At 74.2% G+C, this 51743-nt stretch carries 49 protein-coding genes, 1 tRNA gene and 2 pseudogenes; 30 read left to right on the top strand and 22 right to left on the bottom strand.

Annotated elements, in window-relative coordinates:
• Positions 1 to 44: 44 nt before the first annotated feature.
• Positions 45 to 698 (bottom strand): hypothetical protein, encoded by a 654-nt coding sequence (locus EFE23_RS15305; protein ID WP_123241603.1) that lies wholly within the window; start codon positions 696 to 698, stop codon positions 45 to 47.
• Between the two features lie 226 nt (positions 699 to 924).
• Here EFE23_RS15305 and EFE23_RS15300 point away from each other — a divergent pair, with 226 nt between their 5' ends.
• The gene (locus EFE23_RS15300) at positions 925 to 1512 is read left to right on the top strand and encodes a copper resistance CopC family protein (protein ID WP_123241595.1); all 588 of its coding nucleotides are present in this window, start codon (positions 925 to 927) and stop codon (positions 1510 to 1512) included.
• A gap of 204 nt (positions 1513 to 1716) precedes the next feature.
• On the opposite strand, the gene gltX is transcribed toward EFE23_RS15300, so the two are convergent.
• From gltX to EFE23_RS15285, 3 genes are read right to left on the bottom strand one after another with little or no spacing between them, the layout of a single operon-like run.
• Positions 1717 to 3126 carry a glutamate--tRNA ligase gene (gene gltX, locus EFE23_RS15295; protein WP_123241594.1) on the bottom strand — a complete coding sequence of 470 codons (1410 nt, stop codon included), beginning with the start codon at positions 3124 to 3126 and terminating at the stop codon, positions 1717 to 1719.
• 49 nt (positions 3127 to 3175) lie between these two features.
• The gene (locus EFE23_RS15290; RefSeq protein ID WP_123241593.1) at positions 3176 to 4453 is read right to left on the bottom strand and encodes an MFS transporter; all 1278 of its coding nucleotides are present in this window, start codon (positions 4451 to 4453) and stop codon (positions 3176 to 3178) included.
• Positions 4450 to 5781, bottom strand: a complete 1332-nt coding sequence (locus EFE23_RS15285) for a GH1 family beta-glucosidase (protein WP_123241592.1) — start codon at positions 5779 to 5781, stop codon at positions 4450 to 4452. The genes EFE23_RS15290 and EFE23_RS15285 overlap by 4 nt, the downstream gene beginning before the upstream one ends.
• 187 nt (positions 5782 to 5968) lie before the next feature.
• On the opposite strand from EFE23_RS15285, the gene EFE23_RS15280 reads away from it, so the two are divergent.
• Positions 5969 to 6415, top strand: a complete 447-nt coding sequence (locus tag EFE23_RS15280; RefSeq protein ID WP_089013161.1) for an SRPBCC family protein — start codon at positions 5969 to 5971, stop codon at positions 6413 to 6415.
• A gap of 85 nt (positions 6416 to 6500) precedes the next feature.
• Here the strand turns inward: EFE23_RS15280 and EFE23_RS15275 are convergent, their stop codons facing one another.
• Together EFE23_RS15275 and aceE are read right to left on the bottom strand one after the other, a co-directional pair.
• A complete protein-coding gene (locus EFE23_RS15275) occupies positions 6501 to 7019 on the bottom strand; it encodes a PadR family transcriptional regulator (RefSeq protein ID WP_123241591.1) in 519 nt (172 codons plus the stop codon).
• Positions 7020 to 7183: 164 nt separating this feature from the next.
• Positions 7184 to 9928, bottom strand: a complete 2745-nt coding sequence (aceE, locus tag EFE23_RS15270; RefSeq protein WP_123241590.1) for a pyruvate dehydrogenase (acetyl-transferring), homodimeric type — start codon at positions 9926 to 9928, stop codon at positions 7184 to 7186.
• 182 nt (positions 9929 to 10110) lie between these two features.
• Between aceE and EFE23_RS15265 the strand changes: the two genes are divergently transcribed.
• The gene (locus EFE23_RS15265; protein ID WP_148058453.1) at positions 10111 to 10476 is read left to right on the top strand and encodes a hypothetical protein; all 366 of its coding nucleotides are present in this window, start codon (positions 10111 to 10113) and stop codon (positions 10474 to 10476) included.
• 23 nt (positions 10477 to 10499) lie between these two features.
• Complete coding sequence (locus EFE23_RS15260) at positions 10500 to 10904, top strand: YjbQ family protein (protein WP_199737086.1); 405 nt, start codon at positions 10500 to 10502, stop codon at positions 10902 to 10904.
• Between the two features lie 144 nt (positions 10905 to 11048).
• On the opposite strand, the pseudogene EFE23_RS15255 reads toward EFE23_RS15260, so the two are convergent.
• Positions 11049 to 12694: pseudogene (locus EFE23_RS15255) on the bottom strand (alkaline phosphatase D family protein).
• A 126-nt stretch (positions 12695 to 12820) separates the two neighbouring features.
• Entirely contained in the window at positions 12821 to 13591 is a 771-nt protein-coding gene (locus EFE23_RS15250) for a helix-turn-helix transcriptional regulator (RefSeq protein ID WP_123241587.1), read from the bottom strand.
• Between the two features lie 98 nt (positions 13592 to 13689).
• Between EFE23_RS15250 and EFE23_RS15245 the strand changes: the two genes are divergently transcribed.
• The 6 genes from EFE23_RS15245 to EFE23_RS15220 all read left to right on the top strand — a co-directional run bounded on the left by EFE23_RS15245 (position 13690) and on the right by EFE23_RS15220 (position 19596).
• Positions 13690 to 15132 carry an MFS transporter gene (locus EFE23_RS15245; RefSeq protein WP_199737085.1) on the top strand — a complete coding sequence of 481 codons (1443 nt, stop codon included), beginning with the start codon at positions 13690 to 13692 and terminating at the stop codon, positions 15130 to 15132.
• 77 nt (positions 15133 to 15209) lie between these two features.
• Entirely contained in the window at positions 15210 to 15680 is a 471-nt protein-coding gene (locus tag EFE23_RS15240; protein WP_123241586.1) for a MarR family winged helix-turn-helix transcriptional regulator, read from the top strand.
• Positions 15681 to 15731: 51 nt separating this feature from the next.
• A complete protein-coding gene (locus tag EFE23_RS15235) occupies positions 15732 to 18341 on the top strand; it encodes a transketolase C-terminal domain-containing protein (RefSeq protein WP_123241585.1) in 2610 nt (869 codons plus the stop codon).
• Between the two features lie 111 nt (positions 18342 to 18452).
• Positions 18453 to 18890, top strand: a complete 438-nt coding sequence (locus EFE23_RS15230; protein WP_123241584.1) for a DUF3052 domain-containing protein — start codon at positions 18453 to 18455, stop codon at positions 18888 to 18890.
• A 79-nt stretch (positions 18891 to 18969) separates the two neighbouring features.
• Positions 18970 to 19437, top strand: coding sequence for a peroxiredoxin (locus EFE23_RS15225; protein WP_123241583.1), 468 nt, complete (start codon positions 18970 to 18972; stop codon positions 19435 to 19437).
• A gap of 84 nt (positions 19438 to 19521) precedes the next feature.
• A tRNA-Val gene (locus EFE23_RS15220) sits at positions 19522 to 19596 on the top strand.
• Positions 19597 to 19662: 66 nt separating this feature from the next.
• On the opposite strand, the gene EFE23_RS15215 is transcribed toward EFE23_RS15220, so the two are convergent.
• From EFE23_RS15215 to EFE23_RS29760, 3 genes are all read right to left on the bottom strand, one after another.
• On the bottom strand, positions 19663 to 20361 hold the full coding sequence (locus EFE23_RS15215; protein WP_123241582.1) for a DUF4386 domain-containing protein: 699 nt from the start codon (positions 20359 to 20361) through the stop codon (positions 19663 to 19665).
• 159 nt (positions 20362 to 20520) lie between these two features.
• Positions 20521 to 20943: a GNAT family N-acetyltransferase gene (locus EFE23_RS15210; RefSeq protein ID WP_123241581.1), complete on the bottom strand. Its 423-nt coding sequence runs from the start codon at positions 20941 to 20943 to the stop codon at positions 20521 to 20523.
• A gap of 10 nt (positions 20944 to 20953) precedes the next feature.
• Entirely contained in the window at positions 20954 to 21376 is a 423-nt protein-coding gene (locus EFE23_RS29760; RefSeq protein WP_199737083.1) for a DivIVA domain-containing protein, read from the bottom strand.
• A 218-nt stretch (positions 21377 to 21594) separates the two neighbouring features.
• On the opposite strand from EFE23_RS29760, the gene EFE23_RS15200 reads away from it, so the two are divergent.
• Entirely contained in the window at positions 21595 to 22344 is a 750-nt protein-coding gene (locus EFE23_RS15200) for a M23 family metallopeptidase (RefSeq protein WP_123241580.1), read from the top strand.
• Here EFE23_RS15200 and EFE23_RS15195 read toward each other — a convergent pair.
• Complete coding sequence (locus tag EFE23_RS15195) at positions 22311 to 22535, bottom strand: hypothetical protein (protein WP_123241579.1); 225 nt, start codon at positions 22533 to 22535, stop codon at positions 22311 to 22313. The two genes, EFE23_RS15200 and EFE23_RS15195, sit on opposite strands and share 34 nt — an antisense overlap.
• 69 nt (positions 22536 to 22604) lie before the next feature.
• Here EFE23_RS15195 and EFE23_RS29555 point away from each other — a divergent pair.
• The 3 genes and pseudogenes from EFE23_RS29555 to EFE23_RS15185 all read left to right on the top strand — a co-directional run.
• A pseudogene (locus EFE23_RS29555) lies at positions 22605 to 22748 on the top strand (hypothetical protein); the annotation flags it as partial.
• Between the two features lie 540 nt (positions 22749 to 23288).
• Complete coding sequence (locus EFE23_RS15190) at positions 23289 to 24773, top strand: NCS2 family permease (protein WP_123241578.1); 1485 nt, start codon at positions 23289 to 23291, stop codon at positions 24771 to 24773.
• Positions 24774 to 25002: 229 nt separating this feature from the next.
• Positions 25003 to 25398: a GNAT family N-acetyltransferase gene (locus EFE23_RS15185; RefSeq protein WP_123241577.1), complete on the top strand. Its 396-nt coding sequence runs from the start codon at positions 25003 to 25005 to the stop codon at positions 25396 to 25398.
• Positions 25399 to 25541: 143 nt separating this feature from the next.
• Here EFE23_RS15185 and EFE23_RS15180 read toward each other — a convergent pair whose 3' ends face one another.
• Positions 25542 to 26096 carry a uridine kinase family protein gene (locus tag EFE23_RS15180; protein ID WP_123241576.1) on the bottom strand — a complete coding sequence of 185 codons (555 nt, stop codon included), beginning with the start codon at positions 26094 to 26096 and terminating at the stop codon, positions 25542 to 25544.
• 37 nt (positions 26097 to 26133) lie between these two features.
• Here EFE23_RS15180 and EFE23_RS15175 point away from each other — a divergent pair, with 37 nt between their 5' ends.
• Entirely contained in the window at positions 26134 to 26931 is a 798-nt protein-coding gene (locus tag EFE23_RS15175) for an alpha/beta fold hydrolase (protein WP_123241575.1), read from the top strand.
• On the opposite strand, the gene EFE23_RS15170 is transcribed toward EFE23_RS15175, so the two are convergent.
• From EFE23_RS15170 to EFE23_RS15150, 5 genes are all read right to left on the bottom strand, one after another.
• On the bottom strand, positions 26903 to 28270 hold the full coding sequence (locus EFE23_RS15170; protein ID WP_123241574.1) for a beta-propeller domain-containing protein: 1368 nt from the start codon (positions 28268 to 28270) through the stop codon (positions 26903 to 26905). The genes EFE23_RS15175 and EFE23_RS15170 overlap by 29 nt on opposite strands.
• Positions 28267 to 28800 (bottom strand): SigE family RNA polymerase sigma factor, encoded by a 534-nt coding sequence (locus tag EFE23_RS15165; RefSeq protein ID WP_233600994.1) that lies wholly within the window; start codon positions 28798 to 28800, stop codon positions 28267 to 28269. The genes EFE23_RS15170 and EFE23_RS15165 overlap by 4 nt, the downstream gene beginning before the upstream one ends.
• Before the next feature lie 68 nt (positions 28801 to 28868).
• On the bottom strand, positions 28869 to 29609 hold the full coding sequence (locus tag EFE23_RS15160) for an SDR family NAD(P)-dependent oxidoreductase (RefSeq protein ID WP_123241573.1): 741 nt from the start codon (positions 29607 to 29609) through the stop codon (positions 28869 to 28871).
• A gap of 387 nt (positions 29610 to 29996) precedes the next feature.
• Entirely contained in the window at positions 29997 to 30932 is a 936-nt protein-coding gene (locus EFE23_RS15155; RefSeq protein ID WP_199737082.1) for an aminoglycoside phosphotransferase family protein, read from the bottom strand.
• 40 nt (positions 30933 to 30972) lie between these two features.
• The gene (locus tag EFE23_RS15150; RefSeq protein ID WP_123241599.1) at positions 30973 to 31551 is read right to left on the bottom strand and encodes a dihydrofolate reductase family protein; all 579 of its coding nucleotides are present in this window, start codon (positions 31549 to 31551) and stop codon (positions 30973 to 30975) included.
• 89 nt (positions 31552 to 31640) lie between these two features.
• Between EFE23_RS15150 and EFE23_RS15145 the strand changes: the two genes are divergently transcribed.
• Complete coding sequence (locus tag EFE23_RS15145; RefSeq protein WP_123241572.1) at positions 31641 to 32219, top strand: TetR/AcrR family transcriptional regulator; 579 nt, start codon at positions 31641 to 31643, stop codon at positions 32217 to 32219.
• Between the two features lie 73 nt (positions 32220 to 32292).
• Positions 32293 to 33444, top strand: a complete 1152-nt coding sequence (locus EFE23_RS15140; RefSeq protein ID WP_123241571.1) for a polysaccharide pyruvyl transferase family protein — start codon at positions 32293 to 32295, stop codon at positions 33442 to 33444.
• Between the two features lie 7 nt (positions 33445 to 33451).
• On the opposite strand, the gene EFE23_RS15135 is transcribed toward EFE23_RS15140, so the two are convergent.
• Complete coding sequence (locus tag EFE23_RS15135; RefSeq protein ID WP_123241570.1) at positions 33452 to 33658, bottom strand: DUF8847 domain-containing protein; 207 nt, start codon at positions 33656 to 33658, stop codon at positions 33452 to 33454.
• Positions 33659 to 33742: 84 nt separating this feature from the next.
• Between EFE23_RS15135 and EFE23_RS15130 the strand changes: the two genes are divergently transcribed.
• Positions 33743 to 34312 (top strand): DinB family protein, encoded by a 570-nt coding sequence (locus EFE23_RS15130; protein ID WP_123241569.1) that lies wholly within the window; start codon positions 33743 to 33745, stop codon positions 34310 to 34312.
• 7 nt (positions 34313 to 34319) lie between these two features.
• Here the strand turns inward: EFE23_RS15130 and EFE23_RS15125 are convergent, their stop codons facing one another.
• Positions 34320 to 35192 (bottom strand): carbohydrate kinase family protein, encoded by an 873-nt coding sequence (locus EFE23_RS15125; protein ID WP_123241598.1) that lies wholly within the window; start codon positions 35190 to 35192, stop codon positions 34320 to 34322.
• A 103-nt stretch (positions 35193 to 35295) separates the two neighbouring features.
• On the opposite strand from EFE23_RS15125, the gene EFE23_RS15120 reads away from it, so the two are divergent.
• Together EFE23_RS15120 and EFE23_RS15115 are read left to right on the top strand one after the other, a co-directional pair.
• Entirely contained in the window at positions 35296 to 38679 is a 3384-nt protein-coding gene (locus EFE23_RS15120; protein ID WP_123241568.1) for a DEAD/DEAH box helicase, read from the top strand.
• Positions 38676 to 39620: an SWIM zinc finger family protein gene (locus EFE23_RS15115; protein WP_123241567.1), complete on the top strand. Its 945-nt coding sequence runs from the start codon at positions 38676 to 38678 to the stop codon at positions 39618 to 39620. The genes EFE23_RS15120 and EFE23_RS15115 overlap by 4 nt, the downstream gene beginning before the upstream one ends.
• On the opposite strand, the gene EFE23_RS15110 is transcribed toward EFE23_RS15115, so the two are convergent.
• Positions 39615 to 39872: a DUF3040 domain-containing protein gene (locus EFE23_RS15110; protein WP_123241566.1), complete on the bottom strand. Its 258-nt coding sequence runs from the start codon at positions 39870 to 39872 to the stop codon at positions 39615 to 39617. The two genes, EFE23_RS15115 and EFE23_RS15110, sit on opposite strands and share 6 nt — an antisense overlap.
• A 451-nt stretch (positions 39873 to 40323) precedes the next feature.
• Between EFE23_RS15110 and EFE23_RS15105 the strand changes: the two genes are divergently transcribed.
• The 5 genes from EFE23_RS15105 to EFE23_RS15085 are packed head-to-tail and all read left to right on the top strand — an operon-like array spanning position 40324 to position 46570.
• Positions 40324 to 42345 (top strand): DUF1800 domain-containing protein, encoded by a 2022-nt coding sequence (locus EFE23_RS15105; RefSeq protein ID WP_123241565.1) that lies wholly within the window; start codon positions 40324 to 40326, stop codon positions 42343 to 42345.
• A 14-nt stretch (positions 42346 to 42359) separates the two neighbouring features.
• On the top strand, positions 42360 to 43733 hold the full coding sequence (locus tag EFE23_RS15100) for a DUF1501 domain-containing protein (protein ID WP_233600996.1): 1374 nt from the start codon (positions 42360 to 42362) through the stop codon (positions 43731 to 43733).
• Positions 43730 to 45199 carry a ferredoxin reductase family protein gene (locus EFE23_RS15095; protein WP_233600993.1) on the top strand — a complete coding sequence of 490 codons (1470 nt, stop codon included), beginning with the start codon at positions 43730 to 43732 and terminating at the stop codon, positions 45197 to 45199. The genes EFE23_RS15100 and EFE23_RS15095 overlap by 4 nt, the downstream gene beginning before the upstream one ends.
• Before the next feature lie 11 nt (positions 45200 to 45210).
• Positions 45211 to 45801 carry an FMN-binding protein gene (locus EFE23_RS15090; protein ID WP_123241563.1) on the top strand — a complete coding sequence of 197 codons (591 nt, stop codon included), beginning with the start codon at positions 45211 to 45213 and terminating at the stop codon, positions 45799 to 45801.
• A gap of 46 nt (positions 45802 to 45847) precedes the next feature.
• Positions 45848 to 46570, top strand: coding sequence for an FAD:protein FMN transferase (locus EFE23_RS15085; protein WP_123241596.1), 723 nt, complete (start codon positions 45848 to 45850; stop codon positions 46568 to 46570).
• A gap of 288 nt (positions 46571 to 46858) precedes the next feature.
• Here EFE23_RS15085 and EFE23_RS15075 read toward each other — a convergent pair whose 3' ends face one another.
• On the bottom strand, positions 46859 to 47530 hold the full coding sequence (locus tag EFE23_RS15075) for a bifunctional DNA primase/polymerase (RefSeq protein ID WP_123241562.1): 672 nt from the start codon (positions 47528 to 47530) through the stop codon (positions 46859 to 46861).
• Positions 47531 to 47775: 245 nt separating this feature from the next.
• Here EFE23_RS15075 and EFE23_RS15070 point away from each other — a divergent pair, with 245 nt between their 5' ends.
• The 5 genes from EFE23_RS15070 to EFE23_RS15050 all read left to right on the top strand — a co-directional run.
• A complete protein-coding gene (locus EFE23_RS15070) occupies positions 47776 to 49002 on the top strand; it encodes a helix-turn-helix domain-containing protein (protein ID WP_123241561.1) in 1227 nt (408 codons plus the stop codon).
• 4 nt (positions 49003 to 49006) lie between these two features.
• The gene (locus EFE23_RS15065) at positions 49007 to 49588 is read left to right on the top strand and encodes a flavoprotein (protein WP_123241560.1); all 582 of its coding nucleotides are present in this window, start codon (positions 49007 to 49009) and stop codon (positions 49586 to 49588) included.
• A gap of 102 nt (positions 49589 to 49690) precedes the next feature.
• Positions 49691 to 50557 carry a Nif3-like dinuclear metal center hexameric protein gene (locus EFE23_RS15060; protein ID WP_123241559.1) on the top strand — a complete coding sequence of 289 codons (867 nt, stop codon included), beginning with the start codon at positions 49691 to 49693 and terminating at the stop codon, positions 50555 to 50557.
• Entirely contained in the window at positions 50554 to 51291 is a 738-nt protein-coding gene (locus EFE23_RS15055) for a zinc ribbon domain-containing protein (protein WP_123241558.1), read from the top strand. Before EFE23_RS15060 ends, EFE23_RS15055 begins: the two co-directional genes overlap by 4 nt.
• Before the next feature lie 5 nt (positions 51292 to 51296).
• Positions 51297 to 51743, top strand: a 447-nt coding sequence (locus tag EFE23_RS15050) for a reverse transcriptase-like protein (protein ID WP_123241557.1), incomplete at its 3' end; no start/stop codon positions are given.

Raw genomic sequence — 51743 nt, 5'->3', positions numbered from 1 at the left:
GCGGGCCGGCGTGTCCGGAGCGGGCCGGCGTGCCCGGCGCGGCGTCAGCGGGTGCGGCGGCGGACCAGCAGCGCGATGCCGGCGAGCCCGGCCGTGATGACCACCATCACGCCGACGTTGAGCAGCAGCAGCCGCTGCAGCTCGCCCATCGCCGAGTCGATGTCCTGCACCGGGTCCAGCGCCTCCTCGGGGATGACCCGGTCGCCGCCGCCGATGCCGCCGCTGATCGTGTCGTACTGCCGCTCCAGCGGCACCCCGGCGGTCCGCAGCACCTCGGACATGGTCAGCCGGCCGTAGAACCAGCCGGCCCGGGTCTTGCTCAGGTCGGGCTGCTTGGCCGGCCGGTAGACCCGGGGACCGCCCTTGGCGAGCGGGTAGAGGTCGTAGGTCTTGGTCGGTGTGCCCCCGTAGAGCAGCACCACCGTGTACTTGGGACCGAGGTCGTCCGCCTTGGGGCCACGCTGCTGGCCGGCGGGTCCCAGCCACTTCACCTGGTCGACGACGGCGTTCACCTCGGCCGGGTGGGTGTCGGCGCGCAGTTGCAGCGGCTGGTCGAGTTTGTCGCCGCTGATGTCCACTCCGGCCGGTGCGAGCTTGGGCTTGGGCGCCGCCTGGGCGGCCGTCGGGCCGGCCAGGGCGAACCCGCACGCCGTCGCGATCACCGCACCTGCCAGCAGCCGCCTCACCTGTCGGACCATCGCCGCCTCCTCGCCCCGTTCGATGGGTGGCTTCCGCTGCAGGTCACGCTGGATCGGCCGACGGCGGTGGCCGGGCCCGAACATCGGGTGCCCACCTTGAAAAGACTCCGCAGAACGTCGCTCGGTTGCAGCTGCTGGCACAGTTATTGGAACTATCTGCGATCTGAGACCGACTAACCGAGCGGTCGTTGATCAGCGGCCGGATAGTACCCGGACGGAGGGGCTCATGGGGGGACGGACGGCCCGCGCGGTGCGTGCCTGGTCGGTGGTGCTCGGTGCGGCGTGCGGGGTGTCGACGCTGCTGCCGGCCGCCCCGGCCGCCGCCCACAACTCGTTGACCGGCAGCGATCCGAAGGACGGGGCCCGGGTGGCGACCGCGCCGGAGCGGATCGAGCTGCGCTTCCTGGCCACGCCGGCCCGGGACACGACGAAGATCACAGTCACCGGGCCGGATCACGCGGCGGCCTCGTCCGGCGCGCCCGCCTTCTCCGGCAAGCGGGTGAGCGTGCCGTTCACCCCGGGCCCGGCCGGCGTGTACACGGTCGCGTACCAGGTCGGCTCGACGGACGGCCACCCGGTCAAGGGACAGCTCAGCTTCACCCTGACCGCTGGCGCCCCGGCCGCGCCGACGAGCGCCCCGGCCACCGCCGGACCGGCCGCCGCGCCGACGAGCGCCCCGGCCAGCCCGGCGCCGGCCGCCTCGCCCGCCGACAGTAGCGGCGGCGCGGGCTGGTGGTGGGCGGGCGGGGCGGTGGTGGTGCTCCTCGCGCTGGGTGGCGGGCTGCTGATGCGCCGCCGTACCACCGGCCGCTGAACCAGGGTCGCCGCCGGCTCGGCACGGTTCGGCCGCGCGCCGCTGTCCGGTGCGCTCGGCATGCCGAACACGGACGCCGCTGGGCGGCGGCAGGCCGCACCCGAGACGGACATGTCGCTGCGACATGTTCCTGTCTCACGGACATGTCCATCCTGGGCGTACCGCCGACGGGCGCGACCCGCCGGCGGCAACCCGGAGCGGGGCTCAGACCAGGCGCACCCGGGCGGCGCGCAGCCGGGTCAGGGTGCGCTCGCGGCCGAGTACTTCGAGGGACTCGAAGAGCGGCAGCCCGACCGTACGCCCGGTGACCGCGACCCGGACCGGGGCCTGGGCCTTGCCCAGCTTCAGGCCGCGCTCCGCGCCGACCGCCTCCAGCGTGGACTTGAGCGACTCGGCGTCCCAGGACTCCAGCGCCTCGAACGCGGCGACGGCCGCGTCCAGCAGCTCCGCCGCGCCCTCCTTCATCGCCTTCGCCCACGCCGCCTCGTCGATCAGCGGGTCGGCCAGGAAGAGGAAGTCGACGTTCGGCACGATCTCGCTGAGCACCGCGATCCGGGTCTGCGCCAGCGGGGCCACCGCGGCGAAGGCGGCCGGATCGAACTCCTCCGGCTGCCAGGGCGGCGGCACGATGGTGTCGGTGCCGGTCAGCCACGGCTGGCACTCGGTGATGAAGTCCTCGACCGGCAGCGCCCGGATGTACTCGCCGTTGAACGCGCGCAGCTTCTTCTCGTCGAAGAACGCGGGGGAGGGGTTCACCTCCTCCAGCCGGAACGCCTCCTCGATCACCGACCAGGGCACGATCTCCCGGTCCCCGGAGGGCGCCCAGCCGAGCAGCATCAGGTAGTTGCGCATCGCGGCGGCGAGGTAGCCCTCGTCCCGGTACGCCTCCAGGGCGACCTTGTCGCGCCGCTTGGACAGCTTCTGCCGCTTCTCGTTGACCACCACGGGCACGTGCGCCCAGACCGGCGGCTTGACCCCGAGGGCGTCCCAGAGCAGCTGCTGCTTCGGGGTGTTGGGCAGGTGCTCCTCGGCCCGGATCACGTGGGTGATCCCCATGGTCATGTCGTCGACCACGTTGGCGAGCAGGAAGACCGGGGAGCCGTCGCCGCGGGCGATCACGAAGTCCTCGATCAGCTTGTTCTCGAAGGTCGGCTCGCCCCGGATCAGGTCGACCACCACGGTCGCGCCCTCGTCCGGCGTACGGAAGCGCAGTGCCCGCCCCTCGCCCGGGCCGAGCCCGCGGTCCCGGCAGTAGCCGTCGTAGCCCTGATACTGCGAGCCGGTCCGCGCCTGCACGTCCTCGCGGGTGCAGTCGCAGTAGTACGCCCGGCCGCCGTCGTAGAGCCGCTGCGCGGCGGCGCGGTGCTCGCCGGCGTACGACGACTGGAAGTACGGGCCCTCGTAGCTGCCCCGCGCGATGCCGATCCAGTCCAGCGCGGACAGGATGCCCTCGGTCCACTCGGGCTTGTTGCGGGCCGCGTCGGTGTCCTCGATGCGGAGCACGAACACCCCGCCCTGCTGCTTGGCGTAGATCCAGTTCTGCAGGGCCGAGCGGGCACCGCCGACGTGGAACATACCGGTCGGGGAAGGGGCGAAGCGTACACGTACCGTCACGTCCCCCAGCCTACGGCGGGCCGCGACCGCTTTCCGGCAGGGGGCCGGTTCAGGGCACCGCCTTGATCTTCAGAACCAGGACGCTGCCGACCAGGGTGACCGCCGCGGTGACCGCGTACAGGGTGGGATAGCCGCCCAGGTGGACCACGATCGGGGCGGACAACGCCGGGCCGAGCACCTGCGGCGCGGAGTTGGCGATGTTGATCACCCCGAGGTCCTTGGCCCGGTCGGTCGCGGCCGGCAGCACCTGGGTGATCAGCGCCGCGTCCACCGCCAGGTAGACGCCGTAACCGGCACCGAGCAGCAACGCGGCGACGATCGCCATCGGCCAGGTCGGCGCCATCGCGAGCAGCACCGCCGCCACCGCCATGATCAGTCCGGAGACGATCACGAACACCTTCCGCCGGCCGGACCGGTCGGAGAGCCGGCCGGCCACCACGGCGGTGAGCATCATGCCGAGCGTGTAGAGCAGGATCAGCACCAGCAGCGCGCCCTCGGGGTCGGCCACCCGGACCCCGTCGCTGAGGAAGTACAGCAGGTAGAGCGTGCCGAGGGCGTTGCCGGTCTGGACCAGGAAGCGGGTGAACCAGGCCCAGGCGAAGTCCGGGTGCCGGCGCGGGCTGATCCACATGGAGGCCAGCAGCGCGCGCAGCCGCAGCGCCGACCGGTGCTCGCGGGGCAGCGGGTCGTCCTCGGTGAGCAGCGCGAACGGCAGCGACAGCAGCAGCACCGCCAGCGCGATCGCCGCGTACCCGGCGGCGTTGCCGGTGACCGCGGCGGTGACCAGCACCGCCCCGACCACCAGGCCGAGCGCCTGCGGGATGCCCACCCAGCCGGAGACGCCGCCGCGCTGGGCGACCGGCACCCGGTCCGGGATGGCGGCGGTGAGGCTGGCCAGCATCGCGTTGAAGCAGACCTGGGCGGCGACCCAACCCACCGCCACCCCGGCGATGGTGTCCTGCCGGGCGAGCAGCACCAGGGCCAGCGCGCCGAGCACCGCCCCGGCGGCGGTCCAGACGTGCCGCCGGCCGAAGTGCCGGTTCGCCAGCCGCAGCGAGGTCCGGTCGGAGAGCGCGCCGGCGAGCGGATTGGCGAGCACCGCGGCGAGCGCGCCCAGGCCGGTCACCACCGCGAGCATCGCCTCCTTGTCGCCCGGGGCGATCCGCTCGATCTGCTGCGGCAGCAGCACCTGGATCGGGGTGAAGAAGGCCATCCAGACGCCCAGGTTGGCCGCGAAGATGAGCGCGATCCAGCTCCGCCGCACCGGCACGGTCGGTTCGGCGAGCGCCGCCGGCAGCGAGGCCGGCGTCGGGTTCACCGTGGTCACGGCTTGACCACCCGGTCCCGGAACCAGGCGTACGAGGACTTCGGGGTACGCCGCTGGGTGGCGTAGTCCACGTGCACCAGGCCGAACCGCTTGGTGAAGCCCTCGGCCCACTCCCAGTTGTCCAGCAGCGACCAGACGAAGTACCCGGTCACCGGGACCCCGGCGTCGATCGCCTCGCGGACCGCGCGCAGGTGCCCGTCCAGGTACGCGATCCGGTCCGGGTCGTCCACCCGGCCGTCGGCGTCCGGCACGTCGTCGTAGGCGCACCCGCTCTCGGTCACCTGGATCGGCGGCAGCGCGTCGCCGTACCGGTCACGCAGTTGGACCAGCAGTTCGCGGAGGCCGTCCGGGGCCACCGGCCAGTCGAACGCGGTCCGGGGGTACCCGTCCAGCGGGACGATCTCGAACGGCAGCGGCGAATCCTCCTCGGCGGCCCGGATGCCGGTCGGGTTGTAGTAGTTCACCCCGAGCACGTCGATCGGGGCGGCGATCACGTCGAGGTCACCGTCCCGGACCAGGGTCGGGTCGAAGCCGGGCTTGTCGGGGTAGCCCAGGCCGAGCAGCGGGTCGGTGAAGAGCCGGTTGTGCAGCGCGTCGTACACCGCCCCGGCGGCCCGGTCGGCGTCGGTGCCGCCGGCCAGGCGGACCGGGGAGTAGTTGTTCGCGATGGCCACCGGACTGCCGCTGCGGGCGCGCAGCGCGGAGACCGCGAGGCCATGTCCGAGCAACTGGTGGTGGGCCACCGGGAAGGCGTCGAAGAGCAGCGTCCGGCCGGGGGCGTGCACCCCCATCCCGTGCCCGAGGCTCATGTGGATGAACGGCTCGTTGAGCGTGATCCAGAGCTTCACCCGGTCGCCGAGGCGGGCGGCGACCAGGTCGGCGTACTCGGCGAAGCGGGCGGCGGTGTCCCGGTTGAGCCAGCCGCCGGCGTCCTCCAGGGCCTGCGGCAGGTCCCAGTGGAACAGCGTGGCGACCGGATCGACGTCGTGCCCGAGCAGTTCGTCCACCAGCCGGTCGTAGAAGTCCAGCCCGGCCTGGTTGGCCGGGCCGGCGCCCGTGGGCTGCACCCGGGGCCAGGCGATCGAGAACCGGTACGCGGAAACCCCGAGGCCGGCCAGCAGCGCGACGTCCTCGGCGTACCGGTGGTAGTGGTCGCACGCCTCGTCGCCGGTGCTGCCGTCGACGATCCGCCCCGGCGAGTGGGCGAAGGTGTCCCAGATGGACGGCCCTCGACCGTCGGCGGTCGCCGCCCCCTCGATCTGGTACGCCGAGGTGGACACCCCCCAGCGGAAGCCGGCGGGAAACTCGGGCATCGGCGGGTACGTCATGCGCCCTCCCCTGAAACGCGAAGCGTGCTCGCGACTCTAGGGCGCGGAGCGCCGCCGGTCCATAGGCCCGGGAAGGCGGGCGGCGCAAGGGCTTTCGGCGTGTCTTTTCCGAACCCGTCCGGGTAAGTCCGATTTACACATAGAGTGCCGAATATCGCGGATGTGTTTTAAGTGGGGGAAAGACAAGATGATCCTCGTGGAACGCAGTGCGCACGTGATGGCGCCGGTGGAAGCGGTCTGGGACGTCGTGCAGCGGGCCGAGCAGTTGCCGGCCTGGCTGGCGGGGGTCCGCGCGGCCGAGGTCCTCTCGGGGGAGGGCTTCGGCCGGCGACAACTGGTCCAGGCCGGGCGCGGCGCGGCGCACGAGGCCGAGGTGATCGCCTACCAGGAGCCGACCCTGATCGGGTGGCGCGAACGGGCCAAGGGCGCCGGAGCCCGGGCCGAGGCGCGCACCGAGATCTACGTACAGCTGACCCCGGATGAGGAGGAGGGCGGGACGATCGTGCGGCTCATCGTCGTACGGTGGCCCGCCGGGCCGGTCAAGGCCGCCCTGCTCCGGCTCGGCCTGCGGCGGGTCGGCGCCGACCTGGAGGACTCGCTGGCCCGGCTCACCGATCTGGCCGCCGTCGGCTGACCGGAGCCGGTCCCGGCGCCGCCCGCGATGGTGATGGTCCGGCGTTCCCGCCAGGGACGCCGGACCATCGTCGAATCCGCCACCGTCAGCCGGCGCGCAGCTCCGCGATCGCGCTTCGGAGCCACGAGCGCTCGGCCCGGCTGATGTCCCGGGCCATCACCAGCATTCCCCGCCGGAAGAGGTCCGTCTGCTCGGCGGCCCGCTGCGGTCGCTCGCCGGTGTGGAAGAAGCTCGCCGGCTGGTCGAGGAAGGCCAGCCGGCGTTCGAGCACCGTGGCCTGCGCCGCCGGATCGTCGAGCTGGCCGAGGAAGGCCAGCAGGGTGAAGAACCGGTTCTGGTCGGTGACGTCGAGGTCGGCCGGCTCGCGCAGCCGCCGCGACAGCTCCGCCCGCCCGGCGTCGGTGAGCGAGAGGGTGTGTCGGGGCGCCGCGGCAGCCCCGGGTTCCTGTTGCCGGCTGACCAGTCCGGCCCGCTCCAGCCGGTTGATCGCCGGATAGAGGCTGCCGTCGCTGACCGGCCGGGCGTAGCCGGCCAGGCGCGCGATGCGGACCTTCAGCTCGTAGCCGTGCAGCGGCCCCTCGCCCAGGAAACCGAGGATCGACACGCCCGCTGCCCGGCGCCCGGCGTCAAGATCGTGCTCGATCCGGCTTGTAGGGGCATCCGGTCCGATCCGAGGCCACTACATCCCGGATCGAGCGCGACAGCGGGCTGGGCACGAAACGGCGAAGGGGCCCGGCGCGGAGCGCCGGGCCCCTTCGTTCGGATCAGTCAGCTGTCGCCGCCGGTCTCGCCGACCGGGGCCGCGTTGACGTCCTCCAGCGCGTACTTCTTGGCGGCCTCGGCCGGCACGTGGGCCGGCACCGCACCGCGGAGGGCGAGCTGCCGCAGCGCCGCGACCGCCACCGACTCGGCGTCGACGTGGAAGTGCCGGCGCAGCGCGTGCCGGGTGTCCGACAGGCCGAAGCCGTCGGTGCCGAGCGAGGTGTAGTCGCCGGGTACCCAGCGGGCGATCAGGTCCGGTACCGCGCGCATCCAGTCGCTGACCGCGACCTTCGGCCCGTCGGCGTCGGCCAGCTTCCGCTGGATGTACGGCACCCGCTGCTCGCCGCCCGGGTTGAGCAGGTTGTGCTCCTCGCACTCCACCGCGTCCCGGCGCAGCTCGGTCCAGGAGGTCACCGACCAGACGTCGGCGGCCACGCCCCAGTCCTCGGCGAGCAGCTTCTGCGCCTTGAGCGCCCACTGCATGCCCGTGCCGGAGGCCAGGATGTTGGCCTTCGGCGCGTCCCCGTCCACCTGGGGGGCCGGCGAGTAGCGGTAGATGCCCTTGACGATGCCCTCGACGTCCACGCCCTCCGGCTCGGCCGGCTGGAAGATCGGCTCGTTGTAGACGGTGAGGTAGTAGAAGATGTTCTCCTGCGCCTCGCCGTACATCCGGTGCAGGCCGCTCTCCATGATGTGCGAGATCTCGAAGGCGAACGCCGGGTCGTAGGCGGCCACCGCCGGGTTCGTGGCGGCGAGCAGCAGCGAGTGGCCGTCCTCGTGCTGCAGGCCCTCACCGTTGAGCGTGGTCCGGCCGGCGGTCGCGCCGAGCAGGAAGCCCCGCGCCATCTGGTCGGCCGCGGCCCACAGCCCGTCGCCGGTCCGCTGGAACCCGAACATCGAGTAGAAGATGTAGAGCGGGATCATCGGCTCGTCGTGCGTGGCGTACGACGTGCCGGCCGCGGTGAACGAGGCGACCGAGCCGGCCTCGTTGATCCCCTCGTGCAGGATCTGGCCGGTGGTGGCCTCCTTGTACGACAGGAACAGCTCCCGGTCCACCGAGGTGTACCGCTGGCCGTGCGGCGAGTAGATCTTCGCCGTCGGGAAGAGCGAGTCCATGCCGAAGGTGCGGGCCTCGTCCGGGATGATCGGCACCCAGCGCTTGCCGAACTCCTTGTCCTTCATCAGGTCCTTGAGCAGGCGGACGAAGGCCATGGTGGTGGCCACCTTCTGCTTGCCCGAGCCGCGCTTGACGTCGGCGAACCGCTCGGGGCCGGGGATCTGGAGGGTCTTGCCGGTGGTCCGGCGGGTCGGCAGGTAGCCGCCGAGCTGCTTGCGCCGCTCGTGCAGGTACTCCATCTCCTCGGATTTCTCGCCCGGGTGGAAGTACGGCGGGAGGTAGGGGTTGTCCTCCAGCTGCTTGTCCGGGATGTCCAGGTAGAGCCGGTCGCGGAAGAGCTTGAGGTCCTCCAGCGTCAGCTTCTTCATCTGGTGGGTGGCGTTGCGGGCCTCGAAGTGCGAGCCCAGCGTCCAGCCCTTGATGGTCTTGGCCAGGATCACCGTCGGCTGGCCGGTGTGCTCCATGGCCGCCTTGTAGGCCGCGTAGAGCTTGCGGTAGTCGTGGCCACCCCGCTTGAGGTTCCAGATCTCGTCGTCGCTCAGGTGCTCGACCATCTTGCGGGTGCGCGGGTCGCGGCCGAAGAAGTGCTCCCGCACGTACGCCCCGGACTCCGCCTTGTAGGTCTGGTAGTCACCGTCGGGCGTGGTGTTCATCAGGTTGACCAGCGCGCCGTCGGTGTCCGCGGCGAGCAGCGGGTCCCACTCCCGGCCCCAGACCACCTTGATGACGTTCCAGCCGGCGCCCCGGAAGAACGCCTCCAGCTCCTGCATGACCTTGCCGTTGCCCCGCACCGGGCCGTCGAGCCGCTGCAGGTTGCAGTTGATCACGAAGGTGAGGTTGTCCAGCTCCTCGCGGGCGGCCACGCCGATCGCGCCGAGCGACTCGACCTCGTCCATCTCACCATCGCCCAGGAACGCCCAGACGTGCTGCTGCGAGGTGTCCTTGATACCCCGGTGGTGCAGGTAGCGGTTGAACCGCGCCTGGTAGATCGCGTTCATCGGGCCCAGGCCCATGGACACGGTGGGAAACTCCCAGAAGTCCGGCATCAACCGCGGGTGCGGGTACGACGGCAGGCCGCCACCCGGGTGGGACAGCTCCTGCCGGAAACCGTCGAGCAGGTCGGCGCTGAGCCGCCCCTCCAGGAAGGCCCGCGCGTACATGCCGGGAGAGGCGTGACCCTGGTAGAAGATGTGGTCGCCACCGCCCGGGTGGTCCTTGCCCCGGAAGAAGTGATTGAAGCCCACCTCGTAGAGCGAAGCGGAGCTGGCGAACGTGGAGATGTGCCCACCCACGCCGATCTCCGGCCGCTGCGCCCGGTGCACCAGCATCGCCGCGTTCCACCGGATGTACGCCCGGATCCGCCGCTCGATGTGCTCGTCACCCGGGAACCACGGCTCGCGCTCCGGCGGGATGGTGTTGATGTAGTCGGTGGTGGTCAGGGACGGCACCCCGACCTGACGCTCGCGGGCCCGCTCCAGCAGGCGCAGCATCACGTAGCGGGCACGCTTTGTCCCGCGCTCGTCGATGACACCGTCGAGCGACTCGACCCATTCGCTGGTCTCTTCAGGGTCGATGTCCGGAAGCTGGCTCGGCAGACCAGCGGTGATCACCGGGCGCTTGCGTTCCGTAGCCACAGGCGTTCCCTCGGTTCTGTGTGGGATAGGTCTCTAGCGCCATCCTGCCCCCTCGTGGCGCTCGTCGTCACGTCTCCCTCCCCCAGACGCGACGCTGAACACAGGTACTCACCAGTAACTTTGTGCGATCACCGTGCGCGCCGACCCGGGGGCCGCTGGACCCGCCCGGCTACCCTGCCGCCATGCGCGGGCGACCGGTACTGGTGGGTGTGGCGTTGACGGGCGTGGGCCTGGCGGTCCTGGCGGTCTCCGCCGCGACTCTCGTGCCCGCGATCTCCAGTGCCCGGGACTGGGGTCCGGCGCCGCTGCTCGGCGCCGGCGTCGGTGTGCTGCTGATGCTGGGCGGTGCGGGGAAGGTCCGCGAGCGGCGGTCCGTTCCGGTCCGTCCGGGCGGCCCCTCGGCGGGCTTCCTCGGTGCGTCGACCCAATCCGGCGCCGCCGGCGCGGACTTCACGTTCGACTGGAGCGGCGGCGGTGACTGCGGTGGCGGCGGAAGCAGCGGGGGCGGCGGCGGTGGTGACTGTGGCGGCGGCGGGGGCGGCTCCTAAGCCGTTGGGGCAGAATGCGCCGTATGCGCAGTGAGGTGATCAGCGTCCAGACCGGGTCCCGGCCGACCGTCCGGGACATCACCGCCGAGGCCGAACGCTTCGTCTCCGGCCAGGGGGACGGGCTGCTGCACGTCTTCGTGCCGCACGCCACCGCCGGGCTGGCGATCATCGAGACCGGGTCCGGCTCCGACGACGACCTGCTGCGGGCGATCGACGACCTGCTCCCCGCCGACGACCGGTGGCGGCACCGGCACGGCTCGCCCGGGCACGGCCGGGACCATGTGCTGCCGGCCTTCGTCCCCCCGTACGCGACCCTGCCGGTGCTCGGCGGCCGCCTCCAGCTCGGCACCTGGCAGTCGATCTGCCTGGTCGACACCAACGGCGACAACCCCACCCGCAAGGTCCGCCTCTCCTTCCTCCCCGCCTGACGCCCCCGGCACCCGCCCGACGAGCGGCCTCGTTCACGGAAAGAGTGGCCATCCCGCGTCGGATGACCACTCTTTCCGAGAATCAGCGCGCACCGCGGGAGGGGCGCGCCCCGCGGGAGGGGCGCACCCCGCGGGAGGGGACTGTCAGGGGCGGACGGTCTCGGCGTCGACCGTCTGCTGGCCGAGGTCGGCGGGGGAGTCCGGAGCGGCGGTCCGGGCGGCGGCCGGCGGGCGGTCGTACGTCTGGTGCAGCCCGGGGACCCGGTCCTCGATCACGAACGTGGCCCGGGTGTACGCGGGCGCGTCCGGCCGGCGCACGTACGGCAGCACGTCGAAGTTCGCGGCGAGCTGGGCCGGGGTGATCGTGGTGCGGACGTACCCGCGCAGGTTGTTGTGGAAGCGCAGGTGCGGGTTGAACTTCAGCCACGGGTGCGAGCCGGTGGGCGAGTCGGCGCCGTCGCCGGTGGAGGTGATCGACGAGCAGACCAGCTCGCTGCCGACCGTCCGGGAGGTCGGATCGGCGTAGTCGAGCTTCAGGTCGCTGGCCCAGTGCGCGTGCACGTCGCCGGTGAGCACCACCGGGTTGCGCACCCCGGCGGCCACCCAGCCGCGGGTGATCCGGTCCCGGGAGGCGACGTACCCGTCCCAGGCGTCCATGCTGGTCACCGTCAGCGGGCCGGAGTTGTTGTCCCGCTGGGCGAAGAAGACCTGCTGGCCGAGGATGTCCCAGCGGGCCTCGGAGCGGCGGAAGCCGTCCAGCAGCCACGCCTCCTGCTCGGGCCCGGTGATCGACCGCGCCGGGTCGTACGCGGCCGCGCAGCTCTGGTATCCGTCGCCGCACGCCTGGTCGTCCCGGTACTGGCGGGTGTCGAGCATGTGGAAGGTGGCCAGCCGGCCCCACCGGACCCGGCGGTAGAGCTGCATGTCGATGCCACGCGGGATCGAGGTGCGGCGCAGCGGCATGTTCTCGTAGTAGGCCTGGAACGCCGCCGCCCGGCGGGCCAGGAAGTCCGGGTCCGGCGCCTCGGGCACCTCGTCGGCCCAGTTGTTCTCCACCTCGTGGTCGTCGAAGACCACCACCCACGGCGCCACCGCGTGCGCCGCCTGCAGGTCGGCGTCGGTCTTGTACTGGGCGTGCCGCTGCCGGTAGTTGGCCAGCGTCCGGGTCTCCGGCCCCTCGTGGTCGCGCGGGTTGCCGCCCGGCACCGTGTAGGTGTCCCGGGCGTACTCGTACTGGTAGTCGCCCAGGTGCAGGATCAGCTCCGGCTCGGTCTCGGCCAGCCGCCGGTAGGCGGTGAAGTAGCCGTGCTCGTACTGCGAGCAGGAGACGAAGCCCATGGCCAGGGCGGACGGCATGGCCCACGGCGCGGGCGCGGTGCGGGTGCGGCCGATGGGGGAGGCGTACCCCTCGACCCGGAACCGGTAGAAGTACTCCCGGGCGGGGGAGAGGCCGGCCAGCTCGACATGCACGCTGTGCGCCGACTCCGGCCGGGCCAGCTCGGTGCCGCGCCGGACCACGTACCGGAAGTTCTCGTCGGCGGCCAGTTCCCAGTGCACCGGGACGATCCGCGCCGGCATGCCGCCGAGACCGTCCTCGGCCAGCGGCTCCGGGCCAGCCGGGTCCACAGCACGAAACCCTCGTGGTCCGGGTCGCCCGAGGCGACACCGAGGGTGAACGGGTCGCGGCGCAGCGGGCCGGCCGCGGCCGCCGCGGCGGGCAGGCCGGTGACGGCGCCGGCGGCGCCGAGCGCCGCGCCGCTGAGCAGGATGGTACGTCGGGACAGTGCCACGGTTTCCTCCCCGGAGCCCGGTTCTCTCGGCTGCGGGGAGCGTCGCGACCGGGCATGGCCGGCAGGTGACCGGCAGGCGGCCGGCGGTGGCACTTCTTGCCGAACACTGTCCGACGAATGGCGCTTTCAGCCGAGCAGCCGCCGCAACTGGCCCGGGGTGTGCCCGAGCTGCGCGCGGACCGTGCGGGTGAGGTGCGCCTGATCGGCGAAGCCCAGCTCGGCGGCGAGCGCGGCGAGGCTGTCCACCCCGTCCTCCAGCCGGTCCAGCGCCCGCCCCACCCGCAGCCGGTTGCGGTAACGGGTCAGCGGCACCCCGACCAGCGCCTGGAACTCCCGGCTCAACCGGTACGGCGAGACGCCGAGCGACCGGGCCAGCGGGAGCAGCCCCGCCGCGTCGGGGTGGTCGTCGCGCAGCGCGGCCCGGGCCCGCTCCACCAGCCGCCGGCTGTGCCCGACGCTCCCGGCCGCCGGCCCGGTGGCGGCCGCGAGCAGCCGGACCAGCCGCTCGGCGGCGGCGTACTCCGGGTCGGCGCCGGCCCGCAGCAGCAGCCGGTGGGCCAGGTCGACCCGGGCGTCCACGTGCACCACGCCGGGCAGCGGCCGGTCGGCGAACAGGTCCCGCCACAGGCGCTCGGACAGGTGCACGGCGGTGCAGTCGTCCCCGCCCGCCGGGTGGGCGTACCGCTCCTCCTCGCCCGGCACGGTCAGGTAGGCGATGGTCGGCTCGACGAACTCCTCGCCGGCCCGCCCGGCCCGCCGGAAGCCGCCCCGCCGGGTCAGCACCATCCCGTACCCGGTGGCCTGCTCGGGTGGGGACCAGCCGGTGTGGTCGTCCCGGCAGCGCACCGCGGTGACCCGGAAGTCCGGGTGCCGGAGCAGCGGCGTCGCGGTACGCACCCGGTGAGCGTAGGCCGCCGGGGTGACGGAAACGTCGGCGGCGGGCGCCGCAAGGATCGACAAGACCGGGGGTGGGCGCCGCGGGCAGCGTGGCGGACGTGACCGACTCGACGCCGCGGCCCGCCGCGCTGCTCGCCGTCCTGCTGACCGGACAGACGATGGCCTCCATGGACACCTCGATCGCGGCCGTCGCGGCGCCGGCGATCCGGGCGGACCTGGCCGGGCCGCCGGCCGTGCAGCAGCTGGTGCTCGCCGGCTACACCCTGACCTTCGCCGTGCTCGTGGTGACCGGGGCGCGGCTCGGCGCCCGGCACGGGTACGCCCGGATGTTCCGGCTCGGCCTGGCCGGGTTCACGGTCGCCTCGCTGGCCTGCGGGCTGGCACCGGGACCGGTCGCGCTGGTGCTCGCCCGCGCGGTGCAGGGGGCCGCCGGCGCAGTGCTGGTGCCGCAGGTGCTGTCGCTGATCCAGGCGCGCTTCGCCGGCGCGGCGCGGGGCCGCGCGATCGGGGCGTACTCGATGGTGCTGGCGCTCGGGGTGGCCGCCGGCCAGGTCGCCGGCGGGCTGCTGGTCACGCTCGACCTGGCCGGCCTCACCTGGCGCAGCGCCTTCCTGGTCAACGTGCCGGTCGGGCTGGTGCTGTGGCTCGTCGCCCGCCGCGTGCTCGCCGGGCCGCCGGTCGCGCCGTCCGGGGAGGGCCTGGACGTCCCCGGCGTGGCGCTGTTGTCGGCCGCGATGCTGGCCCTGGTGCTGCCCCTGGTGTTGGGTCGGGACCTGGGCTGGCCCGGTGCGGCCCAGGCCGTCGCGGTCGCCGCCGGCGCCGTCGGGCTCGGGCTCTTCGTCGGGTACGAGACCCGCCGCGCCCGGCGGGGGCGGGATCCGCTGCTGGACGTGGCGGTGCTGCGCCGGCCCGGGGTGGCGGCCGGGCTGCTCGCCTGCTGCGTGGTGATGGGCTGCTACGCCGGGTTCCTCTTCGTGCTCACCCTGCGCCTGCAGGACGGGCTGGGCTTCACCGCGCTGGCGGCGGGGCTGGCCTTCCTCCCGTACGCCTCGGGTTTCGCGCTCTGCGGCCTGGCGGTGCCGCGCCTGCCGGAGCGGATCCGGGGCCTCCTGCCGGTGGTCGGGCCGCTGGTGCTGGCGGCGGTGGTGGCGGTGCTCGCCTGGACGTCGCGGGACGGCTGGCCATGGCCGGCGGGCAGCGGGCTGCTGCTGGCCGGCGGCGCGGCGCACGCGGCCGCGTTCAGCCCGCTGGTCGGCCGGCTCACCGGGATCGTGCCCGTCGCCTCGGCCGCCGCGCTCTCCGCGCTGGTCTCCACCGGCACCCTGCTCGCCGCCGTCCTCGGGGTGACCGCGATCGGCGGTCTCCACCTGGCCCTGGCCGCCGCCGGCCGGTCCGCCGCCGCCCTGTCGGTGCCGCCGGCCGCCCTCACCGCCGCCCTGCTCGTCACGGGTGCCCTGGCCGCCCACCGCGCCCTCCGCCCGCCTCCGGCCCCACCCCGCGTCGAGCACCAACCGGTCGCCGCGCCACGGGTCAGCGGTTGACGGCTGCCGCCCCGCACGCGGGTGGCGCTCAACCGTGGAGGCGCTCAACTACTTGCCCGGAAAGTAGGATGTGCGGTATGGCGCAGCCGAACGCCCCGACCAGCCGTGACCGCGCCGACCTGGCGGGCGACACGGTGCGCCGGATCATGCACATCGCGGCCGCGATGCGGCACTACCAGGACGTGGGGATCGGCGAGCTGGGCCTCACCCCGGCGGCCGCCCGCGCCCTGCACGAGCTGGACCCGGACCGCCCGCTCCCGGCCCGGGACCTCGCCGCGCGGCTGGGCTGCGACCGGTCCAACGTCACGGCTCTGGTCGACAAGCTGGAGCAGGCCGGGCTGGTGGAGCGGCGCGGCGACCCGGCCGACCGGCGGCAGAAGACGCTCGTGGTGACCGACGCCGGCCGGCGGGTCCGGGAGCGGGTGCGGCAGGTGATGTCGGACTCCCGACTCCTCGACGGGCTCGGCGCCGACGAGCTCGCCAGCCTGCGTGAGCTGGTCTGGAAGGTGTCCGACGGAGGCTGCCCCGAGCGGTGCGGGGAGGACTGAGCCGCCCCGGGCGGAACGTGTCCGGGTGGGCGACCTGGCCCCTCGTCGGTAATGCTGTCCGACGTGACCACCCCGCACGATCTCGACGACCGGGTCCGGGCGGCCCTGAGCGGACTCGGCGCCCCCGCCCAGCGGCGTGACCTCGGCGAACTGCTGTCCGACGGCGCGCCGCTGACCGGCGCGCAGGCGCTGGCCCTCTTCGACGCCCAGGTGACCAGCCGGCTGCTGGACCTGGCCGGACGGTGGCTGCGCAGCTTCGGCGAGGGGTACTACACCATCGGCTCGGCGGGGCACGAGGGCAACGCCGCCGTGGCCGCCGCGCTGCGCCCCACCGACCCCGCCCTGCTGCACTACCGCTCCGGGGCGTTCTACTGCCTGCGGGCCGCCCAGGCGGCCGACGACTACCCGGCCGGCCAGGCTCCCGGGGCGTCGGCCGCCCGCGGCACCGAAGCGCCCGGCGACCCCGGCCGAGAGGCGTCCACCGGCGCTCCGGCCGGCACCGCCCCTGATCCGGCCCCGGCGGACCCGGATGGCCCGGCGGGCGACGACCCGGCGGGCGCCGGCCCGGCCGGAGCGGCCGCGCCGGCGATCGAGCCGGACCCGGACGCCTCTGACGCGGCGCGACTGCCGATCGGCGCCGCCGTCGTGGTCGACGCCGCCGGCGAGGCCACCGTCGACGCGCCGCCGCTGCCCGCACCCGACCCCGACGACGGGTACGCGGCGGCGGCGCGGGACGTGCTGCGCGGGATGGTCGCCTCGGCGCGGGAGCCGATCGCCGGGGGCCGGCACAAGGTGTTCGGCCGGGCCGACCTGGCCGTCATCCCCACCACCTCCACCATCGCCTCCCACCTGCCCCGGGCGGTCGGCATGGGACTCGCCCTGGAACGGCTGCGCCGGGTGGGCAACCCCCGGCGCGCCGACGGGGACGACACCCCCGGCTCGCCCTGGCCGCCGGACGCGATCGTGGTCTGCTCGTTCGGCGACGCCTCGGTGAACCACGCCACGGCCACCGCCGCGTTCAACACCGCCGGCTGGTACGACCACACCGGCCTGCGCATCCCGGTCCTGTTCGTCTGCGAGGACAACGGGCTCGGGATCAGCGTCCGCTCGCCGGAGGGCTGGGTCGAGGCGACCCTGCGCGCCAAGCCGGGGATCCGCTACTTCGCCGCCGACGGCACCGACCCGGTCGAGGCGTACCGGGTGGCGGCGGAGGCGGCGGGCTGGGTGCGCCGGCACCGGCGCCCCGCCGTGCTGCACCTGCGCACCGTACGGCTGATGGGGCATGCCGGGGCGGACGCCGAGACCGCGTACCGGAGCCCGGCCGAACTCGCCGCGGACGCCGCGCGGGACCCGCTGCTGGCCACCGCGCGGACGCTGGTCGAGGCGGGTTTCGCCGCCGGGGCGGAACTGCTCGCCCGGTACGACGAACGCGGCTGGCAGATCCGCCGGATCGCCGAGGAGGTGCTCGACGAGCCGAAGCTGGCCTCCCCGGCCGAGGTGCTCGCCGAACTGGCCCCGCGCCGGCCGGCCCGGGTCGCCCGGGCGGTGGCCGAGGCGGCGGAACGCGCGGCCGGGCCGGGCGCGGGCGCGCGGGCCGAGGCGTTCGGCGGCAAGCCGCCGGAGCTGGCCGGCCCGCTGACCCTGGCGCAGAGCATCAACGCGGCGCTCGCGGACGGGATGCTGGACCACCCGGGGATGGCCGTCTTCGGCGAGGACGTCGCCGCCAAGGGCGGGGTGTACGGGGTGACCAAGGGGCTGCGGGACCGGTTCGGCGCGGCCCGGGTCTTCGACACGCTGCTGGACGAGACGTCGATCGTCGGGCTCGGGCTGGGCGCCGGCGTGGCCGGGATGCTGCCGGTGCCGGAGATCCAGTACCTGGCGTACCTGCACAACGCCGAGGACCAGCTGCGGGGCGAGGCCGCCACCATGCGGTTCTTCTCCCGCGGCGCGTTCCGCAACCCGATGGTGCTGCGGGTCGCCGGGCTGGCGTACCAGGAGGGGTTCGGCGGCCACTTCCACAACGACAACTCCCTGGCGGTGCTCCGGGACGTGCCGGGGCTGGTCATCGCCGTGCCGGCCCGGCCGGACGACGCCGCGCCCATGCTGCGCACCTGCCTCGCCGCGGCGGCGGTGGACGGCACCGTCTCCGTCTTCCTGGAGCCGATCGCGCTCTACCACACCCGCGACCTCTACACCGAGGGCGACGGCGAATGGCTGGCCGAGTACGCCGAGCCGGGGGCCTGGGCCGCCCGGCACGTCCCGGTCGGCCGGGCCCGGGTGTACGGGGTCGGCTCCGCCGAGGACGTCACGATCATCACGTTCGGCAACGGCATACCCATGTCGCTGCGCGCGGCGGCCACCCTCGCCGACGAGGGGATCGGCACCCGGGTGGTGGATCTGCGCTGGATCGCGCCGCTGCCGGTGGCGGACGTCATCCGGGAGGCCTCGGCCACCGGTCGGGTGCTGGTCGTCGACGAGACCCGCCGGTCCGGCGGGGTGGGCGAGGGGGTGATCGCCGCGCTGGTGGACGCGGGTTACGTCGGCGCGGCGCGCCGAGTGGCCGGACTTGACTCGTTTGTACCATTAGGCCCGGCGGCGCGTCAGGTTCTGGTCTCTCCGGAAGCCATTACCCAGGGTGCCCGTACGCTGCTGGCACGGTAAATTCCGTTCCACCCGGTGCGCCACTTGCGCGGGGAGCCACAACTGTGTGGACTTGGCCCGACGGTGTCGGACGACGCCGCGAGCAGGGATGAGATGAGGAGGCACGCGACAGTGAGCGCGACCGCTGGTCAGGCCGCCGACGGGGTACGCAGCCTGGCGGACCGGTTCGGGATCGAGCCGGGGATGGTCGTCATGGAGATGGGGTACGACGAGGACGTCGACCAGGATCTCCGGGACGCCCTGACCGACCGCTGTGGAGAACTGGTCGACGAGGACACCGACGAGGTGGTCGACGCGGTTCTGGTCTGGTACCGCGACGGCGACGGCGACCTCTTCGAGCTCCTCGTCGACGCCCTCGGACCGCTCGCCGACGCCGGCGTGGTCTGGGTGCTGACGCCGAAAGCCGGCCGGGACGGTCACGTCGAGCCGAGCGAGGTCGCGGAGAGCGCGCAGACCGCCGGCCTCCAGCAGACCTCCACGATCAACGCGGGCCGTGACTGGAGCGGCGCGCGTCTCGTGCTCCGGCGCGGGTCGAAGAGCAAGAAGTAGCCCGGCCCACCGTGCCCGGCGGCCGCCGTCGCCGGGTGTGGCAGGCTGATGATCTCCAGACCCGACCCGAGGAGTACGCATGCCCATCGAGGTTGGCGCCGAGGCGCCCGACTTCGTGCTCAAGGACCAGAACAACCAGGAGGTCCGGCTCGCCGACTTCCGCGGCCGGCGCACCGTGCTGCTGGTGTTCTACCCGCTCGCCTTCACCGGCATCTGCCAGGGCGAGCTGTGCGAGGTCCGGGACAACCTCAACGAGTACGTCAACGACGACGTGCAGGTGCTGACCGTCAGCGTCGACTCGGTCTACGCGCACAAGATCTGGGCCGACCGGGAGGGCTACCAGTTCCCGCTGCTGGCCGACTTCTGGCCGCACGGCGCGGTGGCCCAGGCGTACGGCGTCTTCAACGACGTCGCGGGCATCGCCAACCGGGGCACGTTCGTGATCGACAAGGCCGGCGTGGTCCGGTTCGCCGAGATGAACATGCCCGGCGAGCCCCGCGACCAGCAGGGCTGGCGCAAGGCCCTCGCCGAGGCCGTCGCCGCCTGATCCCACCCCAGGCACGCCGTGTTCGACCGGGTCGGAGGCCGGCAGGTAAGCTTGCCGAACTCCGGCCCGCCGTACGGGCGTTCCGGGCGCGTAGCTCAGTGGGAGAGCACTCGCCTTACAAGCGAGGGGTCGCAGGTTCGAAACCTGCCGCGCCCACCAACACCACCAGCGAAAACCGGCCCGATCGTGGCTGCGCGAACAGCGGCCCGGCCGTGTTCTCGACGGTCAGACGGCGGCGTCCTGGGCGGGCCGAGCGCTGGTGGCGGCCATTCCCGCGGTGACCGGGGCGGCCCTGAAGCCTTTGACGATCAGGTAGACGCCCAGCGAGAACTCCCACATCGCGATGGGAATGGCCGCGATCGCCGCCACCGGAGACAGCCGGTCCCAGAGGCCGAACAGTATGCCGGCGTCCGAAACGACGAGCAGGGGCGCCCCGACGAGTCCGAGCACGGGAAGAACCCGCGGCACGAGGCGCGACTGGTACAGCAGGGAACCCAGCAACAGGGCGTTCACGGCCGGGATGAAGCCCTGGCTGAGAAGGAAGATCGAGTCATAGATGGCGACCAGCGCTTGGCCGGTGACCAGGGCGTCAGCTCCGGCCGGCCGCAGGGCCACGACCGTCAGGAGGCTCGCGACGCCGACGAGGATGCCGGCGGCTTCGAGGACCCGGGCACCGACGAAGCCCAGCGCTCGGGCTTCGCCCTGCCGCTTGACCACCGGATAGAGGACGACGGCGGTGCCGATGACGGCGAGGGCGACGATCACTTCAAGGACGCCGCCGATGACGACCGGGGTTTCCGACGTGGTGCCGGCGATGTAGTCCGGATCGTGCACCGGACCGTACAGGGCGAGGGTCGGAATCGAGACGAAGGTCATCACGTAGAACCCGCCCGCGGCCAGCGAGGTCCTCCTCAGTACGTCCATCGGGACTCCTTTCCCGGTCGTTCCATCGATGACGGTCCTGCCGTCACCCTCATGCGGACCGGTGTGATGGCGAATCGGCCGCTCGGGCAATCCTCGCGGCGTCAATGGAAACGCGGACGAGCCGCACCGGCTCGCACCGGTACCCGCCGACCGGCCCGATCAGGAGGCGGCCGGCTCCCAGAACAGGAGCTGACGGTGCTGGCTGAAGCCGTTGCGCAGGTAGAAGTCGACCGCGCGGCGGCCGGAGTGGACGGTCACGTGCAGCAGCCCCCTGGTCCGGGCCTCGGCCAGGATCGCGGCCATCAGCGCGGCGCCGATACCCCGGTTGCGGTACTCCTCGCGGACCATGACCGACTGGATGTCGCCGTACCACCGGTCCGGCGACCCGTTGCCGGGCACCCGTTCCGCGACGAGCAGCCAGGCGGCGCCGACCACGTACCCGTCGACCTCGGCGACGAACGGCAGGTGCGTCTCCGCATGGGCGGCCACCCAGTCGGCGTACGCCCCGAGCTGGTCCCCGTCGATGCCGCGCAGTTCCGCCAGCACCGCCACATCCGCCACGCCGGCCCGCCGCACGATCATCCGGCGGAGTCTAGGCGAGCCCGTCGCCGGCGGTGCCCCTCACCTCACCGGAATTCGCGGTCTCCGTCGTCCCGGCCGCGTCGGCGTGCGCCCGGTCCACGATCAGCCGGGCGGTCGCCCGGGCCTCCGACAGGATCCGTTCGGCCTCGCGCTCGGCGGTGGCCCGGTGGTCGTCAGCCTGCCGCTCGGCCAGGCGAAGGATCTGCTCGACCCGGGTACCCAGCCCGGAGAGCGTCGGCCGCCCATCCGTCGACTGCGCCGCCGTCTCGTCGCTGACCGCATCCGGCGACGAGCGGAAGAAGGCCAGCGCCACCCCCGCCACGCCGACGGCGACGCCGGGCCAGACGGCGGCTGCGCCGATCTGAGCGCCGCCCACGGCGCCGACGCCGAGCCCGACCAGCAGCGCCGAGAGCGAGGTGGCAGGTCTGTTCATCGGCCCTCCCCGGCAGCACCGCGCATGCGATCCGCTCCACGGTCGCACGCCACGTCAAGCCCCCTGCCTCGCCGGTCACCTGCGGCTCGCGGCGGCGACGGGACTCGCCCCGGTCCGGCATCCTGGAAGCCATGCCCGGTCGGACCTGTGCCGACAGCGCGGGGACCGGTCGGTCCCGGCCGGCGCACCGAGGCGGCACGGGTGGTGGGGAGCTCATGATGAGTCGGGCGGCTGGGCCGTCGGGACCGGCGCAGCCGGTGGCGTTGCGGCTTCCGTTCCGCGGCACCTGGATTGTCCGCAACAGTCCGGCCCGGCGCGTCCCGAGCCACGGCACGCACGCCTTCGGGGCGAGCCACGCCATCGACTTCGTCGCCGTCCGTGCCGGGCGGACGGCAGCGGTGCGGGACTGGCGGACCGTCCTGGCGGTCGAACCGGTGGACCGGTTCCACGCCTTCGAGCAGCCGATCCTCGCGCCTGCCGGTGGGCGGGTCGTGTCGGCGCAGGACGGTGAGCCGGACCTGGTCGCCCGCCGCTCACCCCTCGCCGGCATCGGGTACGCGCTGAGCCAGGCGTCGCGGGCGCGGCGGGGCGCCCGTGGGCTGGCGGGCAACCACGTCGTCCTCGACCTGGCGGACGGCGGGCCGTACCTGGTGGTCGCGCACCTGCGGCAGGGCACGGTGGCGGTGCGCCCCGGGGAGACGGTGGTCGTCGGCCAGGCCCTGGGCCGGTGCGGCAATTCGGGCAACTCCACCCAGCCGCACGTGCACCTTCAGGTGATGGACGACGCCGACCCGTTCACCGCCACCGGCGTGCCGATCGTCTTCCGCGACTACCACGTCCGCCGCCGCGACGGCGCCGAGGAGTTGGTGCGGCGCGGCGTGCCGGACAACGGCGACGTCGTCGAGGCCGTCGAGCCGGGCACACCTGCGGCCGGTCATGCCGGCTCCGGGCCGCCCGGCATCGGGTAGCGGGCGGCCACGGCGATGGCGTCGTCCGTGCGCCCGGCCGCCACGTACGCCAGGATCACCGGCTCCAGCAGGCTGACCCGGTCCCGCTCCCGGCCGAGGTCACCGTACGCGGAGGCGAGCTCGACCCGGGCGACCCGGGTGTCGAGGGTGTCCGGCCGGGTCAGCGCTAGCCTGCGATCGTGCGGCGACACCTTTGCGCGCTCGTCACCGGCCCGGCACGGACGGCGGTGCAGCGGTGGCGGTGCACCTGGGACCCGGTGATGGCCGCCGTCGTGCCGGCCCACATCACGGTCACCTACCCCGAGGAGACCGTGGACGAGGCGCTGCTGCTGCGCCGCGCGGAGCGTCTGTCCGGCGTCGCGGCGCCCTTCCGGCTGCGGATGGGCGAGGTGTTCGCCGAGGACGGCGGTCGGGGCGGGGTCTTTGTCGCCGTGGACGACGTCGACGGCGGCTGGTCCCGCCTTGCGGTGGGAGTTCGCGGTGCGGGAGGTGCTCTACACCGAGACCACGGCCCGCACCTTCACCGTGCTGCGCCGGTTCCCGCTGGCCGGGGGCCGCCAGCCCTGATCACGGGCGGCGGGGAAGACCGGGGCGGCCACCGTCGTGATCATGCCCCGGTTGTCGGCGCACCCCGGATACCGTCCGGCCCCGGCACCGGCGGCCGGCCGACGCCCTCGACGCCGACCGGCTCGCCCGCCACCGGTCCCGGACGTGACCTTGGCCACGCCCCCCTCGGACGGGGGCTCAGGAGCAGGTCAACCGCTGGCTAGAGTGGGCGCTGCGAAGTCGCGCCCCGACCAGGGTGCGGCTTCGTAGCGCTTCACGGGATCCGTGAAGCCCAGCCGTTCCGACGTTCTCCGGGCCAACCGAATCGGAGCGGCTGCACCCCCACCGCCCGGCCGGCGCGTCCGGCGGGCCAACCCGGAACGGAGTACGTCCACGCCATGAGCGTGACTACGCAGGATCCTGCTGCCCCGGTCGAGCCGGCGGAACCCGCCGCGCGCGGCCGCCTCGACCGCTACTTCGAGATCACCCGCCGGGGCTCGACGGTCAGGCGCGAGGTGCTCGCCGGGCTCACCACGTTCGCGACGATGGCGTACATCGTCGTGCTCAACCCGCTGATCATCGGCACCGCCCCGGACAAGGACGGCAACCTGCTCGGCATCGCGCCGGTCGCCGGGGTCACCGCCCTCGTCGCCGCGGTCATGACGATCATGATGGGCGTGGTCGGCCGGGTGCCGTTCGCCGTGGCGACCGGCCTGGGCCTGAACGCCTTCGTCGCGTACGCCGTCGCCTCGCAGATGACCTGGGCCGAGGCGATGGGCCTGGTGGTGATCGAGGGTCTGATCATCACCGTGCTGGTGCTCACCGGCTTCCGGAAGGCCGTCTTCCAGGCCATCCCGGCCGAGCTGAAGGCCGCCATCGCGGCCGGCATCGGCCTGTTCATCGCGCTGATCGGCTTCGTCGACGGCGGTTTCGTCCGGGGCAGCACCGGCGTGCCGCTGCAGCTCGGCTCCGGTGCCAACGGCACCCTGCACGGCTGGCCCACGGTCGTCTTCGTGGTCGGCCTGCTGGTCACCGGCATCCTGGTCGCCAGGAAGGTGAAGGCCGGCGTGCTGATCGGCATCGTCGCCACCACCGTCATCGCCGTGATCGTCAACGCGTTCGCCAAGCCCGGTGGCGCCTTCACCGCCGACGGCAAGCCCAACCCGGACGGGTGGCGGCTCAACGTCCCGGCCCTGCCGGACCCGCTGGTCAAGGGGCCCGACCTGCACCTGCTCGGCAACGTGTCGTTCGGCGCGTTCGCGCACGTCGGTCTCGTGACCGCGCTGCTGCTGGTCTTCACCCTGGTCCTCGCCGACTTCTTCGACGTGATGGGCACCACCGTCGGCCTGGCCAAGCAGGCCAACCTGGCCACCGAGGACGGCACCGACATGCCGCGTCTGGGCAAGGTGCTCTTCGTCGACGGTGTCGCCGCGGTCGCCGGCGGTGCCGGCAGCGCCTCGTCGGCCACCACCTACGTGGAGTCCTCCTCCGGCATCGCGGACGGTGGCCGTACCGGCCTGACCAGCGTGGTCACCGGCGTGCTCTTCCTCGGCGCGCTGCTGCTCACCCCGCTGGTGTCGCTGGTGCCGAGCGAGGCCGCCGGCCCCGCCCTGGTGATCGTCGGCGCGCTGATGATCCGCCAGGTGAAGGACATCGACTTCACCGACGTGGGCGTCGCCGTCCCGGCGTTCCTGACCATGACGCTCATGCCGTTCACCTACTCGATCACCAACGGCATCGGTGCCGGCTTCGTCAGCTGGGTGGCGATCCGGGTCGCGCAGGGCAAGGCCCGCCAGATCCACCCGCTGATGTGGGCCGTCGCCGCCGCGTTCGTGATCTACTTCGGCATCAACCTGGTCAAGGCCGTCACCGGCGTCAGCTGACCGGTCGTCCGCCGCGCCCCCGCTGCCCCTGGCCCGAGGCAGCGGGGGCGCGGCGTATCCGGATCATGGGTTAGGGTGTCATCGCGCGGACACGCGACCGTCGTGGGCGCAGGGGGAGATGAGGCCATGGATCGCCATGAGCTTCCTCCACCATGCCTTCTTCCGGGTCGCGCGCTGACTGACTGAGACACCGCGGCCCGGGTCGCTCCACGACTTTGGGAGTTTCGCGTTGTCCTTTCCTGACCTGACCACCGACCGTCTCGTGCTGCGCCATTGGCCGGCCGAGGAGGCCGAAGCCGTCGTCGCCGGTGAGCGCCGCCCGCACTGGGCGGCGGACTACCCCTTCGAGGGTGACCGGATGATCGCCGGCCTGCTCTCCCGCGAGCCGGACCGGCCGCACGGGCACTTCCAGATGATCGAACGGGAGACCGGCCTGACCGTCGGCGGGATCGGGCTGAAGCTGCCGGCCGTCGACGGCGCGGTCGAGTTCGGCTACGGCGTCGTGCCGTCCCGGCGCTGCCGGGGCTACACCACCGAGGCCGCCCGGGCGCTGGTCGCCTTCGCCCGCACCCTGCCCGAGGTGGCGGAGGTCCTCGCCACCGTGAACCCGGCCAACGCGCCGTAGGTCCGGGTGCTGGAGAAGGCGGGCCTGCGCCGCACCGGCACCGTGGCGTCGGACGAGGGGCCGCTGTACCGGTACGTCGCCGGGTAGCCCCCGATTCGGGTGCGTTTGTTGTCGCCCCGGCGACAACAAACGCACCCGGAGGGTCACCCCGAGGCGTCCACCCGCAGGTCGGCCCGGTCCCGGGTGCCGTCGGCGGCGAAGAACGCCGCCTCCTCCCGCATCCACCGCTGCCACAGGTCGTGGTGCTCGGCGCCGTCGCGGGCCAGGCCGCGAGCCAGCCGCACGGCCGGATCGGCCTCCACCCAGATCGCGTACGCGAGGCGCCCGACCGTCTCCCGCCGGGTGCAGGTGACCCCCTCCAGGATCACCAGCGGCTGCCACGGCAGCGTCTTCCAGCCGCCCAGCGAGTCGCCCCGCCAGTCGCTGGCCCAGTCGCGCACCTGCCAGTGCGCGTCCCGGCCGGCGAGCAGCGGGGTGAGCACCTGCGCCTCGAAGCGCGGCCACCAGCCGGCGAAGCCGTCCCAGGAGACGAAGTCGTCGATCTCCACGATCGGCGCCCCGGTCAGCGACGCCAGCCGGCCGGCGAAGGTGCTCTTGCCGGCGCCGCTCGGCCCGTCCACCCCCACGATGCGGATGCCGTTGACCGGCTCGCGCCGCAGGATCGCCGCGCGCAGTTCGTCGTCGGAAAGATCGGTCACGCGTCGACTCTGCCAGAACCCCGGTCGTTGTAGGGACATGAGCTACGCCGACGTCAACGGGCTGCACGTCTGGTACGAGGTCCACGGGACCGGCCGCCCGCTGGTGCTGCTGCACGGCGGCTACGGGTCGGTGGAGATGTTCGGCCCGATCCTGCCCGCGCTCGCCGCCCGCCGTCGGGTGATCGCCGTCGACCTGCAGGGCCACGGCCGTACCGTCGACGTGGACCGGCCGCTGCGGTACGAGTCGATGGCCGACGACGTCGCCGCGCTGCTGCGCCACCTCGACCTGCCGGCGGTGGACCTGCTCGGCTACTCGCTCGGCGGCGGGGTGGCCCTGCGTACCGCGATCCAGCATCCGGCGCTGGTCCGCCGGCTGGTGCTGCTCTCCACCCCCTACCGGCGGCGGGGCTGGTATCCGGCGGTGCTGGCCGCGATGGCCGCCCACGGCGCGCAGGTCGCCGAGCAGATGCGCGGCACCCCGCCGCACGAGCTGTACGAGCGGGTGGCGCCGCGCCCGCAGGACTGGCCGACGCTCTGGGTCAAGACCGGTGAGCTGCTGCGCCGCGAGTACGACTGGTCGGCCGAGGTGGCCGCGCTGGCCCTGCCGGTGTTGCTGGTCTACGCCGACGCCGACTCCATCCCGGTGCACCACATGGCCGAGTTCTTCGGGCTGCTCGGTGGCGGGCACCGGGACGCCGGCTGGGACGGCAGCGACCGGCCGGCGTCCCGGCTGGCGGTGCTGCCCGGTCTCACCCACTACGACGTCGTCGGCTCCCCGGCGGTGCCGGGCGTCGTGCTGCCCTTCCTCACCCACGAACTCCGCGCGCCCGAGTGACCACCCGGCGGGCCAGGAGCCCGCCGAGCAGCAGCAGGGCGACCGACCCGGCCCACCACCAGAACCGACCGCCCACCCCCCAGGGCGGGTCGGCGTCGCGGATTCGTCCGGAGTGGACGACGTTGTCCGCCACGTCGATCGCGAGCACCTGCTCCGGCGCGGTGAGCACGGTGGTGGGTGCGGCGGCCCCCGGGACCAGCGCGAGCACCGCCACCGACCGCACCAGGCCGTACGTCGTCCGCTGGTCCATCTCCATCGGCTCGTCGAACCGGGCCGGCGCCGCCGGCTCCGGCCGGTACGCGACCACCAGCGCGGAGCCGTCGGGTCGCCAGCCGAGCAGCCGGATGGTGGTGACCCCGGTGACGGCGGGCAGCTCCAGCGCGCCCAGGTCCCGGCCGGTGGCCGGGTCGGCGCGGCGCAGCCGCCAGCGGTCGGTGCCCGGATCCCGGCCGACCAGGGCCAGGCTGCCGTCCGGCAACCAGGCGCCCTTGCCCGCCAGCCCGGTGTCGGGCGACAGCGGGAACGACGAGATGCGCTGCCCGTCGGTGCCGGCGATCAGCACCTTGTCGCCGATCCGCCAGGCGAGCCGGCTACCGTCGGGCGAGAACGCCACCGGGCTGCCGAAGATCGGCAGCTGCTCGGCCTCGAGCAGGCGGACGGCCCGGCCGCTGTCGAGCCGGACCAGGCTCAGCACGTTCAGGTGGGCGCCGCCTTCGGGGTTGGCCGGAACGGTGTCCCGGACGACCAGCGACGTCCCGTCCGGGGCCCAGCCGGCCGGCTCGGTCAGCGCGCTGCCCGGCACCACGCTGGGCAGGTGTCGCACCACCCCGTCGACGAGGTCCACGAGGTCGACCCGGGGGTGCCCGCTGCTGCCGCCGGGCACGGCGATCCGCCGGCCGTCGGGGGAGAGCAGCACGCTCTCACCGACCGGCGCCTCGTAGCCCACCTCGTAGGTGCGGTAGCGGTCCGTGTCGGCCCCGACGATCCCGATGGTGCCGTTCTCGTCCAGCAGCCCGGTGAGCCCTCGCGCCTGGCCGCTGAAGATCACCGACGCCCGGCCGAGCCGGGGCCGGTCGGTGGCGTGCAGCGCGCCGAACACCGGCAGGCCGATCCGGTCGGGCAGCGCCGGTCCGTCCGCGCCGGCCGGCGCCGGTCCCGGCCCCGGGCCGCCGCCGCGCCCGACCAGTGGCACGAGCGCCACCAGCAGCAGGACCGCCGCGACACCCGCCGCCATCCGCCGCCGCGTCCGGCGCGCCGTCCGCACCGCCCGGTCGTGCACCGGGTACGCCGGCACGTCGGCCGCCGCCTCCCGCAACGCCTCCCGCAGCCGTACGCTCATCGCCCGCTCCTCTCCGCCGTCCGCTCCACCAGGTCCGGGACGAGATCGCGGAGCCGGCGGACGGCGTCGTGGCCGTGCCGCTTGACCGTGCCGAGCGAGCAGCCCAGCGCCTCGGCCACCTGCGCCTCGGTGAGGTCCTCGTAGAACCGGAGCACCACCACCGTCCGCTGCCGGGGCGTGAGCCGGCGCAGCGCGGCCACCACGCTCAGCCGCAGCGCGGTGGCGTCGGCGTGGTCGCCGCCGCCGCGCTCGACCGGCGCCGCATCGAGGCGTTCGGCCACCCGGCGTCGCCGCCACCAGGAGACCTGCTGGTGGTACATGACCCGGCGCACGTACGCCTCCGGGTCGCCGTCGCGGATCCGCCGCCAGTGCCGGTACGTCCGGGCCAGGGCGCTCTGCAACAGGTCCTCGGCGAGCTGGTGGTCCCCGGTGAGCAGGTACGCGGTCCGGGACAGCGCGGGCGAACGCTGCACCACGAACTCGTGGAACGTCTCCGACATGCCCACCCCCTCGCCCACTACAGACGCCATCCACCGGGTGAATGGTTGGGGGACGGGGCGGGCGGGTGCGGAGCCGGGTCCACACCCGCCCGTCGCGGTCAGATGGCGAACCCGCCGTCGGCGTCGATGACCGCCCCGGTGACGTACCCGGCGTCGGGGCCGGCGAGGTGGGCCACCACGGCGGCGATCTCGGCCGGGGCGGCGTACCGGCCGAGGGCGGTGAGGCCGGCGACGGCCTGCGCGTTCGGCCCGTCCGCCGGGTTGGCGTCGGTGTCCGTGGGGCCGGGGTTCACCAGGTTGACGGTGATCCCCCGGGGACCCAGCTCGCGGCCGAGTCCCTTGGTCAGGCCGACCAGCGCGGTCTTGCTCATCGAGTAGAGCGCGAGGCCGGGGAAGGGCGCCCGGCGGGCCACGTTGCTGCCGATGTTGATGATCCGCCCGCCCGCACCCAGGTTCCGGGCCGCCGCCTGCGCCGCCAGGTACGGCGCCCGCACGTTGACCGCGAGCGTCCGGTCCAGCTCGTCCCGGCCCAGCCCGTCGACCGGCCCGACCAGGAACACCGCCGCGTTGTTCACGAGGATGTCCAGCCGGCCCAGCTCGGCGACGGTGCGGTCCACCGCCGCGCGGACCGCCTCCGGGTCCGCGCTGTCGGCCGCGAGCACCAGCGCCCGCCGGCCGGTGGCCTCGATCTGCTTGCCGACCACGGCGGCCCGCTCGGCGTTCGTCTCGTAGGTGAGGGCCACGTCGGCCCCTTCGGCCGCCAGGCGTACCGCGGTAGCCGCGCCGATGCCCCGTCCGCCGCCCGTGACCAGGGCGACCTTTCCGTCCAGTGTCGTCATGGGACCAGCCTCGCCGCCGCGGCAGGTCGGGTCTGGCGGCGATCGGACGACGCGTTGCCCCGGCCCGGCTCACTCGCCGCCGACGGCAGGCTGCCCGGCCGTCGGCCCGCGTGATCGACTCGACGTGCGGCAAGGCGCGGCCTCGCGCGCTGGCTGCCGGGGGCACGGCCGTTGGCCCGCGTGATCGACTCGACCTGCGGCAAGGCGCGGCCTTGCGGCTTGCGGAGGCGCGATTTGCCGCAGGCGGAGTGGATCAGGGCCGGCAGGGCTCCGGGAGGGCGCGACCTGCGGCAGGCGGAGTCGATCAGCGCCAGCGGGCCTCGGGGAGGGCCGACCTGCGGGCATGCGGAGTCCATCAGGGCCGCTGGGGGCCGAGCGCCGGGCCGGTCAGGGCAGGCGGCGGGCGAGCCAGGGCAGCAGCGCGTCGCCCTGAAGGCGCTGGAAGGCGCGGACCGTGGGGATGCCGGGCGGGGGCGGCTGCCGGGCGCCGTCCAGGAAGAAGCCGGCGAATCCGGCCAGCACCCCGGTGACGCCGGCCGGGTCCGCGTCGGCGGTGAGTGGCCGGGCGCACACCAGGGCCTCCGGATCGTGCCCGCCGTGCACCTGGACGTTGACCAGCACCAGCAGGCTGTCCAGCCAGGCCGGTCCCCGGCAGGCCCACGGCCAGTCGACCACGTTGACCGTGCCGTGCGGCCCGAGCAGCAGGTTGTCGGCGCGGATGTCCAGGTGGCACAGGGTGTCCCCGCCGAGCGCGGCGAGTCCGCGCTCGGCGGCGGCGCACAGCTGCGGCAGCCGGTCCCGGGCCCACGGGTCCAGGTCAGCCGGCGGGTCCGCGGCGATCCGCCGCCAGCCGGCGAAGTCGTACCCGAGTTGCTCGGCGGCCGTGGGGGCCGCCGCCACCGGCGCCGGGGTGAGCACGGCGGCCATGGTCTCCAGGGTGGACAGCACGGCGGCCAGCTCGGCGGGCTGCCACGGGGTCACCGGATGCCGGCCCTCGACGTCGGTGAAGACCAGCGCCACCCAGTCGCCGTCGTCGTAGCTGCCGAGCAGCCGGGGCGTCGGGGTGCCGGGTGGCAGCGCGGCGGCGATCAGCGCCTCCGCCCGGTGCATGCCGGGACTGCGGTCGTTCTGCGCCGGGCTGACCGCCTTGACGAAGGCCCGCCCACCACCGGCGGTGCGGACCCGGTCGGCGGTGCCGGGGGAGAAGCCGCCGGGCTGCGACTCCGCCGCCACCACCCGGTCGCCGAGGATCTCCTCGACCGCGCCCCGGACGGGCCCGGGCAGCTCGGCCCAGCGGAGCCGGCTCTTCGTCAGGCTGGTCACCGCCCCACCGTGCGCGACTCCGCCCGCCCGGGGCAAGTGATTACCGCGCTACGGCGGTGTAGCGGAGGACGACCACGCCGGTCTCGAAGGGGCGCGCCTCGACCAGGGTGAACCGGTGCGGGGCGAAACCCCGGTCGACCAGCGGGATGCCGCTGCCGACCACCACCGGGTTCAGCTTGACCACCAGCTCGTCCACCTCGCCGAGCAACTGCCCGGCGAGCTGCCCGCCGCCGCAGAGCCAGATGTCGCCGCCCGGCCGGGACTTCAGGTCGCGGACGAAGGCGACCGGGTCGCCGGCCACGACTTCCAGCCGGGGATCGTCGGACGGGGGCAGCGAGCGGGAGAGGACGTACTGCTTCAGGTGCGCGTACGGGCTGGTGATGCCGGCCTTCAGGGCCGGTTCGTAGGTGCCGCGCCCCATCAGCAGGGTGTCGAAGCGGCCGGCCGGCGGGGAGGCGATGCCGAACTGGGCGTGGGTGAACGTGGGGAAGGTCTGGGGCCATTCGGCGGTCAGGTGGGCCGCCACGTCCGGCTCCAGCGGGAGGAAGTCGTAGGACCCGTCGGGGGCGGCGATGAAGCCGTCGAGGGTGCTGGCGACGTAGTACACGAGCTTGCGCAAACCGGCTCCGATGTCCGAGGTAACCACGACGGCTGTCGTGGTTGCTCATAAACTACAACACCTGTCGTGGTTATTGCTAGGGTGATTTCATGGCCAGGAACCCGGAACGCCGTACGCTGCTCGCCGACGCCGGGCTGCGGGTGCTCGCCGCCGCCGGCGCGCGCGGGCTGACCCACCGCGCGGTCGACGCCGAGGCGAGCGTGCCCACCGGCACCGCCTCCAACTACTTCCCGTCGCGGGCCGCCCTGCTCGCCGGCCTGGCCGAACGGATCTTCGACCGGATGGCCCCGGACCCGGCGGTCCTGGCCGACCTCGGCCGCCGCGAGCCGTCCCTGGCCCTGGTCACCGACTACCTCCGCGACATCGTCGAACGGACCACCCGGGAGCCGGACCTCACCCGCGCGCTGTTCGAGCTGCGCCTGGAGGCCTCCCGGCGGCCGGAGCTGCGCCAGGCCCTCGGCGCGGTGCTCCGCAAGGGGTACGCCGACGACGTCGCCTTCCACGTCGCCGCCGGCCTGCCCGGCGGCGCGTTCGAGGTGGCACTGCTGCACTACGCGGTGGACGGTCTCCTGCTCGACCTGCTCACCACCTCCGTCGACGCCGGATTCGACGCCGAGCAGGTGGTTTCCGCCCTGGTCGCCCGTCTGGTCGGCGCTGCCGCCGGTTGACCGGGCTTCGCCCAGGTATGTCCCCTCGCCCAGCGGGAAAGCGCCGCGGGACGCACCTGGGGAGGAGCGACGGATGACGGATGGCGCCGGACTGACCATCGGTGTGCTCGGCTCGTACGGCGGCCGCAACCTGGGCGACGAGGCGATCCTCTCGGGTCTCCTGGCCGACCTGCGCCGGCAGGAGCCGAAGGCCCGGATCATCGTCTTCTCCCGGAACCCCGCGCACACCGCGCTGGCCCACCCGGACGTGGAGGCGGTGCCCTGGGAGGGGGTCAGCCGCGTCGACTCGTCGATGATCCTGGAACAGCTCGACCTGCTCATCCTGGGCGGCGGCGGCATCCTCTACGACAGGGAGGCCCGCCGCTACCTGCGGGTGGTCCGGGTCGCCCAGGAGCGGGGACTGCCGCTGCTCACGTACGCGGTGGGCGTCGGTCCGCTCACCGAAGGGGTGGACACCGGCATGGTGCGGGAGACCCTGGCCGGGGCGATCGAGGTGACCGTGCGGGACCAGGAGTCCCGGATGGTGCTGGAGGAGACCGGGCTGCTGAACCCGATCACGGTCACCGCCGACCCGGCGTTCCTGCTGGAGCCGGAGGACTTCCCGGCGAGCTGGCTGCGCGAGGAGGGCGTCCCCTCCGGCACCCGGCTGGTCGGGCTGAGCGTCCGTGAGCCGGGCCGGGCGGCGGAACGCCTCGACGTGGACGGCTACCACCGGCTGCTCGCCCAGATCAGCGACTTCCTGGTGCACCGGATCGACGCGTACGTGCTGTTCGTGCCCATGGAACGGGACGACATCCGGCACTCGCACGGGGTGATGTCGCACATGGTCGCTGCCGAGCGGGGCCGGATCCTGCACAACGACTACTCGCCCCGGCAGGTGCTCGGCCTGATGAAACACTTCGACCTCGCGGTCGGCATGCGGCTGCACTTTCTGATCTTCGCGGCCATGATGGGCACGCCCTTCCTGCCCCTGCCGTACGCCGGGAAGGTCTTCGACCTGGCCCAGCGGCTCGGGGTGCCGGCGCTGCGCGGCGTGGAACGCGAGGTGGAGGGCCCGCTGCTGGCCGAGGTGGACCGGCTGTGGGACGAGCGGGAGGCCCGGGCCGAGGAGACCGCCCGGCGGGTGGCCGAGGTGTGCGAGCAGGCGCGCGGCACCTCGCAGGTCACCCGGGGCGTGCTGGAGAGCATCCGGTCCCGCAGCCTGACCCGGGCCGGCGCGGGCTGAGCGGCGGTCAGACCGCCGGGCCCCGCCAGGTGTAGATCCAGGGGCGGCCGTGCGGCTCGTCCGATTCCAGCTCGTAGATCTGCGCCTCGGCCAACCCCTCCGGACCGAGGTGGTGGTGGGTCAGCGGCGGGCGGCCGTTGCTGTCCAGCTCGACGGTGACCGTGTCACCGTCGGCCGCGCCGCCCACCAGCGGGATCTGCACCGTGGATGCCATGCGCCCATCCTGCCCCGGAGACCGCCGGCCCGCAGCGGGATGGCGGGGCAGCGGGCGGCCCCGCCCCGGGACTAGGGTCCGAGGATGGCGGACACGACGATCGACCCCACGCTCGGTCCGGTCCTCGCCCGTACCGGCGACGAGCGGGCCGTGCTCGAGGCGTTCCTGGACTTCCACCGGGCCATCGTGCTGCGCAAGGTCGGCGGCCTCTCCGACGCCGACGCCGGCCGGCGCCTGGTTCCGCAGGTAACCGGTCGAGGTACGGCCGATGATGACCTCCAGGCCGTCACGTCCCTCACCACCCTGGCCGGCCTGCTCAAACACCTGGCGCTGGTGGAGCGGAACTGGTTCCCCTGCCTGTTCGCCCCCGAGCCGGGGGACGTCTACCTCACCTCCGAGGAGGAGGCCGAGGCGAGCTTCACCCTGGACCCCGGCGAGACGGTGGAGAGCCTCGCGGCGGGGTACGAGGCGGCCTGCGCCCGGTCCCGGGCGGTCGCCGCGCGGTTCGACCTGGACCACGTGGTGCCGCACCCGCAGCTCGGTGAGGTGTCGCTGCGCTGGGTGCTGGTCCATCTGATCGAGGAGACCGCCCGGCACGCCGGGCACGCGGACATCCTCCGCGAACTGACCGACGGCTCGACCGGGGCGCTCTGAGCCCGGCTCAGTCCCGGGGCAGCAGGCCGGCCGGATACTCCATCCCGTCCAGGGTGCAGGCGGTGGCCGCCACCCGGGCGGCGTAGCGGGCCGCGTCGTGCGGGCCCGCGCCGCGCAGCCGGGCGGCGATCAGGCCGGCGGCGAACGCGTCGCCCGCGCCGTTGGTGTCCACCACCGGGGCGGGCGGCGTGGTGGCGGGCACCCGCACCGGCGGGGTGTCCGGGGCGTGCAGGGTCGAGCCGGCCGCCCCGGAGGTCACCAGCACCGTCCGGGGCGCCAGCCCCGCGGCCACCTTGCCGGCCCGGTCGCCGAGCCGGACGTCGCTGACGAAGACCAGGTCGGCCGCGTCCGCGAACGGCCGGTGGTAGTCGTTCTCGCCGTCCCAGTCGTGCAGGTCGGTGGAGAGCGACACCCCGTCGGCGAGACCCGCGCGCAGGGCCGGCAGCGCCGCCCGGGCCCAGTCCATGATCGACACGTGCACGTGCGCCGCCTCCCGGACCAGCGCGGTCAGCTCCGCCTCGGCGAACGGCGGCGGCCCCGACCAGGGCCGCGGGTCGTAGAGCGACATCCGGCGGCCGGCCGGATCCACCATGTTCACCGACCGGCGGGTGCCGGCCGGGGCGTCGACCAGCACCGTGCGTACCGAGGTGCGGGCCAGCGCCGCCCGGACCACGTCGCCGGCCGGGTCCGCGCCCAGCACGTCGACCAGGCCCACCCGCAGGCCCAGGGCGTGCGCGGCGAGCGCCACGCCCGCGCCGGTGTTGCCGATCCGCAGTTCGATCGGGGGTACGGCCAGCGAGTCGGCGGCCGGCAGGGGCAGGACGGGCACCTGGGCGCGGATGTCGACGCCGAGACCGCCGATCACGAGAAGATCGAGCACGACGCCGACGCTAACCGGGTCCGGCGGGACCCGCCGAACCGGGTCCACCCCGTCCCACCCCCGGACGCGGCTATCCTCGACAGTCGTCACGAGGAGGGCACAGGTGCTGGTCATCCACGGGTCGTGGCTGGTCGGCACCGGTCTCGCCGTCTGGGCGGAGGACAGCGCCCGCCCGGCCGCCCCACCCCGCCGCCCCGGCCGGGCACCTCGCGAGCGCCCCCACCCGTTCGCCGCCGACCACGCCGGGCTGGCCGCCGCGCTCGGCGATCACCCGGGCGAGGCCACCACCGTCCTGCTCACCCTCCCCACCCGGGCCGGCGCGCCGCTGGACTCGCCCGAACTCGTCCGGCCTGCCGTCGCCGACCGGGTCCGCGGCCGGGTCACCCTGGCCGGCTGGCGGGCCCCCGCCCTGGTGTACGCCCCGGACGCCGCGCTGCCCCTGCTGCGCGCCCTGGACCAGCTCGACGGGGTGCCCGGGGCCGGCCTGCGGCACCTGGCCGAGCTGGCCGACTTCGCCGTCGACCTGGTCGTCCGCGGGCGGCTGCTGCCCGGCGTGGCCGACCTCCCGGCGTCGCCCGACGCGGCCCCGGTCAGATCGTCCGGTTCCGGAGTCGGCGTCACCCCGCCCGGTCCGGGTGCCGGTGTCCGGCCCGGCAGGGCCGCCCCGGTCCGGCGGGGTCCCCGGCCGGTCGACGCCAGCGACGCGGTGACCGCCCGGGCCGTGTGGCGGCCGCTGCTCACCGGGTCGGACGCGGCCTGGGCGCGCTCGCTCGCCCTGGCCCTGCCGCCGTCCGCCCGGGCGGCGACCTCGCCCGCCTCCGGCGCCGTGCCGCCCGCCTCCGGCGCCGTGCCGCCGGCCTCCGGTGCCGTGCCGCCCGTTCCTGGTGCGGCCCCGGTCGTCCCCGGCGCCGATCCGGACGGCGCGGCCACCGTCCTCGGGGCCGCGCCCGGTACGCCCGGCGCGGCCGTCACCTCCGGTGCGCTGTCCGCTGCCCCCGCTGGCGGCACGGCCACGCCGACGGCCACGGGAGAAGCCGGGCTGCCGGAGCCGGGGCCGCTGGCCGCCGACGCGCTGGACGCGCTGACCGACGCCGCCGCCCGCGCGGCGCTCGCGGAGACGGCGCTGCACCGGGGGATGCGGCCGGGGCCGGTGCCCCGCTGGCTGGCCGCGCTCACCGGGCCGGATCCGGCGTTCACAGTGCCGCCGGCCGCCCTGGACACCCTCCGCACCGAGCTGGACGCCTGGCAGCGGGACGCCGCCGGTGGCGCGGTACGCGCCGCCTTCCGCCTGGTCGAGCCGGCCGCCGATCCCGTGGCCGAGCTGGTCGAGGGCGGCACCTGGTGGGTCGAGTTCGGGCTGCACCCGGCCGACGAGCCGGGCCTGGTGGTCGATGCGGCCGACGTCTGGCGCGGACCGGCGCGGGCGCTCGCCGGCCGGGGAGTCGACCCGCAGGAGACCCTGCTGGCCGAGCTGGGCCGGGCCAGTCGGCTCTGGCCGGAGCTGGACGACGCGCTGCGTACCGCCACGCCGGAGGGGATGGAGCTGGACGCGGAGGGGGCGCACCGGTTTCTCCGGGAGGGCGCGCCGGTGCTGCACGCGGCCGGCTTCGGGGTGCTGCTGCCCTCCTGGTGGCGGCGCTCGTCGGCGCGGCTGGGCGCCCGACTGCGGGCGCGCGGACGGACCGCCCCCGGCACGGTGGCCGCCGCCTCCGGCGGGCTCGGGCTGGACGCGCTGGTGGACTACCGGTGGGAGGTGGCCCTCGGCGACCAGCCGCTGACCGCCGACGAGCTGGCCTCGCTGGCCGAGCTGAAGTCCCCGCTGGTCCGGCTGCGGGGCCGCTGGGTGGAGCTGGACCCGAAGCGCCTCGAAGCCGGCCTGCGGCTGCTCCGCTCGGCCGGCGAGCTGACCGTGGCCGACCTGCTGCGGCTGGGCCTGGCCGAGGGCGACCGCCCGGACGGGCTGCCGGTGCTGGAGGTGACCGCGGACGGGGCGCTCGGCGAGCTGCTGGCCGGGGAGGCGGAGCGCCGGCTGACCCCGGCCGACCCGCCGTCCGGGTTCGCCGGCACGCTGCGGCCGTACCAGCGGCGCGGGTTGGCCTGGCTGGCCTTCCTCCAGTCGCTCGGACTCGGCGGGATCCTCGCCGACGACATGGGGCTGGGCAAGACCGTGCAGCTGCTCGCGCTGCTCGCCGGGGACCCGCCGGAGGCCGGGCCGACGCTGCTGGTCTGTCCGATGTCACTCGTCGGCAACTGGCAGCGGGAGGCGGCCCGGTTCACCCCGGGGCTGCGCGTGCACGTCCACCACGGGGCCGAGCGCGCCCGGGGCGAGGAGTTCAACGCCGCCGTGCACGCCGCCGACCTGGTCCTCACCACCTATTCGGTGGCGGCGCGGGACGCGTACGAGCTGGCCGGTGTGGACTGGCACCGGGTGGTGGTGGACGAGGCGCAGGCGATCAAGAACGCGGCCACCCGGCAGGCCGAGGCGGTGCGGTCGCTGCCCGCCCGGCACCGGATCGCGGTCACCGGCACGCCGGTGGAGAACCGGCTCGCCGACCTCTGGTCCATCATGCAGTTCGCCAACCCGGGGCTGCTCGGTCCGGCCGCGACGTTCCGCAAGCGGTTCGCCGAGCCGATCGAGCGGCACGGCGACGCCGAGGTGGCCGGGCGGCTGCGCCGGATCACCGGCCCGTTCGTGCTGCGCCGGCTCAAGACCGACGCGTCGATCATCGCCGACCTGCCGGAGAAGCTGGAGATGGAGGTGCTCTGCAACCTCACCGCCGAGCAGGCGGCGCTCTACCGCGCGGTGGTCGACGACATGATGGCGAAGATCGAGTCCAGCGACGGAATGGAGCGCCGTGGCCTGGTGCTGGCCACCATGACCCGCCTCAAGCAGGTCTGCAACCACCCGGCGCAGTTGCTGCACGACGGCTCGGCCCTGCCGGGCCGCTCCGGCAAGCTGGAACGGCTCGAGGAGATCGTCGACGAGGTGCTCGCGGCGGGGGAGAAGGCCCTGCTCTTCACCCAGTACGCCGAGTTCGGCGGCATGCTGCGCGGCCACCTGTCGGCCCGTACCGGCCGGGAGGTGCTGCTGCTGCACGGCGGCGTCGGCAAGGCCGACCGGGACGCGATGGTGACCCGCTTCCAGTCCCCGGACGGCCCGCCGCTGTTCGTCCTCTCCCTCAAGGCCGGCGGCACCGGGCTCACCCTGACCGCCGCGAACCACGTGGTGCACGTGGACCGGTGGTGGAACCCGGCCGTGGAGGACCAGGCCACCGACCGGGCGTTCCGGATCGGCCAGCGCCGCCGGGTGCAGGTCCGCAAGTTCGTCTGCGCCGGCACCGTGGAGGAGAAGGTGGCCGCGATGATCGCGGACAAGCGCAGCCTGGCGCAGCGGGTGGTGGGCACCGGCGAGCAGTGGGTCACCGAGCTGTCCACCGACACGCTGCGCGAGCTGTTCGCGCTGGAGTCCGGGGCGGTGGTCGAGTGAGCCCGGCACCGGAGCGCCCCCGGTTCGCGGAGTTCGGCCCGCCCCGGCGGGTCGACGGTGGGCTGAAGGCCCGCAGCACCCGCGGCGCGATCGGGCGTTCCTGGTGGTCGCGGCGGTTCCTGGAGGTGCTGGAGTCGTTCGCGCTCGGCACCCGGCTCACCCGGGGCCGGGCGTACGCGCGCAAGGGCCAGGTGCTCCGGCTCGACGTCGCCCCCGGGCTGGTCACCGCCGACGTGCAGGGCTCGCGGCCGGCGCCGTACCCGGTGCGGATCCGGCTGGCCGCGTACCCGCCGGAGGTGTGGGACCGGATCGAGGCGGAACTGGCCGGGCAGGCGTTCTTCAGCGCCCGGCTGCTCGCCGGCGACCTGCCCCCCGAGCTGGAGGAGCTGTTCGCCGCGGCGGGCGCGCCGCTGTTCCCGGTGGACGTCGACCAGCTGGACCAGCACTGTGGCTGCCCCGACTTCGCGGTGCCGTGCAAGCACCTGGCAGCCACGTTCTACCTGCTGGCCGAGGCGTTCGACGCCGACCCGTTCCGGCTGCTGCACTGGCGCGGCCGGGGCCGGGCCGAGTTGCTCGACCGGCTGCGTACCCTGCGGGGCGGCGACGCCACCGCGAGTGGCGCGGTGGTCGGCCCGGCGGCGGCGCCGGACGGGGTGGCGTGGCCCGAGCCGGTAGCCGGTGCCGGGCGGGTGCTCGCCGGCCTGCCGGCGGTCCCGCCGGCCGACGAGGTGGAGCGGTTCTGGCTGCCCCCGGTGCCGCTGCCCGACCGGCCGCCCACCCTGGCGGCCGGACCGGAGCTGCTGCTCCGCCAGCTCGCCCCGCCCGGGCCCGAACTCGGCGGCCCCGGCCTGGTCGAGCGGCTGCGCCGGGCGTACCGGGAGTTCGGCCGTCCCCGGCCGGCGGCGGAGCCGGGCGCTCCGCCGGCTTGCGACGGGTCATAGCCAGCGCCGCCGGAAGTGCCACATGAGCCCGGCGTTGGCCACCAGCACCAGCGCGCAGATGGCGCCGGCCAGTCGCCCGGCGAGTACCGTCATCGCCGGCAGCGAGGCCCACAGCACGATCGTCAACAGCATCAGGTACCGGCCACGGCGGCCCTTGGCCCGGTTGTCCAGCCGGGCGAAGAACTGCGGGTCACTCTCCCGCAGCTGGCGGGTGATCTGCTCAAACCTGCGCTGATCCTCTTTGCTGAGCATGGCGGTGCCTTCCCCTCACGGCTTCAGCGGTTCGGCGGCATACCCGCAACGGCGGCGGGTCACGCGCCGCTCCTGCTGCCACTTTCGCCGTCCGGCCGGTGGTGCGGACCTCCCGGCCGGAGGACCTCAGGGCGGGCTTATCCGGGCCTTAAGTTTCGCTGAGCGGTCGAACGGCGCGAACAGCGCCGGGACGGGCGCAAACGTTACGTCCGGGCGCTCGCCGGCCGGGTCGGCCCAGCTCCGGACGCCGCGGTGGTTACCGGTGCGTACGGTGCCGCGCGGGGGGGCGGGCTGAGCGGTGTCTTAAGTGCCCTCCCGGGGGCCGCCGGCGCGCCTTGAGCGGCCGGGAACGCCTGGCTACCTTCCCGTGACAACTCCTCGGCAACCGCCGCCGCCTCCGCCTCACCTGCTCGCGGGGCGTGCCGGCGCTCGAAGAAAACGGGACAGGTACATGGCCGACCGCAACGTGCCACCGCGTCGATCCCGGGACGACCGCGGCTGGGACGGATACCAGAACCCCCTCCCGGACCGGTACCACGTGGACACCGCCTCGCCGTACGCCGCCCCCTACGCCGGGCCCGGCGGCTACGCTCCACCGGCGCCGCCCGCCCCCGGGCCGCAGTGGGTCGGGCCGGACGGCCTCGGCGCCGCCGGGTACGCCCCGCCGCCCGGCACCGGACTGCCCGATCTGGACGATGACGACGAGCCGCGTACCGGCCGGCGCCGGGCCCTCGCCGCGCTCGGCGCCGCCGCGGTCGTCGCCGGCGGCGCCGCCCTCGCCATGTCCCCGCAGGTGCGGGGGCTGTTCGGCGACGACCCGGTGGGCGACGCGACCGGCACGGTGACCACCGACGGCACCGCCGCCCGCCCGAGCGGGCAGCAGCCGAGCACCGTGCGCACCTACACCGAGCAGAACGAGAGCTACATGGGCTCCCGGGCCGGCGCGGCGCTGAAGCGCAACTCGCCGTCCGGCGGCCGGCTCTTCGCCAGCCCGGCGGCCGCCGCGTCGGCCACCCCGGTGACCGTGAAGACGGTGCTGGCCAAGGACCCGATCCGGCACCTGGCCAGCCGGGCCACCTTCGGGGCCACGCCGAAGGTCCTCGCCGACATCCGGCGGCTGGGCATCGACGACTGGCTGCGCGAGCAGTTGGCGCCGGAGAAGATCGCCCCGACGAAGGCGGAGCTGAAGCTGGCCGAGCTGCCCTCGCTAAAGCTGACCCCGCAGCAGCTGCGCGACCAGCGGGACCAGCTCAACGAGCGGGGTGTGGACCCGGCGCGGGAGACGATCGACGCCACCATCGCCCGGCAGATCTGGTCCGACCGCCAGCTCTTCGAGGTGATGGTCGACTTCTGGAACGACTTCCTGCACGTCGCCGCCGACTTCGACGGCGGCGAGATCTACCGCAACGCGTTCGACCGGGACGTCATCCGCAAGCACGCCCTGGGCAGCTACCCGGACATGCTGGTGGCCGCCAACAAGCACCCGGCGCTGCTGCTCTACCTGAACCAGAACGACTCCCGCAAGGACGCGGTCAACGAGAACCTGGCCCGGGAGAACCTGGAGCTGTACTCGGTCGGCGTGGACGGTGGCTACACCGAGAAGGACGTCCGCCAGGCCGCCCTGCTGCAGACCGGCCGGGGTGTCGAGAACACCCGGTACGTGTTCCGCGCCGACCGGCACTACCTGGGCAAGGTGAAGATCCTCGGCTTCAGCCACGCCAACAACTCGGCCGACCCGAAGGCCGCCGACAAGGTCATCGACCAGTACATCCGGTACCTCGCGCTGCACCCGTCCACCGCCGCGTACGTGGCCCGCAACCTGGCCACCCGGTTCGTCTCGGACACCCCGCCGAAGTCGCTGGTGGACCGGCTGGCCAAGGCGTACACCACCAACCGCGGCCAGATCGGGCCGGTGCTGGCGACGATGTTCCGCTCGTCGGAGTTCTGGGCGGCGGTCGGCCAGAAGGTACGCCGGCCGATGGAGTACCTGGTGGCCACGTACCGCACCCTCGGGGTGGGGCCGAACGCCTCGCCCGGGTTCAAGGGCGACGGCCGGCGGACCGCGTTCGCCCAGGGGCTGCGGCAGGTCCAGGACAAGCTGCGTCAGCTGGGCCAGTACCCGATGGGCAAGCCCACCCCGGACGGGTACGCGGACGTCTACGTCGCCTGGACCTCGGCCGGGACCATGGTGGACGGCTGGAACGAGGCCGGCGACCTGCTCGCCGGCTGGCGCACCGAGTTCACCTACGCCAAGCCGGAGCGGCTGGTCGCCAAGCCGCCGGCCACCGCCGGGGCGTACGTGGACGCGCTGGCCCTGCGGCTGGTGCACCAGAAGCTGAGCGCCCGGGAGAAGGCGCTCGTGCTCGGCGTCGCCGGTGTAACGGCGGGCACCAAGGTCGACGCCACGTTAAACGGGGCCATCGCCGCGGTCGCGCGGACGATCCTCGCGTCCCCCCAGCACCACCTCCGGTGAGGCATTCGATGGAGATGAGCGTGAACCCCTACCCCCTGCACCCCGAATGCCCCGACCTGCGGCGGCTGGCCGACAACCCGGCCGAGGCGCTGCTGCGCGCGGAGGCGGACATCGTCGCGGCCGAGAACGCCGCCGAGGCGGACCGGTACCGCCGGCTCGAAGAGCTGGAGGAGGCCCAGCAGGACGGCCGGGGCGTCACCCGGCGGACCTTCGTGGCGGGCGCCGCGGCCACCGCCACCGCCCTGGCCACCGCCCAGTTCGTCACCACCTCGGCGTCGTTCGCCGCGACGAAGACCGGCACGCTGATCCACGTCTTCCTCTACGGCGGGCTGGACGGGCTGAGCCTGGTCGCCCCGGCCGACGACCCGGTGCTGAGCAAGGCCCGCCCCGACCTGCTGCTCGGCGACGACTCGCTGGCGATCGGCCGTGGCTTCAAGTTGACCAGCGCCTTCGCCCCGCTGGAGAAGTGGCTCAAGGCCGGGCAGCTGGGCTTCGTCCCGGCGGTCTCCGACCCCCGGCTGTCGCGCAGCCACTTCCAGGCCGCCGACGCCTGCAATCTGGGCGGGCTGCCCGGCGAGACCGGCGGCCGGGGCTGGCTGGACAGCCTGGTCGACGCCCTCGGCAAGGGCACCGCCTTCCGCAGCGTCGGCATCGGCAGCACACTGCCACGCTCCCTGGTCGGGGTGAACGGCGCGCTGTCCCTCAACAGCGTCGGCGAGCTGCGGCTCAACGGCGACGACCGGTACCGGGCGGCGACCGAGAAGGCGATCCGGGGCCTGTTCACCGGGATCAACCACCCGGTCGAGGACGCGGTGCGGGAGGGGATGGGCGCGTTGGCCACCGCGCAGAAGCTGGCGGCCAAGCCGTACCAGCCGGCCGCCGGGGTGAAGTATGAGGGCGTGGGCCGCGCCTTCCAGCAGCTCGCCCAGCTCATCAAGGGCGGGGCGAACGTCCGGGTGGCCACCGTGGGGATGGGCGGCTACGACACCCACGAGAACCAGGGCACCCGCGACGGCGGGCAGCTCTGGCGTCGGCTCAACGAGCTGGCTGGCGCGATGGCGGCCTTCTTCACCGACCTCGGGGACCGGGCCGCCGACGTGACGATCATGGTGTCCAGCGAGTTCGGCCGCCGGGTCGCCTCGAACCAGGGCGGCACCGACCACGGGCACGGGGGTGTCATCACCCTGCTCAGCGGGCGTAAGCTCGCCGGATCGCTGCTCGGGTCGTGGCAGGGATTGAACGATCTGGACAGCGGGGACGTACCCGAATACAACAACATGTTCAACGTCTACGGATCCGTCGCGCAGGGCCGGTTCGGCCTCACGACGGCACAGGTGGACAAGATCTTCCCCCGACAGAAATTCGCCCCCATGAAGTTGTACGCGTGACTTACCACGACATTTACGACACATCTGTCGCCGGCCGCCATACGAGGATCGACCCCTCGTACGGCGGCCGGGTCGCGCCCCGACAGCAGGCCGCCCCGGCCCCGGCGCCGCCCGAGCCCGCCGTACCCGTGCACCTGGGCCTGCCCCGGCGCGGGCCGGGCGCCCGGCGCGCCCTCGCCGCGCTCTTCTGGGCCGGCCTGGCGCTCAGCGTGCTGCCCTGGTGGCTGAACACCCCGGCGGGCGGGCTGGCCACCACCGGCGACGTGCTGCTGGCCGTCGGCCGGATCACCGGCCTGATCGGCGGCTACCTGCTGCTGGTGCAGGTGCTGATGATGAGCCGGCTGGCCGTGCTGGAGCGCTCCCTCGGCGGCGAGCGGATCTCCCGCCTGCACCGCGACCTCGGCGCCACCCTGCTGGTCGCCATGCTCGCCCACCTGGCCACCCTGGTGGTCGCCTACGCCGAGGCCGAGCGGCACTCGATCCTCGGCGAGGTCGGGGTGATGCTCAGCGACTACCAGGACATGCTCTCCGCGTTCGTCGCGGCCGGCGTCCTGGTCGTGGTCGCGTTCACCGCGATCCGGGCCATCCGCACCCGGCTGCCGTACGAGCTCTGGTACGTGCTGCACCTGGCCAGCTACGCGGTGCTGGTGCTCGGCTACGCCCACCAGTTCAGCAACGGCGCCGAGCTCTACCCGCAGGGCCCGGTGCGCACCGGCTGGTACGGCGCGTACCTGCTGGTGATCGCCGCGCTGGTGTGGGGCCGGCTGCTCGCCCCGCTGCACTTCAACCTGAAGCACCGGCTGCGGGTGGCCGAGGTGGTGGCGGAGAGCCCGGACACCATCTCCATCTACCTGACCGGCCGCGATCTCGCCTCCCTGCCGATGCTCGGCGGCCAGTACTTCCGCTGGCGCTTCTTCGCCCGCGGCTGCTGGTGGCAGTCCCACCCGTTCTCGCTCTCCGCCGCCGCCAACGGCCGCTGGCTACGGCTCACCGTCAAGGTGGTCGGCGCGCACACCGCCGACCTGCGCGACCTGGACCCGGGCACCCGGGTCTGGGCGGAGGGCCCGTCGGGCACGTTCACCGCCGCGCACCGCAGACGGCACCGGGCGCTGCTGATCGCCGGCGGCAGCGGCATCGCCCCGCTGCGGGCCCTGCTGGAGGAACTGCCGCCCGGCGCGGCGGTGATCTACCGCGCCCGCACCCCGCAGGACGTGCTGTTGCACCACGAACTCGACTGGTTCGCCCGGGCCCGCCAGACCTCGGTCTGGTACGTCATCGGCTCCCGGCACGAGCCCGGCCCTCGACAGGTGATGAGCCCGGAGGGGCTGCGCCGGCTGGTGCCCGACGTCACCCGGCGCGACGTCTACCTCTGCGGCCCGTCCGGCCTGATCGACGAGGCCGTCCGGGTGCTGCGGCAGGCCGGGGTGCCCCGACGGCAGATCCACCAGGCCACGTTCGAACTTTAGGAAGGGTCCCCATGCGTCGCGCGCTCCTCGCGATCACCGGCCTGGCCGCCAGCACCACCGCCCTGGTGGTGCTGAAGGGCTCACCCGGCGCCGGCCAGGTCACCCAGGCGCTCCCCGGCGACCAGCCGCCGGCCGTGCCGGGCGGGCTCGACCCGGCCGCCACCGGCGGTCCCTCGGCCGCCGCGCCGGCCCCGTCCGCCCCGTCCGCCGGGGTGAAACCGTCGGCCCGGCCGAGCGCGAGCGGCAGCCGGAGCACGGCCGCCAAGCCCACCGCGCCGAAGACCACCGCGGCACCGAAGACCACCACCGCCGCGCCGAAGCCGGCGACCCGGACCCTGTACGGCCCGACGGTGAGCTACCGGTACGGCTCGCTGCGGGTGCAGATCACCGTCTCCGGCACGAAGATCGTCAACGCGACGGCGACCGGGATGCCGAGCAGCGGCGAGTCCGGCCGCAAGAGCGACGACGTGCAGGCCGCCTACAGCGGCACCTCCGGCCAGGTGGTGCAGAAGCAGAGCGCCAACCTGAACACCGTCTCCGACGCCACCTACACCAGCGACGCGTACCGGCAGTCGTTGCAGAGCGCGATCAGCCAGATCTGAATTGGCGGCATCGGCGCGGCCCGGGCTCACCCGGGTGGAGGACGTGATGGGTACGGCGATCAGCCTCGACCTCGCCGACGACCTGCCACCCGCCCGCCTCGCCGAGTTGGCCGACCGGACCTTCGACTGGCTGCGCGAGGTCGACGCCCGGTTCAGCACCTACCGGGACGACAGCGAGGTGTGCCGGCTCGACCGGGGTGAGCTGCGGCTCGCCGACGCCTCCGCCGACCTGCGGCTGGTGCTGGAGCGCTGCGCCGACCTGTGGGCCGCCACGGACGGCTGGTTCGACGCGTACGCCACCGGGCGGCTCGACCCGTCCGGCTACGTGAAGGGCTGGTCCGCGCAGGTCGCCTCGGACCGGCTGGTCGCCGCGGGCGCGCCGAACCACTGCCTCAACGCCGGTGGTGACGTGGTGGTCCGGGGGCTCGCCCCGACCGGGGAGCCGTGGCGGATCGGCGTACGCCATCCCGACGACTGGTCGGCGGTCTGCCTGGTGCTCGCCGGCACCGACCTCGCGGTCGCCACCTCCGGGGTGCACCACCGCGGCCACCACGTGATCGACCCGCGCCGGGGCGAGCCGGCGCACGGGCTACGGCTGGTCACCGTGGTCGGGCCGGACCTGGGGTACGCCGACGCGTACGCCACCGCCGCGCTGGCCATGGGGGAGTCCGGGATCGGCTGGCTCGACCGCCTCGACGGCCACCTGCACGCCGTGATCACCGACGACAACCGCCTGCTGCACTCCACCCGACTACCGCTGGTCGACTGAGCTGAGCGGGCCAGGCTGGGCCGGGCGGTTCGGGCGGGGCGGTCAGCGCGGGGGGCGGTGGAGGATGGCCGGGCGGGAGCCGGTGGGGCGGGGGCGGCCGGGCCGGCTGCCCCAGGGGCGGGTGCCGCCCCAGCGGTACGGGCGGCGGTGGTGCCGTGAAGGTTCGGTGCCGCCGGTGTGGCGGGCCGCGTCGTCCCTGGACATGCTCAACCCCCGCTCTGGCGCGTACGCGCTGTCACCGGTTCAACGAGCGCGCCGACGGGAAGGACGCTGTCGGGAGGTCGTCGGTCAACCGCCGCGCCGGGGGAGCGGGAGCTGGCCGGGGAGCAGGTCGGAGGTGAGCGTGACCCCGGCCGACCGGAACGCCTCGATCAGCGCGTTCTGCACCAGGTACGAGTCGGGGAGCTGCCAGCGGGCCTGTTCCGGGGCGACCGCCCAGCGGACCGTGCCCTCCGGCAGCCGGGTCGGCGGCGCCGCGATCCACGAGCCGGGGCCGTGCCGGACGACGTGAAAGCAGTGCTCCAGCTCCGGCCGGAGCGGGTCGCCGGGACGGACCAGGAACATCCAGCGCCCGGTCGGGGTGACCAGCACCGGCCCGCGGACCCCGAAACCGGCCGGGTGGGTGGCGACCGCGTCCAGCACCCGGCGGCCGAAGTGCGCGGCGACCTCCAGCACGTCGAACGCCCGCCCGGTGGGCAGCAGCACCCCGTGCGGGCGCTCCCGCCACCAGGTGGCCACCCGGGCCGGGTCGGCGCTCGCCGCGTGCTCCCAGTTCTCCAGCGCGGGGTGACAGCCGACGGTGGGGCAGCCGGCCCGCCCGCAGACGAATCGGCGGTTCGCGAGGCAGGCGCCCGGGGTCACCGGCCAGCCGTGCAGCGCGTACCGGACGGCCACCCGGCGCAGCCGGACGCGTTCCAAAGGCGACAGGTGAGCCACGCGCGGTCCGACATTCCCCCACATGTGTGCCCCATCCCCTCTATGTCCTGATTGGGCGCTCCGATGTAACGCGTCGAACGCCGTCACTGCTGTATTTCACAGTCGTTGAGCGGTCGAACGGCTGATGCAACTTGCACGGAAACTACGAGGAATGGCCGTACGGCCGACGTACAGAGTGTGCGACCAGCGAAAACCTGAATACCGACGGACCGTTGCGATGATCGACCGGGGGAGATCAGCCGGACGCGGGCAGGGGGAGGGATGGAGAGATGGATGAGTTGCCCATAGGCCGTCGGGTGGCGTACTGGCGCAGCCGGCGCAAGATGTCCCAACAGGTCTTCGCCGACCGCCTCGGCAAGTCCAAGAGCTGGGTGGACAAGGTGGAGCGCGGCGTCCGGCGGCTGGACAAGTTCTCCGTCGTCTACGAGATCGCCGACATCCTCCAGGTCGATGTGCAGCTGCTGCTCGGCAAGGACCCGGAACGGCGTACCGACGCTCTCAACTGCATCGACCAGGTCGAGGTCGAGGAGATCCGGGCCGCCCTGGAGCGGTACGACTCGATGAGCGCCTACTTCGACGCGGCGCCCTACCCCCCGCCGCTGGCCGACATGCGCAAGGCGGTCAACCACGCCTGGCTCACCTACCAGTACGGCCGCTACGGCATGCTCACCCGCGCCCTGCCCAAGCTGCTGCGCGACGCCCAGGCCGCCGACGCCGGCCACGAGGGCGACCAGGCCCGGGAGGCCGCCCACCTGCTCGGGCAGGTCTACCAGATCGCCTCCTCGGTGCTGCGCAAGCTCGGTGAGTGCGACCTGTCCTGGCTGGCCGCCGACCGCTCGATGGCGGTCGCCCAGCGGGCCGACGACCCGCTGCTCGCCGGCATCGCCACCACCCGGGTCTGCAACGCTCTCGTCGCCATGGGTCGACCCCGCCCGGCGCTCGAACTCAACGTCCGGATCGCCAACCGGCTCGCCCCCGGCGGTGGCAACGACGCCAGCCCGGAACGCCTCTCCGTCTACGGCATGCTGCTGCTCCAGGGCGCGATGGCCGCCGCCCGGATCGGCGACTCGGCCACCGTCGACGACCTGCTCGCCGGCGCCAACGAGGCGGCCATCCTGCTCGGTGGCGACCAGAACCACTACTGGACCTCCTTCGGCCCGACCAACCTGCTGCTGCACCGGGCCGCCGCCGCCGTCGAGCTGGGCGACGGCGGCCGCGCCGTGGAGACCCACCACGGCATCCCCGAGCCGTCGTTCAACGCCCTCCTGCCCGAGCGTCGCGCCCACCACCTGCTCGACCTGGCCCGCGGCTACGCCCAGATCGGCGACGTCGCCAACGCCGGCGAGATGCTGCTGCGCGGCGACCGGCTCGCGCCGTCCGAGATCCGCTGCCGGCCGATCGCCCACGAGGTGATGTCGGACGTGCTCCGTCGCACACGGGGTACGCCGCCTCCGCCGATCGCGGAGTTGGCTGAGCACATGGGAGTCGGAGTATGAGCGGATGAACGATCCGCACACCGCCAACGGGCACCGTCCGGTGCTCTACGTCATCGCCTGCGGTTCGCCGCTGGCCCGCGACGTCGTCAAGCTGGTCGATCTGGCGCAGCGGGACGGCTGGGACGTCTGCGTCGTGACCACGCCGGACGGCGCGAAGTTCGTCGACCGGGCGGCGCTGGCCCGGCAGACCGGTCATCCGGTGCGCAGCCACTACAAGAACCCGGGCGACCTGGACGTCCTGCCCCCGGCGGACGCGATGCTGGTCTGCCCGGCGACGGTCAACACGGTCAACAAGTGGGCGGCCGGCATCACCGACACGCTCGCCCTCGGCCTGCTGGTCGAGGCGCAGGGGCTCGGGGTGCCGATCGCGGCCGTCCCGTACACCAACACCGCGATGGCCGCGCACCCGGCGTTCCGCGCCGGCCTGGCCCGGCTGCGCGAGTGGGGCGTCCAGGTGGTCTTCGGCGACCACGTCGTACCGCTGCACCCGCCGGGTACCGGCGAGCAGCACCTGGACGCCTTTCCGTGGGCGGCCGGCCTCGCCGCGTTGCCCGGCGCCCGGCGCCCGGTCGCCCCGGTCGGCTGAGGTGTGAGCAGGGGCCCCTTGTCAACGCATTCCGCGGTACAGGGGGCCCCTCCTGGCCGCCTCGGCCGTACCTCCGCCCGAACGCCGGTAAGCTGGCCGGCCGTGAGCACAACCGGATCCGCACCCACGGTCGCCGACGTGGTGGCCGCGCTGGACCGCCGCTACCCGCCCGCCTGGGCCGAGGAGTGGGACCGGGTCGGTCTCGTGCTCGGCGAGCCCACCACCGGCGTAAGCCGGGTCGCCTGCGTGGTCGACGTGGTCCCGGAGACGGTGGAGGAGGCACTCGACGCCGGCGCCGACATGATCGTCGCGCACCACCCGCTGCTGCTGCGCGGCGTCTCCTCGGTCGCCGCGACGACGTACAAGGGGCGGATCGTCCACCGCCTGATCAAGGCGGACGTCGCGCTGTACGTGGCGCACACCAACGCTGACGTGGCCGACCCCGGCGTCTCCGACGCCCTCGCCGCCCGGTTCGGGCTGACCGGGCTGCGCCCGCTGCACCGTCCCCGTCCCGGCTCCCCGCCCGACGGGCCGGGGCGGGGCATCGGCCGGATCGGCGAGTTGCCCACCCCGATGACCCTCGCCGAGCTGACCCGGCACGCCGCCGCCGTGCTGCCCGCCACCGCCTGGGGAGTTCGCGCCGCCGGGGATCCCGGGCGTATGGTTCGTACCCTCGCGGTCAGCGGTGGCTCGGGGGACGGTTTCCTCGCCGAGGCGACCGCCGCCGGGGTGGACGCGTTCCTCACCGCCGATCTGCGCCACCACCCCGCCGGTGAGCACCTCGCCGCCGGTGGCCCGGCCCTGCTGGACGCCGCCCACTGGGCGACCGAACGACCCTGGCTGGACGACCTGGCCGCCCACCTGCGGGACGAGCTGGGCGTCGAGACCGTGGTTTCCGACCTGGACACCGACCCGTGGACCGTGCACGCCGCCGCGCCCCGACCGGACGACAAGGAGCCCCGACCGTGAAGGCTGACCCGAAGGTGCAGCGCCGCCTGCTCGACCTGCAGGCGATCGACACCGCCCTCGCCCAGCTCGCCCACCGGCGCCGCACCCTGCCGGAGCTGGCCGAGCTGGAGGCCCTCGCCCGGCAGCTCTCCGCGCTGGAGGACGAGCGGGCCCGCGCCCAGGTGGCCGTCGACGACCTGGACCGGGACATCGCCCGGCTGGAGAAGGACATCGACCAGGTCCGCGCCCGCAAGAGCAAGGACGAGGCCCGGCTCGCCGCCGGCAGCGGCCCGGCCCGGGAGCTGGAGGCGCTCCAGCACGAGCTGGCCTCGCTGAACCGCCGGCAGGGCGACCTGGAGGACGCCGAGCTGGAGCTGATGGAGCAGCGGGAGACCGCGCAGGGCGTGCTCGACGGCGTGGAGCGGCGGATCGCCGAGGCCCGGGACCGGCGAGCGGCCGCCGAGCAGCGCCGCACGGAGAGCCTCGCCGAGATCGCCAAGGAGGAGGAGTTCAAGCGCGGCGCCCGGCAGCCGCTCGCCGGCGACCTCCCGAGCGACCTGGTCGCCCTCTACGACCGAATCCGCGAGGACACCGGGCTCGGCGCGGCGCTGCTCACCGGCGCCCGCTGCGGCGGCTGCCGGCTGGAGCTCTCCGGCGCCGACCTGGCCCGGATCCGCAAGGCCGATCCGGACGACGTGGTCCGCTGCGAGGAGTGCCGGCGGATCATGGTCCGGACCGCCGAGTCGGGGCTGTAGTCGCCGTGGCGGTGCGCGCGGTGGTGGTGGAGGCCGACGGCGGGTCCCGGGGCAACCCGGGGCCGGCCGGCTACGGTGCGGTGGTGCGGGACCCGGAGACCGGCGAGGTGCTGGCCGAACGCTCCGAGGCGATCGGCACCGCCACCAACAACGTGGCCGAGTACCGCGGCCTGATCGCCGGGCTGGAGGCCGCCGCCGAGCTGGGCGCGGCCGAGGTCGAGGCGCGGATGGACTCGAAGCTGGTGGTCGAGCAGATGTGCGGCCGCTGGCAGATCAAGCACCCGGGGCTGCGCCCGCTCGCCGCGCAGGCCGCCGGCCTGGTCGGCCGGTTCGACAGCGTCCGGTTCAGCTGGGTGCCCCGGGAGCGCAACAAGCACGCGGACGCCCTGGCCAACGCGGCGATGGACGCCGCCGCGGGCAAGGCGCCGGCCCGCCCGGCGGTGGCGTCGCCG

It is taken from the genome of Micromonospora solifontis (genome assembly GCF_003725545.1).
Classification (GTDB): Bacteria; Actinomycetota; Actinomycetes; order Mycobacteriales; family Micromonosporaceae; genus Micromonospora; species Micromonospora solifontis.
This window is presented reverse-complemented; position numbering and strand designations above follow the sequence as displayed.

Bases quoted from the DNA above. Each gene is read 5' to 3' on its own strand.
- EFE23_RS15305 (WP_123241603.1), bottom strand. From the start codon at position 698: ATGGTCCGACAGGTGAGGCGGCTGCTGGCAGGTGCGGTGATCGCGACG.
- EFE23_RS15300 (WP_123241595.1), top strand. From the start codon at position 925: ATGGGGGGACGGACGGCCCGCGCGGTGCGTGCCTGGTCGGTGGTGCTC.
- EFE23_RS15285 (WP_123241592.1), bottom strand. From the start codon at position 5,781: ATGACGTACCCGCCGATGCCCGAGTTTCCCGCCGGCTTCCGCTGGGGG.
- EFE23_RS15280 (WP_089013161.1), top strand. From the start codon at position 5,969: ATGATCCTCGTGGAACGCAGTGCGCACGTGATGGCGCCGGTGGAAGCG.
- EFE23_RS15265 (WP_148058453.1), top strand. From the start codon at position 10,111: ATGCGCGGGCGACCGGTACTGGTGGGTGTGGCGTTGACGGGCGTGGGC.
- EFE23_RS15260 (WP_199737086.1), top strand. From the start codon at position 10,500: ATGCGCAGTGAGGTGATCAGCGTCCAGACCGGGTCCCGGCCGACCGTC.
- EFE23_RS15240 (WP_123241586.1), top strand. From the start codon at position 15,210: ATGGCGCAGCCGAACGCCCCGACCAGCCGTGACCGCGCCGACCTGGCG.
- EFE23_RS15235 (WP_123241585.1), top strand. From the start codon at position 15,732: ATGCTGTCCGACGTGACCACCCCGCACGATCTCGACGACCGGGTCCGG.
- EFE23_RS15225 (WP_123241583.1), top strand. From the start codon at position 18,970: ATGCCCATCGAGGTTGGCGCCGAGGCGCCCGACTTCGTGCTCAAGGAC.
- EFE23_RS15215 (WP_123241582.1), bottom strand. From the start codon at position 20,361: ATGGACGTACTGAGGAGGACCTCGCTGGCCGCGGGCGGGTTCTACGTG.
- EFE23_RS15210 (WP_123241581.1), bottom strand. From the start codon at position 20,943: ATGATCGTGCGGCGGGCCGGCGTGGCGGATGTGGCGGTGCTGGCGGAA.
- EFE23_RS29760 (WP_199737083.1), bottom strand. From the start codon at position 21,376: ATGAACAGACCTGCCACCTCGCTCTCGGCGCTGCTGGTCGGGCTCGGC.
- EFE23_RS15200 (WP_123241580.1), top strand. From the start codon at position 21,595: ATGAGTCGGGCGGCTGGGCCGTCGGGACCGGCGCAGCCGGTGGCGTTG.
- EFE23_RS15190 (WP_123241578.1), top strand. From the start codon at position 23,289: ATGAGCGTGACTACGCAGGATCCTGCTGCCCCGGTCGAGCCGGCGGAA.
- EFE23_RS15175 (WP_123241575.1), top strand. From the start codon at position 26,134: ATGAGCTACGCCGACGTCAACGGGCTGCACGTCTGGTACGAGGTCCAC.
- EFE23_RS15170 (WP_123241574.1), bottom strand. From the start codon at position 28,270: ATGAGCGTACGGCTGCGGGAGGCGTTGCGGGAGGCGGCGGCCGACGTG.
- EFE23_RS15165 (WP_233600994.1), bottom strand. From the start codon at position 28,800: ATGGCGTCTGTAGTGGGCGAGGGGGTGGGCATGTCGGAGACGTTCCAC.
- EFE23_RS15160 (WP_123241573.1), bottom strand. From the start codon at position 29,609: ATGACGACACTGGACGGAAAGGTCGCCCTGGTCACGGGCGGCGGACGG.
- EFE23_RS15145 (WP_123241572.1), top strand. From the start codon at position 31,641: ATGGCCAGGAACCCGGAACGCCGTACGCTGCTCGCCGACGCCGGGCTG.
- EFE23_RS15140 (WP_123241571.1), top strand. From the start codon at position 32,293: ATGACGGATGGCGCCGGACTGACCATCGGTGTGCTCGGCTCGTACGGC.
- EFE23_RS15135 (WP_123241570.1), bottom strand. From the start codon at position 33,658: ATGGCATCCACGGTGCAGATCCCGCTGGTGGGCGGCGCGGCCGACGGT.
- EFE23_RS15130 (WP_123241569.1), top strand. From the start codon at position 33,743: ATGGCGGACACGACGATCGACCCCACGCTCGGTCCGGTCCTCGCCCGT.
- EFE23_RS15110 (WP_123241566.1), bottom strand. From the start codon at position 39,872: ATGCTCAGCAAAGAGGATCAGCGCAGGTTTGAGCAGATCACCCGCCAG.
- EFE23_RS15105 (WP_123241565.1), top strand. From the start codon at position 40,324: ATGGCCGACCGCAACGTGCCACCGCGTCGATCCCGGGACGACCGCGGC.
- EFE23_RS15100 (WP_233600996.1), top strand. From the start codon at position 42,360: ATGAGCGTGAACCCCTACCCCCTGCACCCCGAATGCCCCGACCTGCGG.
- EFE23_RS15090 (WP_123241563.1), top strand. From the start codon at position 45,211: ATGCGTCGCGCGCTCCTCGCGATCACCGGCCTGGCCGCCAGCACCACC.
- EFE23_RS15085 (WP_123241596.1), top strand. From the start codon at position 45,848: ATGGGTACGGCGATCAGCCTCGACCTCGCCGACGACCTGCCACCCGCC.
- EFE23_RS15075 (WP_123241562.1), bottom strand. From the start codon at position 47,530: ATGTGGGGGAATGTCGGACCGCGCGTGGCTCACCTGTCGCCTTTGGAA.
- EFE23_RS15070 (WP_123241561.1), top strand. From the start codon at position 47,776: ATGGATGAGTTGCCCATAGGCCGTCGGGTGGCGTACTGGCGCAGCCGG.
- EFE23_RS15065 (WP_123241560.1), top strand. From the start codon at position 49,007: ATGAACGATCCGCACACCGCCAACGGGCACCGTCCGGTGCTCTACGTC.